This is a genomic window from Paraburkholderia sp. JHI2823, assembly GCF_038900695.1.
In the GTDB taxonomy this organism is placed as follows: Bacteria; Pseudomonadota; Gammaproteobacteria; order Burkholderiales; family Burkholderiaceae; genus Paraburkholderia; species Paraburkholderia mimosarum.
On sequence record NZ_JAYMRY010000002.1, the window covers coordinates 56,053 to 113,723 of the forward strand.

The following is a 57,671-nucleotide window of genomic DNA, read 5'->3' on the forward strand; positions in this document are numbered from 1 at the left end:
CGCGCGCAAGGCGTCCTGCACGCTGGCGATGTCCTGCTCGAAACGCTCGCGATCGACACCGATCGTCACGCCTGCGATGCCCGCGGGAGCCGGCGATTCACCGCCCTCTTGCGCCGCGAGCCACGCATCGGCTTCCTCGCGTGAACACTTTTCACAGCGTTCGAACAATAAAAAACGCAGCGCGGCGTCGCCGTGCTGCGTTTCGAGGGATGAGGCCGTGTCGCGCTTGGCGAATTCGAGCGCGCGCCCGAACTCGTAATCACCGATCACCAGGGCATGAAGCCCCGCGCCCAGTTCGGCGTTCACCTGCGCGCACACGGCGTCGAGATCCGCCGCGCGCTCGCATGCAAGCTCACGCACGAAGCCCGTATACAGGCGGCTCGATCGGCTTTCTGCCGTCGAGTCGCCATCGTCGAGCAGCGCGAACACCGCGCCGCCAGGATTGACTGCCATTGCGCTCACTACCTGCTTCTTACCAGTTGCTGCATGGGTGCGCCCGAGACGCGCATCAGTCGAAGAAGCTCTTCACGCGGTCGAACCAGCTCTTGCTTTGCGGACTGTGGCGCGCCCCGCCTTCCACGAGCGACTTCTCGAACTGCTGAAGCAGTTCGCGCTGCTGATCGGTGAGTTTGACCGGCGTTTCGACCTGGACGTGCACATACAGATCGCCGGCAATGCTCGAACGCAGGCCTTTGATGCCCTTGCCGCGCAGGCGGAACGTCTTGCCCGACTGCGTGCCTTCGGGCACCGTGAAGCTCGCGCGGCCCGCAAGCGTCGGCACTTCGATCTCGCCGCCAAGCGCCGCCGTGGTGAACGGAATCGGCATTTGGCAGTGCAGGTCGTCGCCGTCGCGCTCGAACACCGCGTGCTGCTTGATGTGGATCTCGACATAGAGATCGCCCGACGGACCGCCGTTGATGCCGGGCTCGCCGTTGCCGGCCGAGCGGATGCGCATGCCGTCGTCGATACCCGCCGGAATCTTCACCTCGAGCGTCTTGGTTTCCTTCACCTTGCCCGCGCCGTGGCAGTTCGTGCACGGTTCGGGAATGTACGAGCCCGTGCCGTGGCACTTGGGGCAAGTCTGCTGGATGCTGAAAAAGCCCTGCGACATGCGCACCGAACCCGATCCATGGCAGGTCGGGCAGGTTTCGGGCTTGGTGCCGGGCTTCGCGCCCGAGCCGTGACAGACTTCGCAGCCGCTCCAGCCCGGCACGCGAATTTGCGTCTCGTGGCCGTGGGCCGCCTGCTCCAGCGAGATTTCCATGCTGTAGCGCAGGTCGGCGCCGCGGTACACCTGCGGGCCGCCGCGCGCACCGGCGCGGCCACCCGCAGCCTGGCCGAAGATATCGCCGAAGATGTCGCCGAAAGCGTCCGCGAAACCGCCGAAGCCCTGTGCGCCGGCGCCGCCCATGTTGGGATCGACGCCCGCGTGGCCGTACTGGTCGTAAGCCGCGCGCTTTTGCGAGTCCGACAGCATCTCGTAGGCCTCTTTGACCTCCTTGAAATGCTCTTCCGCACCCTTGTTGTCCGGATTGCGGTCGGGGTGGTGCTTCATCGCGAGCTTGCGATACGCCTTCTTGATTTCGTCGTCGCTCGCGTTCTTCGCGACGCCCAGAACCTCGTAGTAATCCCGTTTCGCCATATCGGTTCAACGCCGATCGTGCGCTTCTCGGCGCACGCCGGCTCCTCTTGAATGCTGGATCTCGTGACCCGTTTGCCGTTCCTTCGAACATCCGCGCAGGCGCGTCTCACGCCGCGGCGGCCCCTGAAAGAGAACGGCCTCCATAAAACAAATGTGCCCGGAGAGCCAGTTGGCTCGCCAGGCGCTGCAATGCCGACACGCATCGTAACCGATGCGGCCGCTTTCGCAGAGGCACGACCGCCTGCTGATCAGGCAGAACGGTCGCGACCGCCGCTCACCCACTTAGTCCTTCTTGACTTCCTTGAACTCGGCGTCGACCACGTCGTCGGCGTTGTTCTGCGCAGCCTGCTCCGCACCGCCTGCACCACCTGCCGCACCCGCGCCGGCTGCACCGGCCGCGCCAGCCTGCTGCGCCTGCATGTCGGCGTACATCTTTTCGCCGAGCTTCTGCGACGCGGCCGACAGCGTCTCGACCTTCGCCTCGATCGTCGCCTTGTCGGCCGACGAGCTCTTCAGCGTTTCCTCGAGATCCTTCAGCGCGGCTTCGATCTTTTCCTTGTCGGAAGCGTCGATCTTGTCGCCGTACTCGGCCACGGCCTTCTTCGTGCTGTGAACGAGGGCGTCGCCCTGGTTGCGCACGTCGGCCAGCTCACGCAGACGGTGATCTTCTTCCGCGTTCGCTTCGGCGTCCTTCACCATCTTCTCGATTTCGGCTTCCGAAAGACCCGAGTTCGCCTTGATGGTGATCTTGTTTTCCTTGCCGGTGGCCTTGTCCTTCGCGCCCACGTGCAGAATGCCGTTGGCGTCGATGTCGAAGGTCACTTCGATCTGCGGCACGCCGCGCGGTGCGGGCGGGATGCCTTCGAGGTTGAACTCGCCCAGCAGCTTGTTGCCCGCCGCCATTTCGCGTTCGCCCTGGAACACCTTGATCGTCACGGCGCCCTGGTTGTCGTCGGCCGTCGAGTACACCTGCGAGTGCTTCGTCGGGATCGTCGTGTTCTTGTTGATCATCTTCGTCATCACGCCGCCGAGCGTCTCGATACCGAGCGAGAGCGGGGTGACGTCGAGCAGCAGCACGTCCTTGCGGTCGCCCGACAGCACCTGGCCTTGAATCGCGGCGCCGACGGCCACGGCTTCGTCCGGGTTCACGTCACGGCGCGGGTCCTTGCCGAAGAACTCCTTGACCTTCTCCTGCACCTTCGGCATACGCGTCTGGCCGCCGACGAGGATCACGTCGTCGATGTCGCCGACCTTCACGCCCGCATCCTTGATCGCGACGCGGCACGGCTCGATGGTGCGCTCGATCAGGTCTTCGACCAGCGCTTCGAGCTTGGCGCGCGTGATCTTCAGGTTCAGGTGCTTCGGACCCGAGGCATCCGCCGTGATGTACGGCAGGTTGATTTCGGTTTGCTGGCCCGACGACAGTTCGATCTTGGCCTTTTCAGCGGCTTCCTTCAGGCGTTGCAGCGCGAGCACGTCCTTCGAGAGGTCGACGCCCTGCTCCTTCTTGAACTCGCCGATGATGTAGTCGATGATGCGCTGGTCGAAGTCTTCGCCGCCGAGGAACGTATCGCCGTTGGTCGAGAGCACTTCGAACTGCATTTCGCCGTCGACATCCGCGATTTCGATGATCGAGATGTCGAACGTGCCGCCGCCCAGGTCGAACACGGCGATCTTGCGGTCGCCCTTTTCGGCCTTGTCGAGGCCGAACGCGAGTGCCGCTGCCGTCGGCTCGTTGATGATGCGCTTGACTTCCAGACCCGCGATGCGGCCGGCGTCCTTGGTTGCCTGACGCTGGCTGTCGTTGAAGTACGCGGGAACCGTGATCACGGCTTCGGTGACCGGCTCGCCGAGGTAGTCTTCAGCGGTCTTCTTCATCTTGCGCAGCACTTCGGCCGAAACCTGCGAAGGCGCGAGCTTCGTGCCGTGCGCTTCGACCCACGCGTCGCCGTTGTCGTGCTTGACGATCTTGTAGGGCATCAGGCCGATGTCCTTTTGCACTTCCTTCTCTTCGAAGCGGCGGCCGATCAGGCGCTTGACGGCGTACAGCGTGTTCTTCGGGTTGGTGACCGACTGGCGCTTGGCCGGTGCGCCGACCAGCACTTCGTTGTCGTCCATGTAGGCGATGATCGACGGCGTCGTACGGGCGCCTTCCGAGTTCTCGATCACCTTGACCTGATTGCCTTCCATCAGCGCCACGCACGAGTTGGTGGTGCCGAGGTCGATACCGATGATTTTGCCCATTTTTGTCAAATCTCCAGATTTTGATCGCTGTGCGGACGCCGCTTTCGCGCGGCGCAGGTAACTGCATGCTCGTGCCGCGTTTTCCCTTGTGCGCGGCTGGCGTCCACTTCAATTTGGAACTGCTGCCCAAATAAGTGCCCAGGACGGCGATTTCAAGAGCCTTGGGCTATGCGTTCCATCATTTTTTTCAATCGCGCGGCCCAATCGGTGGATCCGGGGCCGGCGACGCTTACTTTTTGCTTACTTCGGCGCCGAAACGGTCACGAGCGCCGGACGCAGCACGCGGTCGGCGATCACATAACCCTTTTGCAGCACGCTGACGACGGTGTTCGCTTCCTGCTCGGACGGCACCATCGAAATGGCCTGGTGGCGGTGCGGATCGAACTTCTCGCCCACGGGATTGATGGCGACGACCTTGCCCTTCTCGAGCGCGCCGGTCAGTTGCTTGAGCGTGAGCTCGACGCCTTCGTTGACCTTGGCGAGGTCGTCGGAGTTGTGCGCGAGCGCGGCTTCGAGGCTGTCCACCACCGGCAGCAGATGCTCGGCGAAGTTTTCGATGGCGAACTTGTGCGCCTTGGCGACGTCTTCCTGAGCGCGGCGGCGGACGTTCTCGGTCTCGGCCTTGGCGCGGACGAAAGCGTCCTGCAATTCGGCGACCTTTGCTTGAGCTTCAGCCAGGGCAGCCTCGGCCAGCGCGGCAGCGTTCTGGTCCGCGCCGCCTTGCGTTGCCTGCTGGGCAGCGTCAGCCGCCTGCGGCTGGGCTGCCTGGGCTTGCGACGCCTCGTCCGCGGGCGTGGGGTTCTGGCTCGTCGGGTTCTCTTGCGTGTTTTCCATTTCGCTGAACGTCGTTGAATAGTGAAAAAGGGAACAAAGCCTGGGGCGCCTTAGGGCCGCCCTGTTCGCTGCGCCGCCGATCGTTGCCCCGGCGCTACGAATGCTCTGTACATTGCGACAGCACATGGGTCCTGTGTCGCTTGTTTCAAGGGCTTCGCGCGGCTTTTTTGTACGAAGGGTCAAAGCGGGGAAACCGCCCGTTACAACGATTACCGCAGCGCCGCAAACTTGAAATTGAGTAAGGGCCAACCCTGACCTAAACTCAGGAACAGATGCTGCTCGCGGCGCGTTTACCCTGAGTCACGCATCGCACCGAAGGGGCCCGGTATCCGCAAACCGATGACTAGCCGGGCCTTGAAAATGGCCGTTTTGCAGCGATCCCAAGGGGAGTACCGTGAAACTGACCTTTGCCATATCGGTGGTCGCACTGGTGCTCATCGCCGGGACAACGACCATCTGCATGTCGGGCGCCGTGAACGAAAACACGACGGAATACGGGGGCGTGCACGCCACGATGGAGGCGCTCTTCAATCCTCACGTGAGAACTTGTCGATAGTGCGGCGATCGCGTTTCGTGGGCCTGCCTTGCAGCACGGCGGCGGGCTCGCGAAAGAGTCGCCGCCGCTCCTGCTCCGCCGCGCGCCGTTCGCGCCCGGCCTGCGTTTCCGCATAGAGCGTCTGCGCGACGCTGGCTGGGCCGCGCACTTCGCAAATCCCAAGCACTTCCACTTCCCACACCACATGTTCGATCTCGATTTCGACGAGATCGCCCACGCGCACGTCCTTCGATGCCTTCACGGCATCGCCGCCAATGCGCACGCGGCCTTTGCCCACGGCATCCGAGGCGAGCGAGCGCGTCTTGAAAAAGCGCGCCGCCCATAGCCATTTGTCGATGCGCAGCCGCGCGCCGGGTTCAGTCGAAATCTTGTAGTTCATCAGAGGTTTCCCATGGGCCGCGCAGCCCGCTCAGCCGGCTCCGGCAGCGCGCTCACGTCACTTCACGTCACCGGCAGTTCAGGTCACGTCATGGCGCCGGCGGGCGCCGCGGCCTGCACGGACCAGCCTTGGAGATGCTGCGCGACGATTTCGCCGAGCGCCGCAATCCAGGCGGGCGCGGCGTTCAGGCAGGGAATGCGGTGAAACTCCTTGCCCCCGCCGTGCAGGAATTCGTCGCGCACTTCCATGCCGATTTCCTCGATGGTTTCGAGGCAGTCCGCCGTGAAGCCGGGGCAGAAGACGTCCGCCCGGCGCACGCCGCCCGCGCCCAGTTCCCGCAGCGTCGGCGCCGTGTACGGCTGGAGCCACTGCGCACGGCCGAAGCGCGACTGAAACGTGACCCGGCATTCGACCGGTGTGAGCTCCAGCGCATGCATGAGCAACGCGGCCGTTTGCTGGCACTGGTCGTGGTAAGGGTCGCCGAGATCGAGCGTACGGCTCGGGACGCCATGAAAGCTCAGCACGAGGCGGTCGCCCGCCGCGAAATCCGGCTTGCCGTGCGTTTGCCAGTAATGATGCACCTGGGCCGCGAGCGCCGCGATATACGCCGGATGGTCGTGATAGCCGCGCACCGTGCGGATTTCCGGCTGGTTGCGCATGCGGCGAAGCGCGGCGAATGCCGCGTCGAATGCCGTAGCCGTGGTCGACGCCGAATACTGCGGGTACATCGGCATCAGCAGGATCCGTTCCGCGCCCGCAAGCTTGAGTTGGTTCAATATCGCCGCGATGTCGGGCGTGCCGTAGCGCATCGCGTAATCGACAAGGACGGCGTAATCGTTGATCTGCAGCAGATGACGCAGGCCGTCGGTCTGCTTTTGCGTGTACACGCGCAGCGGCGAGCCCTCGGGCGTCCAGACCGCCGCGTACTTCTTCGCCGACGAGCGGGCGCGAAACGGCAGGATCACGGCACGCAGGATGATTTGCCAGATCGGCGCCGGGATCTCGACCACGCGCGGGTCGGAGAGGAACTGCGCCAGATAGCGACGCACGGCGCGCGGCGTTGGCGCGTCCGGCGTGCCCAGATTGATGAGCAGCACGGCGACGCGATGCGCCGCGGCGGACTGCGAAGGCCGCTCCAGGTCGAAACGCATAGGCGATCAGTGGCGCCGCGCGGAGAACGCGCAGCAACGGTTGCACGAAACAAGCATTATAGCGGGCGGCCCTGGCGGGCCAACCGTGGGAATCGGGGACCGCCCTCTCGCGCGGTTGCGGCTCACGCAGACAGGCGCGGTGTGTTGGTCCCGGTTGGGTCCACTTTGGCCATTCGGCCGATGGCGCTCGACGCCGCTTTCGGGGATGATCTTCTCAAAGGCGGGTGTGCCCGGCGGCGCGCAGTTTGGCGCCCGGTGGGGCGCTCAGTTCTGGCTCAGCGTGAGTGACAGCAGGCGCGCGGTGATATCGACAATCGGGATCACGCGGTTGTACGCCATGCGAGTCGGCCCGATCACGCCGAGCGTGCCGACGATCTTGCCGTTCACTTCATAGGGCGCGGTCACCACGCTCATTTCCTCGATCGGCACGAGGTTCGACTCGCCGCCGATGAAGATCTGCACGCCCTGCGCGTGGCTCGAGACGTCGAGCAACTGCAGGAGGCTGGTTTTCTGGTCGAACACGTCGAAAAGCTTGCGCAGGCGCGCCATGTCCGACGAAAGATCGGCGACTTCGAGCAGGTTGCGCTCGCCGGAAATCAGCACGGTGTCGCCGGTTTCGGGTTCTTCGGTGCTCGCGGTCACGGCCGCGTGCATGAGCGAGGTCATGTCGCCGCGCAGCGCGTCGATTTCCTCGCGCAGGCGGCGGCGCACTTCGTCGAACGACAGGCCCGCGAAATGCGCGTTGATGTAGTTCGAGGCCTCGATGAGTTCCGAGGGCGTGAAGTCGCGCTGCGTCGCCATGATGCGGTTCTGCACGTCGCCTTCGGGCGTCACGATGATGAGCAGGATGCGCTTGTCGGACAGGCGCATGAACTCGATTTGCTTGAACACGTGGCTGCGCCGCGGCGTGAGCACCACGCCCGCGAACTGCGAGAGGTTCGAGAGCACGCTGGCCGCCGCTGCCACGACCTTTTGCGGCTCGCCGGGGCGCAGCGTGGTCTTCACCGCGCGCGTGAGGGCGTCGTCTGAGCTGGGCTCGACGGTGAGCATGGTATCGACGAACAGGCGATAGCCGCGCGGCGTGGGCACCCGCCCCGCCGAGGTGTGCGGGCTGGACACGAGACCCAGTTCCTCGAGGTCCGACATGACGTTGCGGATCGTCGCCGGGCTCAGCTCCAGGCCGGAATAGCGCGACAGCGTGCGCGAGCCGACCGGCTGACCTTCGGCGATGTAACGCTCGATCAGCGTCTTGAGGAGGGTTTGTGCGCGGGGATCTAGCATGACTGAAAATTTTAGCCTAATGGCGGGTTGGCCGCGAGTGCGCAGCCAGCGCAGTCCCGGCGGCAAGCCCGTGGCGCGGGGGCCAGGCGTTCCGGCCTGCCGGCGGCCGTGCATTCAACCGAAGCGCGCAAGGCCCGGACCGTGCCGGGACGCGCGCCGTCGCGCACGGCATTGCCCGTTGTCATCGCCGTGTCACCGGCTTCGGGCTGGAAGGCGCGGCGCACAAGGCCCGGCGGCCCGTTCGCGGCCCGCGCCAGGTTCTTTTCGCGACCTGACTATGGTGTAATGCCGGCATGCAGATCCAGAAGATCCAGAGCCAGTTCAAGACCGTTGCGCTCGTTGGGCGCAGCAACACGCCGGGCATCGCCGAGCCGCTGATGGCGCTCGCGCAGACCATTGCGAAGCGCGGCTTCGAGGTCGTGTTCGAAGCGCAGACCGCCGAGGAAGTCGGCGCGCAAGGCTATCCCGCGCTGCAGCCCGCCGAGATCGGCGCGCGCGCGGACGTGGCCGTCGTGCTCGGCGGCGACGGCACGATGCTCGGCATGGGCCGCCAGCTCGCGCCCTACCGCACGCCGCTCATCGGCATCAACCACGGGCGGCTCGGCTTCATCACCGACATCGCGTTCTCGGAGATGCAGGAGATCGTGCCGCAGCTGCTGGCCGGCTCGTTCGAGCGCGAGGAGCGCTCGCTGCTCGAATCGCGCATTACGCGCGACGGCGACCCGATCTACCACGCGCTCGCCTTCAACGACGTGGTTGTGAACCGCAGCGGCTTCTCAGGCATGGCCGAGCTGCGCGTGAACGTGGATGGCCGCTTCATGTACAACCAGCGCTCGGACGGTCTGATCGTCGCGACGCCCACGGGCTCCACCGCCTATGCGCTTTCGTCGCAGGGGCCGATCCTCCATCCGCAGCTGCAAGGCATCGTGCTCGTGCCGATCGCGCCGCACGCGCTTTCGAACCGCCCGATCGTGTTGCCCGACGACTGCAAAGTGAGCATCCAGATCGTGGCCGGGCGCGACGTCAACGTGAACTTCGACATGCAGTCATTCACGGCGCTGGAACTGGGCGACGTGATCGAGGTGCGCCGCTCGCGCCACACGGTGCCTTTCCTGCATCCGGTCGGCTACAGCTACTACCGCACGCTGCGCAAGAAGCTGCACTGGAATGAGCACCCCTCGCTGCAGGACGATCCGGAGGATTAAGGCAAGCCGAGACAGGAAGAGCGCGCCCGGTCCGCGCGGTGTGCACATGCGCGCCGCTCCATCGATGCCCACACTTCCGTTCCCATACAGCCAGCAGGCACCGGTAACCCACGCCAACCCAAAAAGCAGAACCAGACGCCATGCTTCGCCATCTCTCGATTCGCGACTTCGTGATCGTCGCGGCGCTCGACCTCGAATTCGATAGCGGCTTCACCGTGTTTTCCGGCGAGACGGGCGCGGGCAAGTCGATCCTGATCGACGCCCTCGCGCTAACGCTCGGGACGCGCGCCGACGCGAGCGTCGTACGCACGGGCGAGAGCCGCGCCGACATCACCGCCGAGTTCGACGTGCCGCCGCACGTGGCGCTCTGGCTCGACGAACAGGCGCTCTCGAATGTCGATGCCGGCGACGGCGAGCACAGCGTCATGATGCGGCGCGTGGTGGACAGCGGCGGACGCTCGCGTGCCTTCATCAACGGCACGCCGGCCACGCTCGCGCAGTTGCGCGAGCTGGGCGAGATGCTCGTGGACATCCACGGCCAGCACGCGCACCAGTTGCTCATGCGCCCCGACGCGCAGCGCGAGCTTTTCGACACGCACGCGGGCCTCACCGATCTCGCCGCCGCCGTCACGCGGGCTTGGCGCGAGGCGCGCGACGCCCGTCTCGCGCTACAAAGCGCCATGTCGCGCGACCGCGAGCTGCAGCTCGAGCGCGAGCGCCTCGCATGGCAGCTCGCCGAGCTCGACAAGCTCGCGCCGCAGCCCGGCGAATGGGAAGAGGTAAACGCGGAGCACGTGCGGCTTTCGAACTCGGCGAACCTGATCGAAGGCGTGCAGGGCGCACTGGCGGCACTCTCCGAATCCGACGAGGCAATGCTCTCGCAGCTCAACTCGATTCTCTCGAAGCTGCGCGGCCTCGCCGAAATCGACGCCGGACTCAACGATGCGCTGGCCGCGCTCGAGCCCGCCGCGATCCAGATCCAGGAAGCCGCCTACTCGCTCTCGCATTACGCGCAGCGTCTCGATCTCGATCCGCAGCGGCTCGCGCAGGTGGAACGGCGCCTCGACGCGCTCCATTCAACGGCGCGCAAGTTCCGTCTGCACGCCGAGACGCTGCCCGACGAACACGCGGCGCGCCGCCAGCAGCTCGCCGCGCTGGACGCCGCATCCGATCTCGACGGCCTGCGCGCCGCCGCGCAGAAAGCGCAGGACGCCTACCTCGGGCAGGCGCGCGAGCTTTCGAAGGCGCGCGCCAAGGCCGCGCAAGCGCTCGGCGCGGCGGTCACGCAGGGCATGCAGGAGCTGTCGATGGCGGGCGGCAGCTTCGAAGTCGCGCTCGTGGCGCTCGGCAGCGGCTCGAATGGCGAGCCCATCGGCGGCGCGCATGGTCTGGAGCAGATCGAGTTCCGCGTGGCGGGCCATGCCGGCGTGCCGCTGCGCCCGCTCGCGAAGATCGCCTCGGGCGGCGAACTCGCGCGCATCAGCCTCGCGCTCGCCGTCATCGCCAGCGCGGCGAGCCCGACGCCGACCCTGATCTTCGACGAAGTCGACACGGGCATCGGCGGGGGCGTGGCCGAAGTGGTGGGGCGATTGCTGCATCAGCTCGGCCGCGCGCGTCAGGTGCTATGCGTCACCCACCTGCCGCAGGTCGCGGCGCGCGGCGATCACCACTTCCAGGTGTCGAAATCCGGCGACGGCAATGGCGGCACGGTCTCGGCCGTCCTGCCGCTGGACAAGGGCGGCCGCGTGGAAGAAGTCGCGCGCATGCTCGGGGGCCTCGAGATCACCGCGACGACCCGGCGGCACGCGAAGGAGATGCTGGCGGCTTGAGGGCCACTACGGGGAGGAACAACTGCAATGGAATCGCTAAACGACGAAACGCAGAATAGCGCCAATGCACCGGGCGAAAACGCGCGCGGCAGCACAGAGCAAACGCTCGCGCTTCTGGCCCTGCTGGAGCATGGGCGAAGGCAAATCGAAGCAGGAAACTTCACGCCTGCCGGTGAGGTATTCGCTGAACTCGAAGAAATGGATAGGCAGGCCGGGATCATCTGAAACCGGCCAGCGCGCGCTTGCCCTAACCCACCCCCCGCTCCCCGAACACCCGCTTCCACAACGCCAGCACCGCGTCGCGTTCGCGCGCCACGCGCGCGGGATCGACACGCGCCTTCTCCATGCCGTCGAGCCGCAACTGGTGCTGCAGCTTGCGATACAGCCGGTACGCCGAACCGATCGTCTCGGCCTCCTCCTCGCTCATGAGCCCGAAGCGCGACACCTCGCGCAGGAGCGCGATGTTGCCGGTATTGCGGATCAGCTCGGGATCCTGCGCGGCGTGCAGCAGCACCCAGTACTGCACCAGGAACTCGATGTCCACCATGCCGCCGCGGTCGTGCTTCAGATCGAATAGCTCGGTACGGTTCGGATGGCCGTCCTCCACGCGCTGGCGCATCGCCACGATTTCGGCGGCGAGCGGCGCGGCGTCGCGTGGCGTCGTCAGAACCTGCTCGCGAATCGCCTCGAAGGCGCTGCCGATCGCTGCGTCGCCGGCCGAGAAGCGCGCGCGCGTGAGCGCCTGATGCTCCCACACCCACGCCGTGTTGGCCGCATCGCCCTCGCGCAGCTGGTAGCGGCGAAACGCGTCGAGGTCAGTCACGAGCAGGCCCGATTCGCCATTGGGCCGCAAGCGCAGATCGATGTCGAACAGCGTGCCCGCGCCGGTGGCCGTGGTGAGCCACGTGATGAGGCGCCGCGCGAAGGCCGCGTAGACTTCCGACGCGCGCTCGTCGTCGTCCTCGTACAGAAAGATGATGTCGAGGTCGGATGCGTAGCCAAGCTCCTTGCCGCCCAGCTTGCCGTATGCGATCGCCGCGAAGCGCGGCACCTCGCGATGACGCCTCGCGAACTGCTTCCACACGGTCTCGATGGTCACGTCGAGCACGGCGTCCGCAAGCTCGGAAAGCAGGTCGCTCACGTGCTCCACCGAAAGCCGGCCCGCCAGGTCGTTGAGCAGGATGCGGAACACCTCGGCCTGGTGCGCGTGGCGCAGCAGGTCCATCTGCTGCTCGACGTCGGCGGCGGCGGCGAGGCGCGCGCGCAACAGGCGCGAGAACTCGGGCCAGTCGAAGGGCGTGGTCACCGCCTCGTCGTCGAGCAGTTCGTCGAGCAGCTGGGGATGCCGGATCAGATAGCCCGCCGCCCAGCGCGATCCGCCCAGCACGTTGAGCACGCGGTTGAGCGCGTCGGGGTATTCGGTGAGCAGCGCGAGATACGCGCCGCGCCGGATCACGCCTTCGAGCAGCTCGAACATGCGCGCGAGCGTGTCGCCGCGACGCTCGCGGGGCTCGAGCGTGCGGGCCGCTTCGAGCGCGCGTTGCGCGACGCCGTCGAAACGCTCGCGGCTCTTCTCGGGCAGCCCCGCGTAGCGCGACGACTGCCACAGCCCGCGCAGGCGCGCGAGCAGCGGCGCAGGGTCGTCGATGCCCAGTTGCGCGAGCCGTTCGACGAGTTCGTCGTCGGCGCCTTCTTCCACGAGCGCCCCGCTCCATACCCATGCCGCCGCGCCGTCCCCGGAAGCGCCGCCGCCGCCATCGCCGCCCACCTTGTCGGAGAAGATCTGCACGAACTGGCGCTCGACCTTCTCGCGGTGGCCGTTGAGCGTCGAGATCAGCGCCGCGTAGTCGGCAAAGCCCATCGATCTGGCGAGCGCGGCGCGCTCTTCGGCGTCGACGGGCATGGCGTGCGTCTGCGCGTCGTCGCGATATTGCAGGCGATGCTCGAGGCCGCGCAGGAAGTCGTAGGCGCGCGTGAGTTCGCCGCAGACCTCCAGCGAGATCAACCCGCGCGCGGCGGCATAGCCGAGCACGGCGAGCGTCGGTCGCACGCGAAAGCCCGCATCCTGGCCGCCGCGAATGAGCTGGAACACCTGGGCGCTGAACTCGATCTCGCGAATGCCGCCGCGCCCGAGCTTGATGTCGTCTGCCTTGTCGGGGCGCATCATGGCGCGCCGCTGCGCCTCCTGGCGGATCTGCAAGTGCAGCGAGCGGATCGCGCTGATCACGCCGAAGTCCAGATAGCGGCGGTAGACGAAGGGCTTGACGAGCGAGTCGAGCTGGCGCGCGAGACGCAGCGCGCTTTCGCTCTCGACCTCGGAGACGAGCCGCCCCTTGATCCACGCATAGCGCTCCCACTCGCGGCCCTGCACGTAGAAGTACTCTTCGAGCATGCCGAGGCTGCACACGAGCGGTCCCGAGTCGCCGTTCGGGCGCAGCCGCATGTCGACGCGAAAGACGAAGCCGTCCGCGGTCACGTCGCTCAATGCGCCGATCAGGCGTTTGCCCACGCGCGTGAAGAAGTCCTGCGTGGCGATCGGCGAGCGCTGACCGCCCGAGGTCTCGCCGTCGTCCTCGTAGACGAAGATCAGGTCGATGTCCGACGAGACGTTGAGCTCGCGCCCGCCGAGCTTGCCCATCCCCACCACGCCGAGCGTGAGACGCTCGCCGTTGGGGCCGCGCGGCTCGCCGAAGAGGGCTTCGAGGTCGGCGCTCACGCAGGCAAGCGCGCGCTGGATCGCGACTTCGGCGAGATCGGTCATGCTGCCGGTGACTTCGGCCACGTCGGCGACACCGCCCAGATCGCGCTCCATCACCGCGCAGATCACTTCCACGCGCAGCTGGCGCAGGATCTTCTTCAGCTGCTCGTCGGTGAGCGGCGCAGCAGGTGCGACGCTTGCTCCCGCGCTAGCCTGAGAAGCGCCTGCGCCGACCAGCTGACGGCTCAACGTATCGAAGCGCGCGACGATGCGCTCGCGCGTGAGCGGCGCGGCAGCGAGCGCCTCCACCTGCGCCGCCAGCTCGGGGCGCGCGGCGTAGGCACGCGCTGCATAACGGGAATAGCGGGAACTCAGGAGAGGGAGGTCGTTCATGAAGGGCGGCTTGTGGCTTGGCTCGCTGTTGTGTCGCGCCGGTGATCCCCAGTAGGGGGTCGCGCGATTGGTCAATGACTGTCTCTATGGCTCGAGCGGTACGCCGGCCTCGTGCGATGCACGCGCGAAAGCCGGATCCCCGCCGTGTCTTCCATTGTTGCATCCCGCTTTGCCAATGCATCCGGCATAGCGCGCGCTGCAATGCGATCAATCGTGCGTATCACCGTGCTGCGTGGCCATCCCGGCTTCCCCGGATGGGCGTGCCGGCGGCCCTCTGTGATACATTTCGTCGTTAGAACGCAACGCTACCATACCCCACCCGCCGCAGCATGTCCGAGCGAAACGATCCCGCCGGCCCGCCTCGATCTGGACATGCCAGCCAGGCTACAGAGCCGGGGGGCCAGCACCATCATCATCCGGTTCTGCGCCACACGTTCCACGTGCTGGCGGTCATCGCGCTTGTCCTGTATTTCGTCGTCGGCGTGCTGCTGCTCGGATTGCGCTACGTCGTGCTGCCGCGCGTGGACAACATCCGTCCGCGCATCGAGCAACTCGTTTCCACGAAGATCCACGCCGACTTTCGCATCGGCAAGCTCGCGCCGCACTGGTCGGGCTTCGAGCCCGGCATCGACATCACCGATCTGACGATCCGCGACCGCCACGGCAAGATCGCGCTCAATGTGCCGCACGCTACGGCCTCCGTTTCGTGGCGCTCGGTCGTGCTGCTCGAGCCGCTGCTTTCGAGCATCGTGGTCGAACAGCCCGACGTGCAGCTCGCCCGCGAGGACGACGGCACGCTGACCGTCGCCGGCGTGCCGGTGCCCACCGCGCACACGGGCAACGCCACCTTCACGACCTGGCTCATGCGCCAGGAAGCCATCGTGCTGCGCGGTGGCACGCTGCGCTGGCGCGACGCCACGCGCGACGCGCCCGATCTCGCGCTCTCGCACATCCGCCTCGCGATCCTCAACGACGGCTACGATCACCGCATCGCGCTCCAGGCGCCCGCCGAGGGCACCGTGCTGCACGGCCCGCTCGACTTTCGCGCGCACTTCACGCACGCGCATTCCACGCAGGCCGGCAAGCCGATCGGCTGGAGCGGCGACACCTACCTCTCGACCGGCCCGGTCGATCTGCCCACGCTAGCGCGCTACATCGACTTCCCGATCGCCACATATGCCGGGCGTATCGACAACGCGATCTGGGCGCACTTCGCGAACGGACGCATCCTCACGGCGAGCGGCGCGCTCGAAGGGGCAAACGTTTCGCTGCGCGTGCGCCCCACGCAGCCGCTGCTCGACGTGCCGGTCGCGAGCTTCCACTGGAGCACGGGCATCGAGCCCGGCGATTACACGCTCGCGCTGCGCGACTTCCACGCCGAGCTCGGCCAGCCGCCGCTCGACGACGGTACGCCGCTCTTCCGCTCGCTCGCACTCGCGACGCTCGATGCACGTTTTCGCCAGCAATCGCTCCAGCACGGTCAGTTGATCACCGTGCAGGGCGACCGCATCGATCTGGGTATCCTCGCGCAGTTCATGCGCGCGCTGCCCCTGCCGGGGCGCGTGCAGGGCGCGCTCGTGCGCTTCGACCCGCGCGGGCTGGTGGCGAACTACGAGCTGGGCCTCGAACGCGCGCAGCCCGAATCGGGCGAGGCCGCCGCCGAGCAGCGCGTCACGGGCGTCGAGCCGGTCATCCACTATCGCTTCAAGGGCGACCTGCAAGGCATCAGCGTGAACGCGCAGGAGCCGGGGCCTGGCCTCACGCCGCGCGGCCATCCGCGCGCGGGCCTGCCGGGCTTCGAGAACCTCTGGGGGCACATCGATTCCGACGAGTCGCACGGCACGATCGACCTCGACACGGCCAACGCGGCCATCACCGTCCCGGGCGTGTTCGACAACCCGCGTCTCACGTTCGACCGGCTGTACGGCGCGGCCAAGTGGACCGTGGCCGCCGCGCGCGTGCCCGGCAACAGGATGAAGGCGTTCACCGTCGACGTCTCCGGGCTCGGCGTGGAGAACGCCGACGCGCGCGCGAAAATGACCGCGCACTACACGAACCCCGGCAAGGGACGCGGCTCGCTCGACCTCGTCGCGCACTTCGACGAAGCCCAGGTCAAGGCCGTCCCCCGCTATCTGCCCACCAGCCTCTCCGAGAAGACGCGCATCTATCTCGGCCACGGCCTGCAAGCTGGCCTGTCGAAGGGCGCGACGATCGAGGTCCACGGCGACCTGACCAGGTTCCCGTACTCGCGCGACCCGCAAGCGGGCCAGTTCCGCATCGTCGCGCCGTTCACTGGCGGCCGCTTCGACCCGTCGCCGTTCCCGCCGCGCAGGATGCGCAACGGCGCGCCAAACGTCTGGCCCGCGTTCGACGGCATCGACGGCGTGTTCAAGCTTCACGAGAACAAGCTGCGCTTCGACGTCGATCGCGGGCACTACCGCAACTTCGTGCTGCGCAACGTGAGCGGGCGCATCGAGGAGCTGGGCATCAAGGGCTCCGACATCGTGATCGAAGGCAGCGGGCGCGGGCCGCTCGCGGATCTGCTCGATTACGCGGACAACAGTTCGATCGGCTATATGTCGAAGCACGCCACCGCGAAAGTGCAGGCGCAGGGCCCGGCCACGCTCGCGCTCAAGCTCACGATTCCGCGCCATCCGATGCCGAAGGTGCTGGTGGCGGGCGCCGTCGGCTTCGAGAACAACACGCTGACCGCGAGGAACGTGCCGCCGGTGTCCAACCTCACCGGCCAGGTGCGCTTCACGAACCACAGCGCCAATGTCGAGCGGCTCACGGCACGGTTCCTGGGCGGCGACCTGCGCGCGAGCGGCGGCCTGCGCGAGGACGGGCGCTATGCGGTGAACGTGGCGGGCAACGTGGCCGTCGATGCCGCGCGCGGACTGAACCTCCATGGCATGGCGGCGGCCGCGCTCGGGCGCTTCTCGGGCGCGGCACCCTACTCGCTTTCGGTCGCGGGCCAGCGCGGCCACCTGCCCGACGTGAAGGCCAACGCCGATCTCACCGGCCTCGCGCTCGACCTGCCGGCGCCGTTCGGCAAGGCGGCCGGCACGCCGATGCCGCTCAGTTTCGAACTGCAGCCGGGCACCGGCGACGCCGCAAAAAGTGGTGCAGATGCCGCCGCGTTCCAGCATGCCGAGCTCACGCTCGGGCCGCTCGCCGCGCATTATGTGATGCGCCGCCATCCGGGCCACGTGCCCGAGGTGCTGCGCGGCGCGATCGGCATGAACCGGCCGGCGGATCTGCCCTCGGAAGGCGTGGCGGCAGCCGTCGATCTCCCGGCCTTCGACGCCGACGCGTGGCGCGCCGTGGTCCAGCAGATGCGCGGGACCGCGGGCCAAACCGTGGCGCCGGCACGCGCGGCGGCGACAACCGGCACCCAGGCACGGACAACCGAGCCTCAGTCCCCGGTCACGACCGACGCCGCCAGCGCGGCGGCCGCCGCCTCGTCCCCGCTGGCGCCCAACGGCGCGATCGGCCAGTTCCTGCCCTCGCGCTTCGCCGTCCACGTCGGCACGCTCACGCTGCTCAAGCGCCACTGGGAGAACGTCGTCCTCGGCGCGTCGCGCACGGGCGAGCGCGGCAACGAATGGCAGGCGAACGTCGCCTCCAACCAGGTCTCGGGCCATGTCTCGTGGAAGCCGGGCGATGTGCCGGGCGCGCCTGGCACGCTCGAAGCACGGCTCGCGCGCCTCACCGTGCCCGCCGCCACCGAAAACGACCTGCTCGGCCAGGCGATGTCGCAGCCCTTGCAGAACATGCCGTCGATCGACCTCGTCGTGAACCAGCTCATCGTGCGCGATCACGACCTGGGCCGCCTCCAGGTGAACGCGCACAACGACGACGACAACGGCGTGCCGGTGTGGCGGCTCGACCAGCTCGACATCAGCAACCCGGACGCGCACCTTACGGCCACGGAAAGCTGGCGCGCGGTGGGCGACACCGGCGCGAGCGAGGACTCGGCCGCCGCCGGCATGCAGACGCCGCGCCGCACCGACCTCGACTTCCATCTCGACATCAAGGACGCCGGCGCGCTGCTCGAGCGCGCGGGCAGGCCGCACGTGCTCAAGGGCGGCTCGGGCACGCTCGCGGGCACCCTGGCGTGGCAAGGCGGCCCGACTCGCATCGACGTCCCGTCGCTGAACGGCAACCTCGCGCTCGACCTCCACCACGGCCAGATCCTCAAGGTCGATCCGGGCGTGGCGAGGCTGCTCGGCGTGCTCAGCCTGCAAAGCCTCGCGCGCTTCGCGACGACGGACTTCCGCGACATCATCGGCACGGGCCTGCCCTTCACCAGCGCGACGGCCACCGCGCAGATCCAGAGCGGCATCGGCAGCACGAGCGACTTCAAGCTCGTGACCGCACCCGGACGGGCAACGATGACGGGCAGCGTCGACCTCGCGCACGAGACCCAGGATCTGCGCGTGCGTGTGGTGCCCACGGTCAGCGCGGGCGCAGGCGTGATCGCGGCGGCGATCATCAATCCGTTCCTCGGCCTCGGCGCGCTGGTCGGCGACATTGTCCTTTCTCACACGCTCGAACACGCCTTCGCGATGGACTTCGCGATCACGGGCCCCTGGTCCAAACCGCACGTCGAGCGGCTGCACGGCGATCAGGGTAAGATGAACGCGCAGGCGCCGGCCACCGCGCACTGAAAGGCGCAATGTTTGCCGACGGCGTGCGCCCCCGGTGCGGGCACGCACGTTGCGCCCCGCTCCCCGAACCCGTTCAAGATCTGCCGATGAGCACTGCCCCCCATGAGCCGTTTCGCGTCGCCGCGCTGCAGATGGTCAGCACCCCCGATCGCGAACGTAATCTCGCCGAAGCGGAAAAACTGATCGCCGAGGCCGCAGCCGGTGGCGCGCGCCTCGTGTTACTGCCCGAATATTTCTGCTTCATGGGTCACAAGGACAGCGACAAGCTCGCGATTTGCGAGCCGCATGGCGACGGGCCCATTCAACGCTTTCTGGCCGATGCGGCGAAACGCCATGGCGTGTGGGTGATCGGCGGCACATTGCCGCTGAATGCACCGGAAGCGACGCGCGTGCTCAACACCACGCTCGTGTTCGATCCGAGCGGCGAAGAACGCGCGCGCTACGACAAGATCCATCTCTTCAACTTCGAAAAAGGCGCCGAATCCTTCGACGAAGCGCGCACGATCCGGCCCGGCGCCGAGGTGCGCACCTTCGAAGCCCCGTTTGGCCGCGTGGGCCTGTCGGTCTGCTACGATCTGCGCTTTCCCGAGCTGTACCGGCGTATGGGCGACTGTGCGCTGATGGTCGTGCCTTCGGCGTTCACGTACACGACCGGCCGCGCGCACTGGCAGATCCTGCTGCGCGCCCGCGCGATCGAGAACCAGTGCTATGTGCTCGCCGCGGCGCAAGGCGGCACGCACGAGAACGGCCGACGCACCTGGGGCCACACCATGCTGGTCGACCCGTGGGGCGAGATCGTCGCCGTTCGCGACGAAGGCGCGGGCGTGGTGGCGGGCGACATCGACCCCGAACGCATCGCCGCCGTGCGCGCGAGCCTGCCCGCGTGGCGGCACCGCGTGCTCGACTGCGCTTGAAAGCGCGCCCCGCAACGCCACTTCACCATGACGATTACGACGATTGGGGCGCTCGATTTCGCTGCACCGCGCCCGAATCCTGATTCACAGACTCATCGATTGATCCACTGATCCCACTGAGCGCATGAACATCATCGAACCCGGCATTCGCAACCTGGCGACCGCCAAGGACCTGCTCCTCACGCCCTACGGCCTCGACGAGGCAGTGCTCACGCGCACGCTCGGCGAGATCTTCACGCATCGCGTCGACTACGCCGACCTCTACTTCCAGACCACGCGCAGCGAGGCCTGGAGCCTCGAAGAGGGCATCGTCAAGTCGGGCAGCTTCAGCATCGACCAGGGTGTCGGCGTGCGCGCCGTCTCCGGCGAGCGCACTGCCTTCGCCTACTCCGACGACCTCTCGCCCGAAGCGATCCGCCAGGCGGCCATCGCCACGCGCTCGATCGCGAAAGCCGGCGGCGGCAAGCAGAAGATCCAGGTGGCGAAATCGCTCACCGGCATTGCGGGCCGCGATCTGTACCTGCCCTCCGATCCGTTGAGCTCGCTCGACGCGACCGAAAAGGTGAAGCTGCTCGAGCGCGTCGAGCAGATGGCGCGCGCGCGCGACCCCCGCATCACGCAAGTCATGGCCGCGCTCGCAGGCGAGTACGACGTGGTGCTGGTCGCCCGCAGCGACGGCGCGCTCGCCGCCGACATCCGCCCGCTCGTGCGCGTTTCCGTCACGGTGATCGCCGAGCAGAACGGCCGCCGCGAAATCGGCAACGGCGGCGGCGGCGGCCGCTACGACTACGGCTATTTCACCGACGACATCCTCTCTAAGTACGTGGACGACGCCGTGCACGCCGCGCTCGTGAACCTCGAAGCGCGCCCCGCGCCGGCCGGCGCGATGACGGTCGTGCTCGGCCCGGGCTGGCCCGGCGTCCTGCTGCACGAGGCGATCGGCCACGGCCTCGAAGGCGACTTCAACCGCAAGGGTTCCTCGGCGTTCGCGGGGCGCATCGGCGAGCGGGTGGCCGCGAAGGGCGTGACCGTGGTGGACGACGGCACGCTGCCCAACCGCCGCGGGTCGCTCAACATCGACGACGAAGGCAACCCCACGCAGTGCACGACGCTGATCGAGGACGGCATCCTCAAGGGCTATATCCAGGACTCGCTCAACGCGCGCCTCATGAAAATGCCCGTGACGGGCAACGCGCGCCGCGAGTCGTATGCAGCGCTGCCCATGCCGCGCATGACCAACACGTACATGCTCAACGGCGACAAGGATCCGCAGGAGATCATCGGCTCGGTGAAGAACGGCCTGTACGCCGTGAACTTCGGCGGCGGCCAGGTGGACATCACGAACGGCAAGTTCGTGTTCTCGGCCTCCGAGGCCTACATGATCGAGGACGGCAAGATCAGCTACCCCGTGAAGGGCGCGACGCTCATCGGCAGCGGACCGGAATCGCTCAAGTACGTGAGCATGATCGGCAACGACATGCGCCTCGACTCGGGCGTGGGCGTGTGCGGCAAGGAGGGCCAGAGCGTGCCGGTGGGCGTGGGCCAGCCCACGTTGCGCATCGACCGCATGACGGTGGGCGGCACGGTCTGAACGGCAGGCGACTTCTCGCTGGATGCATGGGAGTGCGGAAATTCCGCATCCCCATGCGGTTTTCCTGCATGGAAGTGGTGTGTGCCGCGGTTATGCCGCTTTTTCGCCCTCTCCCGCTTGCCAGTCACGAGAAGCGCGGGTTATAAAGGCAATCACCCTTTTCGACGTAACGAAACGAACTCACGAACGTTCCGACCCAAACCGCCATGTTCGCCACGAAGTTTTATTTTTACTTCTTTTGGTATCTCAGACCGCTGGCGGATCGAGAGGGTTGATAGTACGCGCAGGACCCCGAACACACGAGAAACCGCCAGCCAAGCCTGGCGGTTTTTTTTCGTCCCCGTTTCGTAAAGCCCAAGAGCCGCACCTTCATCTAACGATTTTTGAAGCACCGTCCACGCGACGCACGCTACGCACAGGATCAGGAGAAAACGACCATGCCCCCGCACAATACCGACGATGTCCGCATTCGCGAACTCAAGGAACTCACGCCGCCCGCTCACCTGATCCGCGAATTCCCCTGCTCGGAAGACGTATCGACGCTGATCTTCGAATCGCGCCGCGCCATGCACCGCATCCTCCACGGCATGGATGACCGCCTGATCGTCGTCATCGGGCCGTGCTCGATTCACGACACCAAGGCCGCGATCGACTACGCGAAGAAGCTCGTCGAGCAACGCAATCGCTTCAAGAACGAACTCGAGATCGTGATGCGCGTGTACTTCGAGAAGCCGCGCACGACCGTGGGCTGGAAGGGCCTCATCAACGACCCGTTCCTCGACAACAGCTTCAAGATCAACGACGGCCTGCGCACCGCGCGCGAGCTGCTCGTCTCCATCAACGAACTGGGCCTGCCGGCCGGCACCGAATACCTCGACATGATCAGCCCGCAGTACATCGCCGACCTGATCTCGTGGGGGGCAATCGGTGCGCGCACAACGGAATCGCAGGTACATCGCGAACTGGCTTCGGGACTGTCGTGCCCGGTCGGCTTCAAGAACGGCACGGACGGCAACGTAAAAATCGCCGTGGACGCCATCAAGGCCGCGTCGCAGCCGCATCATTTCCTCTCGGTCACGAAGGGCGGCCATTCCGCCATCGTCTCGACCGCGGGCAATGAGGACTGCCATGTGATTCTGCGCGGCGGCAAAACGCCGAACTACGACGCGGAAAGCGTGAACGCCGCGTGCACCGACATCGGCAAGGCCGGCCTCGCCGCGCGCCTCATGATCGACGCGAGCCACGCGAACAGCTCGAAAAAGCACGAGAACCAGATTCCCGTTTGCGCCGATATCGGCCGTCAGGTCGCAGCGGGCGACGAGCGCATCGTCGGTGTGATGGTCGAGTCGCACCTGGTGGCGGGCCGTCAGGACCTGAAGGAAGGCTGCGAGCTGACCTATGGCCAGAGCATCACCGACGCTTGCATCGGCTGGGACGAAAGCGTGGGCGTGCTCGAAGGGCTCGCCGAAGCCGTCAAGCAACGCCGCATTGCGCGTGGTTCGGGAAACTGAGCGTTTTCGTTCTGCGTGCGGCGCGATGATGCTGCGTCGGAAGGCGTGGCGCCGCGCGATGATTTAGAGTCGCGCTGCGCGCTCGGGCCGCACGGCGCCAATGCACAGGTCGGCAATGCCGATCACATTGCCGATCAGACGTCCGCGCCGGTCGAGATGCGCCTCCGGGCGCACCGACTTCACGCAGTTCATGCTCAGCGCGCGCAGGATGTTCCCGGCCGCCTCCTTACGGGACATCACGCCCTTGTTGCACAGGTACATGGCGTTCACCACCTGCGAATACCCAAAGCGCCGACCGGAAACGCGCCCGCCGCGCAAGCCGAGGTGGACGCCCAGCAAATAGTCGCAGTAAACGAGGCCGCCACGGCGCGCGAGGCGCCGCGAAAAGTCCTTGTCCTCCAGCCAGCCATACAGCACGAGGCGCTCGTCGAAGCGCAGATCGGCGATGGCCTGCGCGCGGCACGCCATGTTGCAGCCGTACAGCTCCACGCACGGCCGCAGCGGCGGACGCCGCAACACATCCCCTTGCGCGCCGTCCAGGAGCGCGACCGCTTCTTCCCACGACAGCGGCTGCGTATTCGCGCCGTCTCGCAGTGTGCGGCCCGAAAAGCCCACGAGCGACGGATCGCTCTCGAACAATTGCACGCAGAGTTCGATCCAGTGCCGCTCGGGCGCGAAGTCGTCGTCGAGGAAAATCACCACGTCCATATCGGGTGCGAGCGCATCCAGCGCGCGGTTTCGCTGCACGCTCGAACCCGCTATGCCGATGATTTCGTCCACGCGCAGACCGTTGCTGTCGTACGGGCCAATGTCGTCCGCGCAGGTCGCCGAGAGAACGACCTGATCCGGACGCGCCGTTTGCCGCGCGAGCAGACGGACGACCCATGCGGTCGCCTCTGGCCGCCCCTTCGTCGCGATCACCACCGCGACGCGCATGGGCGCCACCGCACTGCTACTTTCCGCCATGGAAGACGGGAGATCATCGGTTGCGCGCGTCGTCATGGGTTTCTCCGCACTCCGGTGGTCGCCTGGACTCGTTCCGAGGTTAGCACGGTGTCTGTGCGCTTCCCTCCGGTACACGTCAAGTTGTCCGAAAGGATCTATTCATCGGCTGATTTCAACCGTTTGCGAACCAGGGAAGCGGCTTGCGTGAATTATCGCGGAATCTGCCGCGCATTTTACGAGGCGGCTATTGCGCCTTTTTTACGTGAATTTCCCGGCCGCGTTCGCGCTGTTATCGTGCATTTACCGATTACGCATCACCTATAGAGCCTGGCGACCGGTCATATTTATTCCATAGTAATTTTCGGATTCCTGTTTTGCCGATGCTCGTCTACAACTTTTATAAATTACCGAAAATATGACCGCATAACCGACCAACCGGAAAATCCTCCTCGACATGAGTACGTCGACACGTCAGGGCCAGGCAGTGGACGAGGAAATCGCCACTTCATGCGCAACGGTTCGCGAAGCCGAAAGTGGCTTGCTGTCCAGGCGACCTGTCGTTTTCTACGTGCAGCCGTTGATCGCACGCTATCGCATTGAAGTCATCGAGTCGCTCAACCGCCTTTTTTCCGTGAAGGTGTTCGCGTGCTCCAAAGGCGTCGAGGCCAACGGCTTTTCGCGCGAGAAGCCCGATTGCGACGAGTTCGTCGAAACGCGCATCGCGGGCCTCCCCTCGCGGCGCATTCGCGTGCAAAGCCGCGTGCTCTCCCGCCTCGTCCTCGAGCGGCCCGATGCCGTCCTGATCTTCGCAGACGTCCGCTATCTCTCGCTCTGGCTCGCGCTTCTCGCCGGGCGTGTCATGCACGTGCCCGTGCTGATCCACGGCCAGGGGCTGTACCGCCACAAGTCCGCGGGACTCATGCGCACGATCTGCTACCGGCTCGCGGTCGCGCTCGCCGTGCGCTACGTCTGCTACACCGAGGCCTCGCGGCGCTCGCTCGTCGATATCGGTTGCCCGCAGGCGAAACTCCTCGTCGCGAACAATTCGCTCAAGGTCACCTCCAGCGTCGAGCCCGCTGCCAAGACCGGCGCCGAAAACGGCATCCTCTTCATCGGCAGGCTGCGCGAAGGATCGGAGATCGAACCGCTCGTCGACGTGGTCGGCCAGTTGCACGACGAAGGCAGCGACATCACGCTGCACGTGATCGGGGACGGCGAATATGGCGAGCGCCTCAAGCGCAAATACAGCGATCGGAGCTACGTGGTCTGGTACGGCGCCGTATTCGACGACGATGCCATCGCGACGATCAGCCTGCGCTGCCGCGTGGGCTGCTATCCGGGCTCGGCGGGCTTGAGCGTCGTGCACATGTTCGCGCTGAGCCTGCCGCCCATCGTGCACGACCGCCTGCCGCTGCACATGGGCCCGGAGCCCGGCTATGTCGAAGACGGCCGCACGGGCTTCTTCTTTGGCCGCGACGGCGGCCCTGCTGCGCTCGCCGCAACGCTGCGGCGTATCTGGGCGATGCCGCCCAACGACATGCGCGCGGCAGCGGCCGCCGCGCACGCGGTGTACTGCCAGCTCAACTCGCCGACGCTCGGGCACCAGCTCGCCGAAATCGTCGAAGCCACCTTGCGCGCCTGAGCCGTTCGAAGTGTCCGGTTCGATTCGCTCGAACGCACGGGCCTCCTACTTCTGCCGCGATACGCGATAGAGCATCCATGCCGCACACGAGGCCAGGCCAAAGGTCATCGACCAGGCAACGCCGGTCACGCTCCACAGGTGCAGCGCAGGCGGCACGCACAGCACCAGCGCAATGACCTGGAGCAGCGACGCGAGAGTGACGGCTCGCGCGTCGCCAACCGCGCGCAGATACGAAGCCAGCACCGAGTTCAGCGCGCTGATCGCCATATTGATCACGAAGATGCGAAAGAGCGGCACGGCCGGCAGCCACGCGGCGCCCAGCACGAACGAGAAGAGCGGCTCGGCGGCGAAACGCAACGCGATCACGACGCACGCGAGTCCCGCCGCGGCGACCAGGAGATAGAGCCGGAAAAGACGCGCGGCCGATTGCGGGCCCCCGCGGTGATGCGCGGCGAAGGTGGGGAACAGATACTGCGACATGGCGATCGCGGCGTCGGCCAGCAGCATTTGGGCGAGCTTCGAGGACATCTGCCAGGCGCCGAGCTGCGTCGGCCCGAGCAGCTTGCCGACCACCACCTTGTCGAACTGATTAGTGATGAGGATGATCACGCTGCTCGCCCAGATCCAGCGGCTGAAGCCCACGTAATGGCCGATGCCCGACCAGCGCAGCCGGATAGGCGGACGCGGCGAAAGCGCGACCCAGGTGACGATGCTCTTGAACGTCTCGCCGATCATCATGCCGAGCAGCAGTGAATAGGGCCCCGCACCCGCGAGCGCGAGCGCGACGCCGAGCCCGCAGTCGATGCAAGCAGAGGATATTTCAATGGCCGCAATATGCTGGAAATGGCGCTCGCGCTGCGAGATGAAGTACGCGGGCGATGCGAGCCCTCGCAACAGCGGCAGGAGCGCGGCCAGTTGCACGAGCCCGATGGCGCCGCCCAGATGGAACTGCGCGTCCATGAGCGGCGCGCTCGCGACGAGCAGCAAGGCGATCAGCAGGCCGCGCGAGGCGAGCGTGGTCCAGACGGCACCCGCTTCGGCGCGCGTGGGCGGCGCCTGGCCCTGGATCACCGCTTGCGCGAGCCCGGTATCCGAAAGCGCTTCGGCAATCGCGACCGCCAGTAGCGCGACGCTTGCCAGACCGATTGCGGAGGGTCCGAGAATGCGCCCGATCACGAGGAACTTGACGGCCACGAGGCCGCGGACGACGACCTGCTGCAGCAGCACCCAGGTCGCGGCACCCGGTCCGAAACCCGCCTTCACCGGCCATGCAGACAGCCGCATCACACGCAAAATGGATCTCCAGTATCGGTCCGGAATCGGGACGTCGCTACCCGCGCCCGAAGGGTCCGGACAACCGCGCGACCGGGTGCGGGGACCAGCATGTTTGAGAACGCGTTTTCGACACGCGTTCTGGACGTTACCCCGGCGCGGCGCGCACGGCGCGCCATCAGCCAGGCGGATTCGGACGGGGCGGCTAACCGCGCGGCGGGCATCCGTGGGCCGGCCATCCGTGCCGCGGCCATCCGTGGGACGGCCATCCGTGCCGCGGACCATCCATGGCGCCTCCATCCGCGCGACACCCATCCCTCCATCGGGGCTCCCTTTTGCGCCAGCAATGGGCGAACCCGCACCCAATGCGCATCACCCAGGCATTTTCGGCCAGGTGCCCCTCCAAACTGGCGCATGCGGCTTGCGCAGCACTGCTATTTTGTTCACAACAAAGTTCATCGGGGCTCCAATATGGAAAACGTGTCGATCGCCAGATATCGCAATGCCGACCGTGACGCGCCCGACGCGGCCGGTCCGTCCGTTATCGACGCCGACGCGCTCATGAGTTCCGAGCCCCACGTGGTCCACCCGTCGACGGGCGACGCGTGGATCGCGATCATCGAACCGAACTTCACCGGCCACCGCTGGCGTTACGTCGAGTGGATCGCACAGGCGTGCGTGGAAGCGGGGCATCGATGTGTCGTCGTCACCGATACGGAATACGCGAGCCATCCAGCCGCGCAGCGCATCGTGCGCGAAGCGCGGCCTGATGTGCGCCTCGTTCTGCTCGACCTGCACACCGTTGCGTTTGGCCCGCATTTCGTCGCGAACGTGTACATGCGCTTTCGCAACTTCTACGCGCGCGCGTTGCGGCAGCTCAATCAGCAAATGCACGTGCGGCTCGTGGTGGCGCCCTTCGCTGACTACTTCTTTTACACGCTCGCGGGGCTCGATTCGCCGTTCGGCGAGACACCCTGGATCGCCATTGTGATGGGCATGACGTTCCATCACGCGAGTATCGGCTTGCGCACGCCGCGCCGTCCCGTGATCGACGTGGCGAAGAGGCTGCTGTTTCGCCGCGCCATGCGCGCGCGCGGGCTGCGCGTGCTGCTCACGATCGACCCGACGCTGCCCGACTGGTTCGCCAGCACGCGCCCCGAGCGCGCCGCACCCCTGAACTATATTGCCGACCCGTTTCCCGAAATCGGGGGCATCGATCCGAACGTCGCGCGCGAGCGCCTGAAACTCGACGCGAATATGCGCTATCTGCTCGTCTACGGCCAGATCGGTGAACGCAAGGGCATTCGCGAACTGATGCTCGCGCTCGCGCACAGGCACGACATGCCGTGCCTCGTCATCGCCGGCCAGCAGGACGACGAGACACGCGCGTTCATCAACGCGCACGCACCGCAGCTCACGCCTGCGCCGGGGATCTTCAACGAGTTCATCTCCGAGGAGCGTGAGCGCGATCTTTTTTCCGCTTGCGACGCCGTGTGGATCGGCTACAAGCAGCACTACGGCATGAGCGGCGTGCTCGTGCAGGCGTACCGCTTCGGCAAGCCCGTGGTGGCGAGCGCAGACGGCCTGATCGGCTGGTATTGCCGTGACGGCGCACTCGGGCCGCTGCTCGACGACCTCGAGCCCGCCACGATCGTGCGCGCGCTCCATGCGCTCGCCGCGCGCTGGGCCGACGGCGAGTCAGCCGCGCGGCCCGGAACCGATCACTTCCTTTCGCGCAACACGCTCGACCAGTTCAAGCGGACGCTGCAAGCCGCCATGACCTGAGCGCCGTCGATCCGCGCCCTGTTCCCCGCATGGAAACGGGCACGGAGAATTCAGCACGCCGAATGGAACTGCGCGAACCGTGCGACGGCAGACTCAGGCAATGCCTTCGACCTTGCCCTCCACTGCGGAAGTCTCGCTGCGCGCCGGAGCAATCGCCCCGCGCGTGTCGGGGAACATCGCGTCGCGCAAACGCAGGAACGGAAATTCGACGGCGCGCGTCGTGAGATAGCCGAGTGCCGAAGCAATGGCGAACTGCGCGACGATCACGACGGGCCAGGCGGCGAGCGGCGGCACGCCGAGGGCGCTCGCCTTGTGGATCAGATAGTCGCCGGGCGCGAGCGCCAGCGAATGCCACAGGTAGATGCCATACGAGTACACGCCGAGCCACGCCAGACCGCGATACACCCACGTCGAGCGCAGACTGCCGGAATGCTCGAGCACGAGCATGATGAGGGCGCCGAAACCGATGGCCTGGAGCGTGTAGCCAATGCTTTCGTCGAGCGCGATGTGGGGCGTCGCGAACACGAGCCAGGCGAGCAGCAGCCCCACAGCGCCAATGAGCCAGCGCTTGCTCGCGACCAGCCTGCGCCAGACTTCGGGCTTCATCCAGTAAATGGTCGCGAGAATGACGCCGACGAGCAGGCTGTCCATGCGGTACTGCGTATAGTTGAACGCGCCTGCGAGATCCCCCTTCGAAACCGCGACGCAACGCGCGCCGAGCACGATCACGCAAAGGCCGGCCATCACCGCGATCAGCGCATTGGCGCGCAGCCGGAAGTGCGAGAGCAGGATCAGCAGCGCGGGCAGGAACAGATAGAAGTGCTCTTCGACGGCGAGGCTCCACGTTTGCGCAATGGAGGTGCCGAAGTAGTTCTGCATGTGCGTGAGGTTCTGCCAGAGGAACGTATCGCGCGGATGACGGCCCACCAGCGCGTGAAAGAAAATCAGCACGTAGTAGGCAGGCCAGATCTTGAAGATCCGCCGCACGATGAAGCGGCGCGCGCCGATGTGCCCCGATTGCGCGTACTGGCGCAACAGCAGCCCGCCAACAAGAAAGCCGCTCAGCGTGAAGAAGAGATTCACGCCTTCATGGCCGAAGCTTTTCAGCGGAAATTCGAGCATGCGGATCCAGGCATGGCCCGTGCTCACCGTATGGAAGTGATAACCCATCACGACAAAGATCGCGAGTCCGCGCACGAAGTCGAGTTCGACGGAACGCCCCGGCGTCGACGATACCGCTTCGCGTAGTCGCTTCATGGCGCTTTTCCTCGCTGGGTCCATGCCCGATTCTTCCGCAAGGCAGACAAATGAAAAAGTTACTGCTGCGGGCCCCATCATGCGCACAGCGCTCGTGCACCGTGCGCCAAGTTCCCGCCCTTCTCGGCCAGCGGTGTGGGGCACACCACACCCGGAATCAGAATATTTTTCCTGCCGCCACAACCCTGCCGCTTCCCGCCACCGCCATACGCAGGCCGCTTGCGGCGTTTTATATTGAATCGAGCCTTCGCATGCAGCGTGCTCTAGCGTTGCACATCGCATGCGACCCCAAGCAGCGCACCGGGAGGAATGCCGATGCGGAATAAACATGCTGTCCTGTGGATCTGGTTGTGCCTCGTGCCTCTCGCTTTCGACTACAAGGCGCCCGACTCCCAGTTCGGCCACAGTGCACAATGGCTGGTCGTCGTTCCGGCCCTGGCAGGCGCCGCCATCCTCGCGATGATCGGCCCGCGCTTCGCGCGCGCCTCGCGGCTGCGCACGTTCGTCACGCGCGCGCTCGTGCTGAGCCTGGTCGGCAGCGTGATCGCGCAGATGCTGCGGCACAATCCGCTTGGCAACTACCTGCGCGTGATGCTGCCCTTCCTGCTGTTCGCGCTCGGCTATGCAGCCATGTGCCGCCCGTGGCACCCGATCCGCATCATGCAGATGCAGCGCGCGCTCTATTACGCGAATGTGCTCTGCCTCGGGTTCACGTTCGTATTCGGCCTGCTCGCGGTGGGCGGACCGCTGTCCGATATCCGGTTTCGCATTGTCTCGCCAACGATGCTCGCGCTGCAGGCCATGGTGTTCAATGAATTCATCGTCGCGCGGCGCTTCAAGCCGACCATGGTGCTCGTGTTCCTCGCCACGCTCGTGGTCGAACTGCTGAGCGTCACGCGCAGCCTGCTGATCGCCACCGTGCTGCTGGCCATGTTCGCCGCGTGGCTCGCTTCGCCCTCGATGAGCCATCTGATCAAGTCGTTCTTCCGGGCCGGCGTGGCGCTTTCTTTCGTCGTGGCGCTGGGCGTGGGCACGGCGTGGCTCTTCCCGTCCATCACCCAGCACTGGACCCAGCGCGTCACCGCCGCGCAGAACTCGGAATCCGACCGCGACCCGACAACGGTCACGCGTATCGCGGAGATGCGCGATCAGTACGATCAGGTCACCGGTTCGAAGACAACGCTGTTGTTCGGCATGGGCTATGGCCACGTCTACCGCTACTCGCCGATTTACTTTCAGTACGTGAACCAGACGTTCAGCAAGGACGATTACTTCAACACCAACGACTGGGTAGCCGGCCACAACTTCTGGGTGTACCAGCTGTACGCGGAAGGCCTCCTGTTCGGTGCGTGCCTGCCGCTCGCGGTGATCGTCGCGCTCATCGTCGCGGGCTGCGCATTCAGACGATGGCGACGCATTGCGCCGCGCCATCCGCTGCTGATGCCGCTCAGCATGTCGATCCTCGTGCTCGCCGCGCTGCCGGGCGCGTCGATCGGCGGCAATCCGCTCGGAACGCGTTTTTCGGGCCTCGTCTATGGCCTTGCGCTCGGTGTCATCGTCGCGCTGCACTCACAGCTTCATTACCGGATCGACCTCGTGCGCAAACGCCAGCGCCTGCAGCCCTGGTACCGTCACGATCCCGCCTTCCAACCCACGGCGCCCGCGGCGGCGCCGGTGCCGCTCAATGCCTACGCGACCCCGGAGCCCCGATGAGAATCCTGCACCTCGTACCCACCGTAGACCCGCGTTCGGGCGGACCCATCGAGGGCGTGCGTCAGAGCGGCCTCGCGATGACGGCGCTCGGGCATCAGATCGAGGTGGCATCGCTCGACCCGATCGACGCACCGTACGTGCGCGAATTTCCGTTGGCGCTGCACGCGCTCGGCCCGGGTCGCGGGCACTATGCGTACTGCCCCGGCTACGTGCCGTGGCTGCGCGCGAATGCCGGACGCTTCGACGCCGCGATCGTGCACGGGCTCTGGCAATACCACGGCTTCGGCGCATGGCGCGCGCTGCGCCGCGCACAGGTGCCGTACTACGTGTACACGCACGGCATGCTCGACCCGTGGTTCAAATCGACTTACCCGCTCAAGCATCTGAAGAAATGGGCGTACTGGCCGTGGGGCGACTATCGCGTGCTGCGCGACGCCGCGGCCGTCATCTTCACCACCGACGAAGAACGCCTGCTCGCGCGCGAATCGTTCTGGCTCTATCGCGCCAACGAGCGGGTCGTGCCGTTCGGCACCAATGCGCCGCGCGAGGATCCGTACGCGTTGCGCGAAGCCTTCCTGCAAGCGTCGCCGCATCTGCAGAACAAGCGCATCGTGCTGTTCCTCGGGCGCCTGCACCCGAAAAAAGGCTGCGACATGCTGGTTCACGCGTTCGCCGAGCACGCGCGCGAGGTGCCGGACGCGCATCTCGTGATCGCGGGGCCGGACGCGAGCAACTGGCAGCCCGCGCTGCAGACGATCGCGCAATCGCACGGCATCGCGCATCGCATCAGCTGGCCGGGCATGCTGCAGGGCAGCCTCAAGTGGGGCGCGTTTTACGCGAGCGATGTGTTCGTGCTGCCCTCGCATCAGGAGAACTTCGGCGTTTCGGTGGCCGAAGCGCTGGCGTGCGGGCTGCCGGTGCTGATCTCCGACAAGGTGGGCGTGTGGCGTGAGGTCGAGGCGGATCACGCGGGCTTCGTCGCGCCCGATACGATCGCGGGCACGCAACGGCTCTTCGCGGCCTGGCGCGCGCTGGACGAGCGCGCGCGCGGCGCCATGCGCTCGCAGGCGCGGCGCACATTCGACGCGCGCTTCGCGATGGACGGCATGATGCGCTCCCTGCTCGCCTTGTTGCAGGAAGCGCCGTCAGCGCAGGCCGCCGCGCGATTTCGCGCCGGGACTCCGATGAGCGCCATGGCGCACGGCGTGCCCGGGGAGCAGGCGGAACAGACAGCGCCGGCACAGAACTGAACGCTGCAGGCCGCGACGAAACGCGGCGGGCGGCGGGCGGCGGGCTCGGCAATTGAATGAGAGAGTGAAAACGGTAGGGATTGGCAGGGGTGACGAGGCAACGCAGCTTGAACGTAGATAACGAACCGGACGCGAACCGAACTCGAGTCGGCGCGAATCGAACAATCGAACAATGAGCCCGCGTTGCGCTTTCGTGGCGATGTGCGAATCCTGTGAGGAAGGGGGCAAGACTATGTTGCACAACACAGCTGTTTGTTCCGGCGGGGAGGCCGCCGACGCAACCGCGAAGCAGCGCGCGGACGATGGACTCTCAAGGGTGCGCGCGTGGCGCGAAGCATGCAGCAAGGCGCCCGGTTTGCGCCGCGCAGCGGCACGCCGTGCATGGGCCGCGTTCGCGGCGCTGGTGTCGGCCATGGCGCTTTCAGGCTGCGGCTTGTCGCCGGGCATGACGGCGCCTTCGAGCGTCACCGAGGCCAAGGCTGCCACAGATGCCGCGCGCACGGGCGGCAAGGGCGATCAACCACCGCCGGGCGCGCTCGTCGAGATCAATAACGAACTGGTCGCGAAGGAGGCTGCGGCGAGGCCGACAGCCATCCCGGCCGACGTCGAGACACTGTTCGGCACGCCCAAGCCCTACACGCTCGCGCCCGGAGACGTGCTGAGCATCGTCGTGTGGGACCATCCCGAGATGAATCTGCCGACGAACGGCAGCGGTGGAAGCAGTAGCTCGCAGGACCAGAGCGCCAGCCAGGTGCAGTCGGGCTACACCGTCGACTCGACGGGCGCGATCCAGGTGGCCTACGTAGGTCCGATCCACGTGGCGGGGCTCACCGAGATGCAAGCCCGCGACCTGGTGTCGAAGAAGCTCGCCTACTACCTGAACAAACCGCAGGTGACGCTGCGCATCGAGTCGTACCGGAGCCGGCGCGTGTATGTGGACGGCGAAGTACGCACGCCCGGGCTCATGGTGCTCAACGACATGACGATGTCGCTGCCCGAGGCGATCAATCGCGCGGGGGGCTTTACGGCGGCGGGCGACCGTTCGCGCGTTAGCGTGACGCGCGGCGACAAGACGATCATGGTGAACATTCCCGACATGATCAAGAAAGGCATGAACCCGGACAAGATCCTGCTGCAGAACGGCGACCTCGTGCGGGTGTATTCGGCGAACGAAAGCCGGGTGTTCGTGCTAGGCGAAGTCGGGCACCCGGGGCCGCTGCCGTTCGACAACGGGCATCTCTCGCTGAACGACGCACTCGGCAACGCGGGCGGCATCAGCCAGTCGTCCGGCGACGCTTCACAGGTCTACGTGGTCCGCGGGCAGAAGGAAGGACACCGAACGGTCTATCACCTCAACGCTTCGACGCCCGAGGCGATGGCCACGGCCGACGAGTTCGAACTGAAGCCGAACGATGTCGTGTTCGTCGATGCATCGGCGCTCGTGAAGTGGAGCCGCGTGGTCAGCCTGATACTGCCGAGCACGCAGGCAGCCGCCGCGGGCCGGATGGTCGGATACGGGTACTAACCGGTACTGTTGCTCGTGGTTCGTGTGGGCAGGCCTTCTGGCCTGCTCACATCGCGATCGAGCCGGCCTGATCCACCGTCATGACTTGCCTGGCGCGCTCTCCTCGAAGCGCCAGCGCAGGAAGCGGCACGGATTGCCGCCATACACGCCGCCCGCTTCGAGCGAGCGGTGCACGACCGAGAGCGGCGTAACCACGGCCGAGCGTCCGATCGTGACGCCCATCTGCACGACGCATTTCGATGAGATCCAGACGCCGTCCTCGATCACGATCGGGACCACGTGCAGGTCCATGTTCGTGCGCAGGTCGTGCGAGCCGGCGCTGAGAAACGCGCCCTGCGAAATACAGACGTTCGAGCCGATGCGGATGGGCGCCTGGTTGTAGATCCATACGTCCACGCCGATCCAGCAGTTGTCGCCCAGTTCGAGATTCCATGGCGCCTTCACGCGCATGGGGTGCACGAGCCGGCAGCCCTCGCCCACTTTCGCGCCGAAGAGGCGCAGCAGCCCCACGCGCAACGCCGAAAGCGGCAACAGACGGTTGTCGAGCACACAGGTCTCCAGCACGTACCACACGGCCTGTACGAGCTTGCCGCGGCGCCCCACGTAGTTGCCCTTGCCCGCCCGGCTCAAATCGATCACGCGGATGTCCGCGCCCGCGGGCCGAGCGGCCTGCGGTGGCTGGGTCGGCTCCGGTGGAGCGGCGCCTGCCGGCGGCGCCTCGCCGGCCTCGTTGCGCCGCCCGTTCGCGCCGAGGCGCCCGATACCTTCGAACGTTTGAGCCATGAACGCTCCTTGCCCGTCCGGGCCGGTTTCCGTTGACTGTTCTGCTTGTCCTGGTCGTCCTGCCTGTTATGCGATCGCGAGCCCGCACGCCGGGTCGCATCGACCGTTTCATTATCGGGCGGCCGCCCCGCCGCCTCGCGTGCGTGGCCGACGCGGCAGGGGTTTTGGCGCAGCGGCGCGACGCGGTGTCGGCAACATGAAGGCATGGCGCCGCACCGTTCGCGGCGCAGGATAGACACCATGCCCGGTTTTGATCGTCGCCAGTTCCCGCCCATCGCTCACGCGGCGCACGCGCGAAGCACGTTCAGGGGCGCCGCGCCCTACGTGCTCGCCGCCGCACTGCAAGCCGCGTGCGCCGCATGGCCGTGCGCGGCGCTTGCGCAGCGCGCCCCGGACACGGCCTCGTCCGCTTCGTCGAGCGATCGGGGAGACACACTGTCGTCCGCCGCGAGCCGGCAAAAATTCGACGAACAGCGCTTGCTCGGCGGCCCGCGTTCCTCCGGCAACCCCTACAGCGCGAACCCGTACGCCAGCGACGGCGCCTCGCCAGAAGACGCCGAAGACGCGCTCACGAACGAAAAGCACATGCATGTCGTCCCGCCAGGGGATAAACCGGCGAGCGATGCCAGCGGCTCGGGGGGCAGGGACGCCCGCTCGGACGCATCGTCGAGAAGCGCGGGCGGAGGTGTCCGGAGTCACAGCAGGATCGGCGCGAACGGTCAGTCGCGCGCCGGCAACGCGGTGGCGAGGAACGCCGCCGGCACCGGCGGGCGTCATGCGAGCGCCGGCTACGACTACGGCGCCAGCCAAACCTCGCCGACTGCGCAGGTCTATGGCAATCCGTACGGCAGTCCGTACGGATCGCCGGACGAGCCCAACGCCACACTCTATAAATCACCCTGGTAGCCAGTCGTGCGCGGCGACCGATGAGGCTCGCGACGCCGCCGCCCCGTCGCTGGGCAGACGGTGCCGTCGTCACGCTTTCGCGCGCTCACACGTCGTACTGCTCGATCTCCGGCAACGTCGACCCGCCTTTGCCAGCCGCATGCGCGGGCTCGCGCGCCGAAGCGGCGCCGCCGCTTGTTGCGGGCTGCGGCGCGCCGGCCGGCTCGAGCGCCTCGCCGGCGAGCGCGGATAGCCTCGCTTCGAGCGCGTCGAAGATGGATTGCGGCGACAGCATGCGCTTCGCGTAGCGGCGCGCGGTACGGCCGAGCGCCGCGCGCCGCTCGGGATCGTCGGCCAGCGCGGCGATCGCCGCAGCGAGTGCGTTGCCGTCCTCGGGCGGCACCACGACCCCGTGGTTCGACACCACGTCGAAGAGGCTCGTGCCGGGCCGTGCCATGGCGACCACCGCGCGGCCGCTCGCGAGCATGCCGGTCAGCTTCGACGGCATCACGAGGTCGGCGGCATCGTTGCGCTGCGGCAGCACGTGAATATCGGCGACGTTGAGCAACTCGTTGAGCATCGAAGCCGGCTGCAGCGGCAGCACGTGACAGTTGCGCAGCGGCTCGCAGCGCGCGATCAGCTCGCGCTTGGCCGCGCCGTCGCCGCAAAACACGAAGCTGATGTCGAACCGCCCGGCGAGCGCCGTCGCGACATCGGCGAGGATCTCGATGCCCTGCTTCGCCCCCATGTTCCCCGAGTAGAGCACGACGGTGTTCTCCTGGGAGATGCCCAGACGCCGGCGGAACAGGCTCGGATACGGCAACGGGAAGATCGCATGGGTGTCGACCCAGTTGGGCAAACACACGGCGCGCGATGGGTCCACGCCCTTGTCGATCGCGCGCTCGACCATGCGCGACGAGATCGACGATACGACGTCGAAGCGGCGCAAGAGCGCACGCTCGCCCGCGCGCGCCGCCCGCCCAAGTCGCGACGCGCCGCCCTGCAGCAGGCCCAGATCGAACGCCGCGTCCACTTCGAAGTCCTGAATATGGAGCCAGCTGCTCGCGCCGACCGCGCGCGCGAGCAGGAGAGCGCCCGGCGCGCAGAAGAGCGTCGGCACGATCAGCATGACGGCCTGCGGCCGCCACGCCGAGAGCCGCGCGAGCAACGGCAGCGATGTGAGCGCGAAGCTCACCAGGTGCACGATGCGCTTGAGGCCGCCCTGCCTCGAAGGCACCCATAGCGGCGCACGCCACACGCCCACGCCGCCAAGCGTTTCGCGTTTGTACCGCCACGCACGATAGCCCTCGTGCACGCGCCACTGCGGGTAATAAGGCGGCGCGCACACCACGCGCACCTCGTGGCCGCGCGTGGCGAGCAGCTCCGCCATTTCGGCCGTATATTTGCCCACGCCTGTCACTTCCGGCGCGTAGTTCAGTCCGTAGATCAGGATTCTCATTGCGTCGCTTCCGTCCCTGAACTGCTTGTATGCCCCGCTTGTATTCCGCTTTATTTCGTCTCGCGCGCCGAGCGAAAAAAAGCGGGCGTCGAGCATCCGGTCCGCGCACGACGCCCACCGCCAATCAATCGGACGCTCGACCCATCCTGCAAGCCGGAGAGGCCTGTCAACCTGTCAAGCGCGCATGCCCGCCTCGTACGCCGGCGCGGCATGCGTGTGAAGAAAGTCGTCGTAGGTGCGGGCGAGCCCCTCCTCGAGGCCGATGTGTGCGTGCCAGCCCAGATCGCCCAGGCGCGACACGTCGAGCAGCTTGCGCGGCGTGCCGTCGGGCTTCGTCGAGTCGAACACCAGTTCGCCTTCGAAGCCGACCACGTCGCACACGCGCTGCGCGAGGTCGCGGATCGACAGATCCTCGCCGACGCCCACGTTGTATACGCCGTCGCCGGTCTCGTGCTCCAGCACGAAGATCGTCGCATCGGCGAGATCGTCCACGTGCAGGAACTCGCGGCGCGGCCTGCCGGAGCCCCAGACAGTCAGCGTGCGCTGGCCGTTCGTGCGCGCCTCGTGCGCCTTGCGGATCAGCGCGGGCAGCACATGGCTGCTGCCGAGGTCGTAGTTGTCGTTGGGGCCATAGAGGTTGGTCGGCATGAGCGATACGAAATGCGTGCCGTATTGGCGGTTGTACGCTTCGCAGAGCTTGAGGCCCGCGATCTTCGCAATCGCGTAGGCCTCGTTGGTCGGCTCCAGCGGCGACGTCAGCAGATAAGTCTCGCGAATCGGCTGCGGACACTCGCGCGGATAAATGCACGACGAGCCGAAAAACACCAGCCGCTCCACGCCCGCGTTGTACGACGCCCGGATCACGTTGGTCTCGATCGCCAGGTTGTCCCAGGCGAATTGGGCAGGCTGCGTGGAGTTCGCGAGGATGCCACCCACGCGCGCGGCGGCGAGCAGCACCGCGTCGATGTTCTCGCCATCGAAGAACGCATCGACCGCGGCCTGGTCCGTCAGATCCAGCTCCGCGTGCGTACGCGTAACGAGATTCCAGTAGCCGTGCGTCTGCAACGCGCGCACGAGCGCCGAGCCCACCATGCCGCGGTGGCCGGCAACGAAGATTCGGGAGTTCTTGTCCATTGCATCTCACTCATGATGTTCGAGAGCCCTGAAGCCGGCCAGTGTGACGAGCGCGTCGCGCCGGGCAGACTGGTAGTCGGCCCGTACCATTTCCTTGACGAGCGCCTGAAACGTGGTGACCGGTTTCCAGCCCAGCTTCTCCTGCGCCTTGGAAGCGTCGCCGAGCAACGTTTCCACTTCGGCCGGGCGGAAGTAGCGCGGGTCGACGCGCAGGATCACATCCCCCGCTTCGAGCCGCGTATCTCGCGAGTCCACGTGGTCGACAACGCCCACTTCGTCCACGCCGGTGCCCTCGAAGCGCACCGTGATGCCCAGTTCCGCCGCCGCGGCACGCACGAAATCGCGCACGCTGTATTGCACGCCCGTCGCGATCACGTAGTCTTCGGGCTGCTCCTGCTGCAACATGCGCCACTGCATGTCGACGTAGTCGCGCGCATGGCCCCAGTCGCGCATGGCCGACAGGTTGCCGAGATACAGCACCTTCTGCAGGCCGACTGCGATGCGCGCAATCGCACGTGTGATCTTGCGCGTGACGAATGTCTCGCCGCGTTGCGGCGACTCGTGATTGAAGAGGATGCCGTTGCACGCGTAAATGCCGTGCGCCTCGCGGTAATTCACCGTAGTCCAGTACGCGAACAGTTTCGCGACCGCATACGGGCTGCGCGGATAGAACGGCGTGGTCTCGCGCTGCGGCACTTCCTGAACGAGCCCATACAGTTCCGAGGTCGAAGCCTGGTAGAAGCGAGTCTTCTTCGCGAGGCCGAGAATGCGGATCGCCTCGAGCATGCGCAGCGTGCCGAGACCGTCCGCGTTGGCCGTGTACTCCGGTTCGTCGAACGACACGGCCACGTGGCTCTGCGCGGCGAGGTTGTAGATCTCGTCGGGCGCGATCTCCTGGATCACGCGCAACAGGGCCGTGGTATCGGTCATTTCGCCATGGTGCAGCTGAATGCCCGCTTCCGAGTCGTGGATGTCGCGATACAGGTGATCGATGCGGTCCGTATTGAAGAGCGAGGAGCGCCGCTTGATGCCGTGCACCTCGTAGCCCTTGTTCAATAGCAGTTCTGCGAGATACGAACCGTCCTGACCGGTGATGCCGGTAATCAACGCAACCTTACGAGCCATTGCCATCGTTCTCTCCTCGCGTGCGAGAAATGGGACTGGTGGTTCAAACATCGGCGAGCCGCCCCTATACGGCCCGCCAATCTGCCGCTACCTACCCTGCAATGCTTTCATAGCCGTAGTAACCGCCGCGATAGCCGCCGCCGATGAACGCGCCCGTCTTCGGCACGTCGGTGAGCAGCACGCCGCGCAGGTTCACGCCGCCGATGCGCAGGCGCTTGACCGTCTCCTCGAGCTCCGAAATCGGATGGCGGCCGTGGCGGATCGCCAGGAGCGTCGTGCCCGCGTAGCGTCCGATCACGGTCGAGTCGGTCACCGCGAGCACCGGCGGCGTATCGACGATCACGAGGTCGTATTTCGATTTGAGCTCGTCGAGCAGCGACTCGAAGCGCGGGCTCATGAGCAGCTCCGACGGGTGCGAGTGCAGCGAGCCCTTCGCGAGCACGTCGAGGCCCGGTAGCACGTCGCGCTGGATCGCGCGGTTCAGGTCCGCGCCGAGCAGCACGTCCGAGAGCCCCGGCTGATGCGCAATGCCGAAGTGCGAGTGCACATCGCCGCGCCGCATGTCGCCGTCGACGATCAGCACACGCTTGTTCACCGACGCGACGAGTGCCGCGAGATTGACCGAGAGGAACGACTTGCCGATGTCGGGCCGCGAGCCCGTGAGCATCACGATGTTGTTGCGCGCGTCGTTGAGCGTGAGCTGCAGCGAGGTGCGCAGGCTGCGCACGCCCTCCACCGCCACGTCCTGCGGGTTCTGCTGCGCGAGCACGTGCAGGCCGCGCCGGCGCGACGTGACGTGATGCTGGAGCCGCAGTTGCTGCGGGCTGCGCGGGACCACGGCGAACACGGGCACGCCGAGCGCGGCTTCGAGTTCGTCCGGCCGCTCGACGCCGCCATACAGCGACTTGCGCACGAACGCGACCAGCACGCCGAGCACGAGCCCAGCACCGATCGCGATCGCGATCACGATCAGCTTCTTCGGGCGCACCGGGTCATCGGGCGCTTCGGCGAAATCGACCACGCGCACGTCGCCGACCTGCCCCGCCCGCGCGACGCGCAGTTGCTGCGCGCTGTTCAGGAGGCTCGTGTAAAGCTCGGTGCTCACATGCACGTCGCGCAGAAGTCGCACCGCGGTCTGCTCGGTGTCGGGCAGTTGCGCCACATTGCGCGTGAGCTGCGACTGCGCGCTTTGCAGCGTCCCGATCTGCGCGTCGAGCGACTGCACGGCCGGGTGATGCTCGGTGAAGCGCTGCGCGAGTTCGGCGCGCTGCTGACGCAGGTCTTCGAGCCGGATCTTGTTGTCGCTCACCTGCTGGAGCAGCAGCCGGCTTTCTTCGCCGAGGTCCACCGTGCCGTGCTCGTTACGGAACTTGTTGTACTTCTGCTCGGCGGCGTCCACCTGTGCGCGAAGTTGCGGCAACTGGTCGTCGAGGAAGGCGAGCATGTGCTCGGCTTCCGCCGAGCGGCTCGCGATGTCCTGCTTGATGAACTCCTGCGCCACGTTGTTGAGGATCGCGGCGGTTCGCTTGCTGTCGTGGCCTTCGAGGCTCGCGCGAATCACGCCGGACTGCAGCCCGACCTCCTGGATGTCGAGCGCACGCTCCAGCCGGTCGACCGTGGTGAGCGTCGATGCGCGCGTGAGCAGGAAAGGCGTGCCCGGGGGCCCGCTCAGACTGTCCACGTGCAGCGCGATCGGCCCGACCGAGGTGTTGGCCTGCACGTCCTCGCCAACGCGGCCTTGCAGCAGCGGGATCCCGTCGGGGTCGCGCAGCGTGAACGTGCCCGGCTCGTCGCCGGCGACGAGCGTGAAGTCGTTATCGTAGAGGGCTTCGGGCGTATCGAAACGCGACACCGTGATGTCGCCGCCGGCCCACGCGTAACCGGACGGGCGCAGGAAGCCGGGCAGCTTTTGCGCCCAGGGCGCGCCCAGGATGCCGGAGAGCATGTTGCCGACCACAGGCATGACGCGCGGCCGCGCCGAAATGTCCAGATGCAGCTTGCGCACCGTCTCCTCGGTCACGTTGCGCGACTTCAGCATCTCGATCACGCCGTTGGGCGACGACTTCTCCTCGAACATGCCCGTGAGCGGCGGCAGGCTGGTGTCACGCTTGCTGCCGTCGCCCTTGTCGACGAGATGAAACAGCACGTCGGCGCGATAGGTCGGCGTGGCCAGGAATGCGTAGGCTGCGCCCAGCAACGTGACGGCGACCGTCACGATTGCGATCGCGCGCCAGTTGGCAACCATCGTCTGAAGGTAGTCGCCCAGATATCGCTCGTCGGCGCCTGCTGCGCCGTAGTAAGCGCCGTCATAATTCATCGCCATCTTGCTTCTCCCGAAACCTGGTGTTGCTCGTTTGTGTTGCCTTCTTGTGCTACTCGCTCTTGTTGCCCGCTCTCACGCGTCTTGACGAACCGTCGAATGAGCGCGCCGCGGCGCTCAGTACGCGTTGCGGCCAACCAGCCCGTGAACGATCGTGGCCGCGATGATGCGCATGTCGAGCCAGAACGACCAATGGCCGAGGTAATACAAATCGTGCGCGACGCGCATCTCCATCTTTTCGAGGCGGTCGGTCTCGCCGCGAAAGCCGTTGACCTGCGCCCAGCCGGTAATGCCGGGCTTGATGCGATAGCGGTGGATGTAGCCCTTCACCACGCTCTGATAGAGATCGTCGTGCTCCAGCGCATGCGGCCGCGGACCGACCACCGACATGTCCCCGCGCAGAACGTTGTAGAACTGCGGCAGCTCATCGAGGCTCGTGCGGCGCAGGAACGCGCCGATGCGCGTCACGCGCGGATCGTGGCGCGTCGCCTGGCTAACCGTGCCGGGCGCCTCCTTGTGCACGCGCATCGTGCGGAACTTGTAGATCGTGAAGACGCGGCCATCGGCGCCTTTGCGCCGCTGCTTGAAGAGCACCGGCCCCGGCGAACTCACTTTGACCGCAATCGCTATGCCTATGAGCAGCGGCATGAGGCTCACGAGCGCCAGCAACGCGAATACACGATCGAACATCGCCTTCTTGAACTGCGCGCTCGCGGGCAGCGGCGACGCCACGAGATTGATCGCAGGCACGCCCAGCAGTTCGATCACGCTGCTGGTATCGAAGAGCGCCAGCGACCGCACGTCCGGTATGAAGCGGATATTCACGAGGTCGTTGCGAAACTCGTTGACGAGCCTCACGACCGTGCGCTCCTCCGCGAGCGAAAGGGCGAGCCATAACTCGTGCACGTCGTGCTCGCGGATGTACTGAGCGAACGACTCGATCGTCTCGCACACCGGGGCCGCTTTCGCGCTCGCGGGCGTGGCCGCTTGCGGCATCGTGTTGTAGAGCGCGCCTGGGCGAAAGCCCGAGCCGGGCTCCGCATCGATGCGCCGCACGATCTCGTCGCATTGCGAGGCCGAGCCCGCGATGGCGACCTGGTGCAGATTCAGGCCGGCGCGGCGCACGTGCGCAAGCACGCCGTGCGCCGCGACGCGCCACGTAATGAGCAGGCCGCCGGCCACTGCGGTCCAGTACGCGAACCACAGGCGCGAAACGGCGTCGACGTGGTGCATCGTCGAATACATGGAAATCAGCGCGCAGCCCTGCACCACGAGCCACGCGAGCGATACCTGGCCCGCGAGCAACGCCTTGGAGCGGCCGCGCCATGACTGATAAAGCTCGAACGCCGGAAAGATCACGAGCGCGAACGCGGCCGCGAGCAGCACGAAAGCTTCGTTCACGCCGCGCGGCACGACATCGTTGAAGCGAATCTCGGATGCCACGCTCGCGCCGATCATCACGGCGGCCACGTCGAGCACTCTTGCCATCAAATTTTGTAGCTCGCGCATGCTCTCTCCCTTTGTCCCTATCCTGCCTGGCGGCTCGTGCCGCCCTGCTCAACCGCAGCGGCCGTAGGTGTCGTCGATGCGGACGATATCGTCCTCACCGAGGTACGCTCCGGACTGCACCTCGATGATTTCGAGCGGCACCTTGCCCGGGTTTTCCAGCCGATGGCGCACACCGAGCGGAATGTAGGTCGATTCGTTCTCCGTCAACAGAAAGGATTCCTCACCACGTGTGACGAGTGCGGTGCCGCGCACCACGGTCCAGTGCTCTGCGCGATGGTGATGCAGTTGCAGCGAGAGCCGTGCGCCCGGCGTGACCACGATGCGCTTGACCTGGAAGCGCTCGCCGCGATCGATCGAATCGTAGAAGCCCCACGGGCGCCTAACCTTGCGGTGCGAATCCGCCTCGGGCGCGCGGTCGGCCTTGATGCGCGCGACGAGCGCCTTCACGTCCTGCACCTTCGAGCGGTCGGCTACCAGCACCGCGTCGGCGGTCTCGACCACGACGAGGTTCGAGGTGCCCACACACGCCACGAGCCGTCCGTCCGAGTGCGCGTAGGTCGCCAGCGCCCCTTCGAACACCACGCGGCCGCGCCCTACGTTGCCGGCCTCGTCCTTCTCCATCGCGGCCCACACGGCGTCCCACGAACCGAGGTCGGTCCAGCCGGCGTCGAGCGCCACGACCACACCCTCGGGCGTCCAGCCGTTGCTGCCCGACAGGCGCTCCATCACCGCGTAGTCGATCGAGTCCGCGGGGGTGCCCTTGAAGGCCTCCAGCGCCGGCCGAAACACCGCGCCGTCGTGCTCGCCGTCGACAAAGGCGGCAAAGCACGCTGCATGCATGTCGGGCTGCAACGCGCGCAACGCGTCGAGCCATACGCTCGCGCGCATCACGAAGATGCCGCTGTTCCACCAGTAGCCGCCGTGTGCGACATACTGCGCCGCGATTTCGGGCGCCGGTTTCTCGACGAAGCCGTCGATGCGATGCGCGCCGTCCGCAATCGCCTCGCCGATGCGGATGTAGCCAAACCCGGTCTCGGGTGAACGCGGCGGCACGCCCAGCGTGACGATTGCACCGCGCTGCGCGTGGCGCGCGGCGCATTCGAGCGCGCGCTGCAAGGCGCCCACGTCGGCGATCGCGTGATCGGAGGGCATTACGATGAGAATCGCGTCGTCGCCGTTGGCGCACGCAAGCGCCGCGCCCAGCGTCAGCGCCGGCGCCGTATCACGCCGCGCGGGCTCGACCACGAGACGCGCTTCCATGCCGCACGCACTCAACTGCTCGGCGATCACGAAGCGATGGTCTTCACCACATACGACGATCGGCGCGCTCGCGACCTGCCACTCGGGCGAAAAGCCGTCGAGCCGGTGCACGGTCGCCTGCAGCAGCGTATCGCTACCCACCACACCAATTAGCTGCTTAGGGAAATGCTCGCGCGACATCGGCCACAGGCGCGTGCCCGAGCCGCCCGCCAACACCACGGGCACGATGCGCGTGCACGCCGCATCCTGTTCGCGCGCTGTGCCCGGCTCGCCTTCGGCATGAGCCTTAGCGTGTCCCTCATGAATCGGCGACCTTTCATTCATATTCGGACTCCTTCATATCGGGCAAGATCAACCCGGCTTTGCGACGAGCGACCTCTTTGTAACGAAGTGCGACCGTTGTTACCGCGGCGTTACGAGATGAGCCTCTATACGCCGGCTTCGCGGCGGCTTTGCTCGCGGTACTCGGTAGGCGAAATCATCATGCGCTTGCGAAAGATCTTGGCGAGGCGGTCACCATTGCCCATGCCGGTGCGGCGCGCGATCTTGTCGACCGGCAATTCCGAATCGGTAAGCAGGCTGCAGGTGATCGCAAGACGCGCATGCAAGAGGTAGTCCGATGGCGTGATGCCCATCTCCAGCTTGAAACGGCGCAGAAAGTTGCGCTCGCTCATCGCCGCGACCTGGGCTGCGTCGGCGATCGAAATCGCGCGCTGACAGTTTTCCTGCAGCCAGCGCGCCGCCGCTCGCACTTTGTCGGCAGGTGCGCTGCCAAGCGCATCGCCGAGGAACGGCAGGAGGTTGCCGCCCGAATCGGGCATGAGGCGCTCCGTTACGGCGCGTGCAACATCGACACCCAGATCGCGTTTGACGAGCGTGAGCGCGCTCTTCATCGATTCGAGCCGGTCGCTGGCGTCGCCGCCCGCTTCGTCGCGGCCGGTCTGCATCGCAAAGGAGCCGAACTCGTGTTGCGAGCGCTGGCTGCACAGGCTCGCCGCTTCGAGCAACGAACGACCTTCACCGATCGGACGAATGGTGCCGGTGTTCGCATGCACGCGACGCAGCCATGCGATCAGGCGCTCGTCATTGGCCGCCGCGTAGGCGCCTTTGCCGCCCGCCACGAAGAGCGCGTCGAAGCCGACGTAGTGACGCGCATCGAGTCCGTCCGTCCAGACACGCACCGATGACGAACAGGTTACGTTGCCGCCATCGGCTGAAAGGATGCTTACATCGTAGGGTGAGCTGCGAGTGGTGTCGGTAGAGAGTTCGTTGGCGACATGAAATACTTCGGCCACGATCCCTGCACCGAGCAACGAGCAACCATCGAACAACAGGATTGCAACGTGACGCACCTCCCGGCTGATACCCGCGGTAACCAGATGCGGGCGACTGAACGACGGCAAATCCAGACTTGCGTACGCCATGCTTTTCCCCTAAACAATCCCCCGTACCAAGCGAAAAGTCGCGGTAATAGCATTTCGATAGCATTCCGTGTGCAGTGCATCATATGCAGATAAAAATCGCTGCAACGATGACTGACCGAAACTGGCGAGACATTGGCGCATTCAGTCCGGTCGCGGACCGATTTGAAGCCTGCGCACCCTGCCTCGTTACAGGAAGCAAAACCATCTGAATAATAATTTGTTCGATTACATCGACCAGGCAAAAATGCCGGCAAACCTTGCAGCACGGTATTTTCGCCTTTACTACGACGAATCGTTCGGCGTCTTCCGATCGATGCAAACGCAAGGGATGGAAGCCAGGCGGGCAATAAAAGACTGCGCGCCTATTCGTCTGATTAAAAGACCTTTAAGAAGCCTCGAGCACCGATTTCCAGCACGCGAAGCGCATTTTAAACCCATTAAATCCTGTTTGCGCCGCACAATAAAAAAATTCACAGAGAGCCGTTTTATATGAACGCGCACTGCGAGCGGTGCACAACTCGCAAGCACATCTTTTAGAAAACTTTGCGCAAATTGCCTGGACGCTGGCGGCGAATGACGTCTGCGAGGAACTAGGCTTAGCCTTTCCCTTGCGAGGAACCCGCCAATGAGACCGCTCCTGGCCGTTGCATCCATACTTCCGTACTCGCCTTCAGCGCGTCCCTTATGCGCAATAGTGGTGCCTGCCGCCCTGCTTGCACTCGTGGCCTTGCTCGCGGCGCCACCTTGCCGCGCCGCAGAGGGGCCCGTGTGCCGTAGCGTCGCCAGCAGCGCGGCGACCGACGACGGCAATGACCTCATCTCGGCCGATACGCCCGGCAGCGACGGCACGCGTCTCTTTCCTCGCGGCAAGGGGGTGCGTATCGTCGTGACCACGCGTGCTGTGCGTGACGACAAGGTGCAATGGCAGCTCGCCGATGCGTGGAGCCGCCCGCAGGCAAGCGGCAGCTTTGCAGTGGCGGCCGGACCGCGTGTCACGTGGCTCGCCTGCACGATGCCGCAGGCGGGCTACTTCGCGTTTTCTGCGGCACTGGCTTCCGAGCCCTCTATGGGTTTGCCCCAGCGCGGCACACGGCCGGCAGGCATCACGACCTTCGGCGTATTGCCCGACGTGAGCGCGGCACTTCCCGCTCCCGCCTTCGCGCACGAGGATCTGCATCGCTTCGGCGGACAAGGTTCCGCATATATTGCGCCCGGCCAGCACTGCTGCGGCGGCGACGGCTTGCGGCCGCTCTACACGGATCTGGGACTCGCGTGGGCCAACGACAAGCGCGGCTGGTACGTCATGGAGCCCAAAGGCCCCAGGACATTCGACGCCACCGCCTCGCAGCTCGATCTGTCGTTCAAGCCCGGCGACATCATGCGATTGATCACGCTCGATGGCGTCCCCGCATGGGCAAGTCCGAATGGGGAGGAAACGCACAGCTACGCGCCATCGTCCGCGGCGCAGCTGCGAGACTACATGGCGCGCGTAGGCGCGGAATCCGCACGCGTGCGCGCGCAGGTCTTCCCGCGCCAGGCGCACAACTACTATCAGGTCACATGGGAGCCCGACGCGGACGGCGGCCTGCCATGGAAAGACAGCGACGTCCATTTCGTCGAACTCTACAAGGCCATCTACGAGGGCATACACTCGAGCGACCCTTCCGCGATCATCATGGGGCCGACCTATGCGGGCGTCGATGGCAATACGAAGTGGCTGAAGAAATTCGCACCACTTGGCATTGCTAAATATATCGACGGCGTGACGATTCACGGCTATTACGACTTCGGCACGAGCCCCTCGCATCCGCCCGAGCGCCTTTATGGCGCACCGGAAAAGGGCACGGTCTCGCTGCCGGAGGCAATGCGGGAGCTGCGCGCGACGATGCGCGACGTGCTCAAACCCGGCGCCCCGCTCTTCGTGACCGAAACGGGCATCAGCTACGACATCGGCACGAACTACGCACCGAACTACCCCGATGCGCAAACGCTGTATGCGCAAGGCGCGGTCGTCGCACGCACCCATCTGATCCTGTTGGGCGAAGGCGCCGACACCACGTTCATCTTCTACGGCGCGGACATGCCGGAGAATACGCCGGGCTATGGCGTGTTCTTCGAGCTCGAGCATCCCAAGGGCATGTATGGCGCGTCGAATATCAGCCCCAAGCCGGCCGCGCTCGCGGTCGCCACGATGACGCGGCTAATTGACGGCACCTATACGCTCGGGCCGTTGCGTGGCACGCCCGCGGGCGTGTGGGCATACGCGTTCGCGCGGCCCGTCGCAGGCCAGGACGGCGGCAAGGTCATCACGGCGCTGTGGAGCCACGACAACGCGCGCTGGAGTGCGAAGAGCGGCTTCGACGCCACGCGCGCGACGAACTACACGCTTCAGGTGGACGCGCGCGGACGCTCGGGCCGGGTGAGCGTGTTCGACATGATGGGCAACCCGACCACGATGACCTACACCGATGGCATGCTCCCGTTGCGCCTGACCGAGTCGCCCGTGTATGTGGTGTCGGACAACGCCGACGCCATCAAGGCCAATGCGGTCACGCCCGCGGGATACATCAAGCCCAGGCCTTGAGCACATCGCTGCCTGCCGGGGCCCGTTGACGCCAATAACGGGGCCTGGCATCTTGGCCCACGATAGCGAGACTTAGGCGGCTGTGGACAGTGCAACGCCATTTCGGCCCGCCTAGACTGCACATGAACGTGCCGCGTGCCTCGCACGCGCCGGGTGCGCAGCGGCTGCGCGACGGACCGACCCATCGACACGACCGACACTCCACGGATACCAACATCCATGCTGTCGCCTACCGAATTCCTGGAGGTGGTGCGGCTCGCGCCGCTCGTCGCGATCGACCTGATCGTCGCCGACGCCGACGGCCGCGTGCTCGTCGGCCAGCGGCGCAACCGCCCGGCGCGCGGCACGTGGTCGGTGCCGGGCGGACGCATCCACAAGGGCGAGCGGCTCGACGCCGCGTTCACGCGCATCGTCGAGACGGAGCTTGGCATCGCGAGCATGCACCGCTCTTCTGGGCGGTTCGTCGGCGTCTACGAGCATCATTATCCCGACAATTTCGCGGCGAAGAACGGCATCGGCACCCACTATGTGGTGCTCGCCTATGCATTCATGCTGGATAGCACGGTGCCCGTCGGGCGCTTCGACCAGCACAGTCATTACGCGTGGCTTTGGCCCGACGAACTGCTCGCGCGCGACGATGTGCACCGAAATACGAAGGAGTACTTTCGATAGAGACACGACGCGCGAGCCGGGCCCGCGTGACGAAAGCCGACTCAGCCGACCGCGGCGGCGGGGGCCAGCAGCGCATTCGCCTCTTCGGCCTGAACGGCCGTGAGATGCGCGTGCGCGCCTTCGCCCTCGAGCGGCACGACTTGCCCCTCGCGCGCGCGCAGCCATGCGCCGAACGCCTCACGGACTTCCGGGTGACGCAACGCATAGTCCACGGTCGCCTGCAGATAGCCGAGCTTGCTGCCGCAGTCGAAACGACGGCCGCTGTAGCGATAGGCGAGCACCTGCTCATCGGCGAGCATCGACTGGATGGCGTCGCTCAACTGCCACTCCTCTCCAGGCGCGGGAGTCAGGGCGCGCAAATGCCCGAAAATGCCCGGCATCAGCACGTAGCGCCCCACCACGCCGAGCGTGGAAGGCGCTTCGTCGGGCTCGGGCTTCTCGACGATGCGCGACATGCGAAACACGTGCTCGTCCCAGGGCCGGCCCATCACGACACCGTACGAGCGCGAGTCCTCGCGCTCGATTTGCTCGACGGCGACGAGGGAGCAATGGTAGTGATCGAAGCGCTCGATCATCTGCGTGAGCACGGGCGGGCTCGCGTCGATGAGGTCGTCGGCGAGCAGCACGGCGAACGGCTCGTCGCCGATGATCTTCTGCGCGCACAGCACCGCATGGCCGAGACCGAGCGGCTCGGGCTGTCTCACGAAGATGCATTCCACGTGGGCGGGCTTGATGCTTTGCACGGCTGCGAGCAGCGCTGACTTGCCGCGCGCCGCGAGTTCGCGCTCGATCTCATAGGACTTGTCGAAATGGTCTTCGATGGCCCGCTTGCCGCGTCCCGTCACGAAGACCAGTTCGGTCATGCCGGCAGCCACCGCTTCTTCGACCGCATACTGGATGAGCGGCTTGTCCACGACCGGCAGCATCTCCTTGGGACTCGCCTTGGTGGCCGGCAGGAACCGCGTGCCGAGACCCGCAACCGGAAAGACGGCCTTGCGCACTTTTATCATGATCGTCTCGCGCCTCACTTCAGTTCGCTGCATCGGTCGGTGATGGGTCCATCCCGGCCCCGCGTGTGGCGCAAGATGGATGCCGAGCCAGCTTATCCAGCCCATACCGAGCCATTCTGCCAACTTCTCGGCATTTTCAGACTGCGCCGCGCGCGCGCCATCGACCGGCTTATCATGGTTCCCGAGAGCGTGATGTGAACGCGCATAACAGCCACATCAGGGCGCGCGACGCAAAAACGCAACGTACTCCTGCGAATCCTTTCTGCGCGAGGAACCGGCCATGCACATCGATCGGGTGGTCTGCCGGCAAGCCGCCTTCCAGCCGCGCGGCGCTCACTTGAAATTCGGACACGTGGCCAAACGCATCGGCATCCTGGTTTTCGAGGGCTTCCCGCTCGGGGACGTGTCCCTGCTCGCCGACGTTTTTCGTCTCGCGAACGACGCCTGCGCCGACACGCTTCCTGCCTATTCGCTCGTCATGCTCTCCGAAGCAGGCGGCAACGTGGCCAGTGGCTGTGGGCTGCGGATATGGTCCGAGAGCCTGCACGGACCGGTGCGCAGCGGCTTCGATACCCTATTCATCGCCGGCGGTCCGGGCGCGATGGAAGCGCGCGGCAACACGCGGCTCGTCGCGCGGCTGCAAGCGCTGGCGCCCAAGGTGCGCATCATCCGTGCGCTCGGCGAGGGCCGCGCCGTGCTCGCCGCAGCCGACGTGCCGTTCCTGCGCGCGGGGGGCAACAGCGCAAGCTCGGCACAGCGGCTGCGCCGCGCGCTCGAAGCGCGCAATGCCGGCGCTTCGGTGGTGACGCCTTCCGAGGCGCTCGTCGCCGCGTTAAAGGTGGTGAAGCGAAATCATGGCGTGGCGCTTGCGCAGCGCGTTTCCGAGCACTCGATGCCGGGCTCCTGGGAACGGCTTGGCCCCATGCTGGACGACGGCGAAACGGACAGCGCGAACGGCAAGATCAACTCGGCCGCTCACTGGCTGCGCGAAAACTACCACCAGCCGATTTCGGTCGCCGATGCGGCGCGCGTCGCGCAGATGAGCATGCGCAACTTCCTGCGCCACTTCAAGACGCAAACGGGGCTCACGCCCTCCGAATATCTGCTGCGTACGCGGCTCGATGCCAGCTGCCTCTTGCTCGCGCAAACCAATCTGCCGATCGACGAGATCGCGCAGCGCTGCGGCGTGCCGCGCGGCGAGCGTCTCGCGCGGATCTTCCGGCGGCGGCTTTCGATCTCGCCTTCGGGGTACCGAGCGGTGAACCGGAGGGTTTCGGGCGAATAGGTTTGGCGGGTTTTCGGCTGGTTTTGCCGCTGGTTTTGCCGCCTTATACGCACGACGCCGCGCTTTCGCGCGGCGTTGATTTCATTCGGAATGCTGACTGTGCAATGAGCTTGCAACGTCAGCTTTCGCCGTTACAGCATGCCGGAACCGAAGAGCTCCGTGTGGATGTGCGCCGCGTCGACACCGCGGGCGAGCAGCGCGTCGCGCTGTTCGCGCATGAACGCCACGGGTCCGCAGAGGTAGTAGTCGGCTTCGGGCAGCAGTACATCGGCCTCGATGCGGCCGATGTCGATGCGCCCTTCGAAGTCGTGGTCCACGCCCTGGCGGTCGCTCGTGCCCACTTCCTCGTAGAACACCGCGCGCTTGACGTTCGGATACTCGGAAACGGCGTGGCGCAGGAAGTCGCGGAACGCATGCACCTTCGCATTGCGGCAGGCGTGCACGAACATCACCTTGCGCTCGCTGCGTTCGGCGATCAGCGTAGAGAGCATCGACTTCATCGGCGTGATGCCCACGCCGCCGCTCATCAGCACGACCGGCGTCGTCTTCTTGCGATCGAGCGTGAACTCGCCCATCGGCGCACTGACGTGCACCACTGCGCCCTCTTCCACGCCGTCATGCATGATGTTCGACACGTGGCCGGGCTGCGTCTCGCCGCGGCCCGCCTCGCGCTTCACCGAAATGCGCAGCCACTTGCCGTGAGGCGCATCCGAGAGGCTGTACTGGCGCGGCTGGTCCACGCCGAGCTTGTCGACGAAGCGCGTCACGCTGACGTACTGGCCGGGCTCGAAGCCGCCTGCGGACGCGCCGTCGGCCGGCGCGAGGTAGAACGAGGTGATCTCGTCGCTTTCCACTTGCTTGCGCATCACCTTGAACGGACGGAAGCCGCTCCATGAAGCCCCTTCGTACAGCTTCGCCTCGGTGCCGATCATGATGTTCGCGAGCTGCTCATAGGCTACGGCCCAGGCGTCGAGCGTGGGCTGGTCGACAGCGTCGCCGAGCACGTCCACGACCGCGCCCAGCAGATGGCGGCCAACGATCGGGTAGTGCTCCGGACGGATGTTCAGACTCGCATGCTTGTGCGCGATGTGCGTGACCGCGCCGCCGAGCGCGCCCAGATTGTCGATGTTGGCCGCATAGGCGTACACCGCGCGCGCGAGCGTTTCGGGCTGGCTGCCGCTTTGCTGGTGCGTCTGGTTGAAGATGTTCTTGAGTTCGGGGTGCGCGGCGAACATCCGCTTGTAGAAATGCTTGGTGATCGTGGTGCCGTGCTCGGCGAAAACGGGAGCAGTGGCCTTCACGCGGGCCATCTGGTCGGCGGTTAGCGCAGTCATTTGCGGCTTCTCCTTGGTAAAGATGTACAAACGATACATCTTTAATCCGCCAGCCCGGGCCGGTCATTTTGTCGCACCCCCGCAATTTCGAGAGTGCGCGCCAGATGGGCTGGGACCGGCTGGCCGTCGCGCGCGACTCCGCGAGCTTTTTGCACTGCAAGAAAGGAATCGTTGGACGCTACGGCGGTGCGAGATGAGAAGACATCCACCGAGCACCGCGTAGTCGTTTCAAACTCCGCACCTTTTACGCGCCTTCACCCTTGTCCGCGCCCCGGTCGTGCTGCCACAGTACATCGCTGCCGCCCGCTGCCCGGTTCAGCACGCGCGCGAGCACGAACAGCAGGTCGGACAGCCGGTTGACGTAGCGGCGCGGGGTGTCGGCAAGCGGCGGCCCCGAATCGGCAGCGGCGCCGAGCGCGACAATCGAACGCTCGGCGCGCCGGCACACGGTGCGGCACACGTGAGCGAGCGCAGCGGCGCGCGAGCCGCCCGGCAGGATGAACTCCACGAGCGGCGGCAGCGTGGCGTTGTAATGCGCAAGCCGGTCATCGAGCCGCGCGAGATGTTCGCCGGTCACGAGCGTGTGGCCCGGAATGCAAAGCTCGCCGCCCAGATCGAACAGGTCGTGCTGGATCGCAACCAGCGCCTCGCGCACGTCGCCGGGCAGCGTCTCGCAAAGCAACACGCCGATCTGCGAGTTGAGCTCGTCGACGTCCCCCATCGCGGCGATGCGTGCATCGTCCTTGCGCACGCGGCTGCCGTCGCCCAGTCCGGTCGAGCCGTCGTCGCCGGTGCGTGTTGCGATCTTGCTCAGGCGATTGCCCATGATGTGCCCTCCGAGGCTGTAGATTGGCCGGATCACGTCGGCCCGCGGGCATTATAGGATTCGTGCACCGCAGCATGCGGAGCGCGCCGCTTCGGACCAGAGGTTCAGCGTAAAATGGGCCGAACCTGCAGTGATACTCATACGAAGGAGACACCCGCGTGAATCACCCCGCGCCGCCGGCCCTCGCACGCCGCCCGTTCCCCACCGAACTCCTCGAGCAACTGCGCAGCGCGTTCGGCGAACGCGTCTCCAACTCCGAGGCAGTGCGCGCCCACCACGGCCGTGACGAGTCGCCCTTCGACCCCCAACTGCCCGATGCCGTGGTGTTCGCGCAAAGCACCGGGGAAGTCCAGACCATCGTCAAGCTGTGCGCGCGTTACGGCGTGCCGATCATTCCCTATGGCAACGGCTCATCGCTCGAAGGCCACTTGCTGGCCGTGCAGGGCGGTGTTTCGATCGACCTCTCGCAGATGAACCGCGTGCTGTCGATCAACGCCGAAGACCTCACGGTGACCGTCGAGCCGGGCATCTCCCGCAAACAGCTCAACGAAGCACTGCGCGATACGGGCCTCTTCTTCCCCATCGACCCGGGCGCCGACGCGAGCATCGGCGGCATGACGGCCACGCGCGCCTCGGGCACCAACGCCGTGCGCTACGGCACGATGCGCGAGAACGTGCTCGGCCTCACCGCCGTGCTTGCCGACGGCCGCGTGGTCAAGACCGGCACGCGCGCGCGCAAGTCGTCGGCGGGCTACGACCTCACGCGCCTTTTCGTGGGCTCCGAAGGCACGCTCGGCGTGATCACCGAAATCACGCTGCGGCTCTACCCGCAGCCCGAGGCGGTCTCGGCGGCGGTGTGCGCGTTCCCTTCGATGGGCGAGGCCGTGCGCACGGTGATCGAGACGATCCAGATCGGCGTGCCGATCGCGCGCGTGGAATTCATCGACTCCCTGGCGGTCCGTGCGATCAACAAGCATTCGAACCTCACGCTGCGTGAAAAGCACACGCTCTTCTTCGAATTTCACGGCACTGCCGCGGGCGTGGAGGAGCAGGCGCAGCTCGTGCAGGAGCTTGCCGCGCAGCACGGCGGCGAAGGCTTCGAGTGGGCCACGCGCCCAGAAGACCGTAGCCGCCTCTGGAACGCGCGCCACAACGCGTACTTCGCGATGCTGCAGCTCAAGCCCGGCTGCCGCGCCGTGACGACCGACGTGTGCGTGCCGATTTCGCGCCTCGCCGAGTGCGTGATCGAGACCGAAACGGACCTCAAGGCCTCGCCGCTGCCCTGCCCCATCGTCGGCCACGTCGGCGACGGCAATTTCCACGTCGCAATCCTGATCGATCCCGACAAGCCCGAGGAAATCGACGAGGCAGAGCGGCTGAATCGCCGCATCGTGCAACGCGCGATTGAAATGGACGGCACCTGCACGGGCGAGCACGGCGTGGGCCTGCACAAGATGGACTTCCTGATTGAAGAGCATGGCGCGGACACCATCGACACGATGCGCGCGATCAAGCACGCGCTCGACCCGCACAACCTGATGAATCCGGGCAAGATATTTAGCTGGGCTGCGTAAAGAGAAAGGCGGACCAATGCTGGCATGGGCATTCCCGCCCACGCCCAGCCACCAACCCGCCTCGTTGCGCGCCAGATGCGCCCGACGCGGAACAACCCGACGAGGCGCGCAAACTCGAACAGACGGGAGGAGAGATGAACGCACCGGAGGCGAATTTGCCCGAGCTGAGCCCGGAAGCGCTCGCGCAACGCCAGCGCGAGGTGGTCCAGGCGCTGATGGCCGTGCTGCCGGCGCACTGCTTGTTGCATCGTGAAGAGGACACCGTCGCCTACGAGTGCGACGGCCTCGCCGCCTACCGGCGGCTGCCCCTCGCGGTGGCGCTGCCGGAAACCGAGTCGCAGGTGCAGCGCATCGTGCAGATCTGCCGGCGCCTCGACGTGCCGGTCGTGCCGCGCGGTGCGGGCACAGGCCTTTCGGGCGGCGCCATGCCGATCCGGCACGGCATTGTGCTTTCGCTCGCGCGCTTCAAGCGCATTCTCGAAGTCGATCCCTATGCGCGAACGGCCACGGTCCAGCCGGGGGTGCGCAATCTCGCGGTATCCGAAGCGGCCGCGCCCTTTGGCCTCTACTACGCGCCCGACCCTTCCTCGCAGATCGCTTGCACGATAGGCGGCAACGTCTCCGAGAATTCGGGCGGCGTGCATTGCCTCAAGTACGGCCTCACCGTGCACAACGTATTGCGCGTGCGCGCCGTGACGATGGATGGCGAGATCGTGGAGTTCGGCTCGCTCGCGCCCGATGCGCCCGGGCTGGATCTGCTCGCGGTGATGATCGGCAGCGAAGGCATGTTCGCCATCGTGACGGAGGTCACCGTCAAGCTGATTCCGCGCCCACAAACGGCGCAGGTGATCATGGCGAGCTTCGACGACGTCGTGAAAGGCGGCGACGCCGTCGCGGGCATCATCGCCTCGGGCATCATTCCAGCGGGACTCGAGATGATGGACAAGCCTGCCACCCGTGCCGTGGAGGAGTTCGTGAACGCGGGCTACGATCTCGACGCCGCAGCGATCCTGCTGTGCGAAGCGGACGGCACGCCCGAGGAAGTCGCCGACGAGATCGCGCGCACGACCATCGTGCTGCGCGAGCATGGCGCCACGCGCATCCAGATCTCGCGCACCGAGGAAGAACGTCTGCGCTTCTGGTCGGGCCGCAAGAACGCGTTTCCGGCAGCGGGCCGCATTTCCCCTGATTACTACTGCATGGACGGCACCGTGCCGCGCCGCGCGATCGGTCCGCTGCTCGCGCGCATTCACGAGATGGAAAAGCAATACGGGCTGCGCTGCATCAACGTTTTCCATGCCGGCGACGGCAACATGCACCCCCTCATTCTCTTCAACGGCAACGACCTCGACGAATGGCACCGCGCCGAGGCCTTCGGCTCGGACATCCTCGAAACCTGCGTCGAACTGGGCGGCACGGTGACGGGCGAGCACGGCGTGGGCATCGAGAAGATCAACTCGATGTGCGTGCAGTTTTCGCCTCAGGAGCGCGACGCGTTTCATGCCGTGAAGCACGCGTTCGACCCGGCCGGGCTGCTCAACCCCGACAAGGGCATTCCCACGCGTGCACGCTGCGCCGAGTATGGGCGCATGCACGTTCGAGGGAATTTGCTGCCGCACCCTGAACTGCCGCGTTTCTGACTTGCGCGGGACCATGCCCACCGCCAGGCCGACAGCGGCGCGCCGTCCATGCATTGCGCGTGACCCGCATGAGGGTCCGCTCCGGGTTGTCAGGCGAGGCTCGCTCGGTACAATCGAACGAACCCTATAACGAACGAGCGCGACCATCACGACATGGAAGAGGACGACATCGTCTCGGACTGGTCCGAACGCATCCGTGCGGCGAGCGCCGATGGGCGGGCGCTCCGGATCCGCGGCGGCGGCACGAAGGACTGGTACGGCCAGTCGCTCGAAGGCGAGATTCTCGACACGCGCGCGCACCGCGGCATCATCGCGTACGACCCGGCAGAGCTCGTGATCACGGCGCGAGCCGGCACACCGCTTGCGGATATCGAAAGCGCCCTCGCGGCGCACGGCCAGATGCTCGCGTTCGAGCCGCCCCACTTCGGGGCCCAGGCGACCCTGGGCGGCTGCATTGCGGCGGGCATCGCCGGGCCGCGGCGCGCGAGCGCCGGCGCGCCGCGCGACTTCGTGCTGGGCGCGGTGCTCATGAACGGCCACGGCGAGGTGCTGCACTTCGG

The 57,671-nt window shown here is 66.2% G+C and carries 42 protein-coding genes (2 of these 42 only partly in view); 20 read left to right on the forward strand and 22 right to left on the reverse strand.

Annotation, left to right across the window (positions count from 1 at the left end; translation table 11 throughout):
* The 4 genes from pabB to grpE form a co-directional block, all read right to left on the reverse strand.
* Positions 1-453: the start of an aminodeoxychorismate synthase component I gene (pabB, locus tag VSR34_RS02830; protein ID WP_342961953.1), read on the reverse strand. Its footprint begins 1,431 nt before the window's first position; 453 of the gene's 1,884 nt are visible here — the first part of the coding sequence; its start codon is at positions 451-453; its stop codon lies off the left edge, out of view.
* Positions 454-508: 55 nt separating this feature from the next.
* The gene (gene dnaJ / locus VSR34_RS02835) at positions 509-1,642 is read right to left on the reverse strand and encodes a molecular chaperone DnaJ (protein ID WP_342961813.1); all 1,134 of its coding nucleotides are present in this window, start codon (positions 1,640-1,642) and stop codon (positions 509-511) included.
* Positions 1,643-1,924: 282 nt separating this feature from the next.
* Positions 1,925-3,886 carry a molecular chaperone DnaK gene (dnaK, locus tag VSR34_RS02840; protein WP_028209503.1) on the reverse strand — a complete coding sequence of 654 codons (1,962 nt, stop codon included), beginning with the start codon at positions 3,884-3,886 and terminating at the stop codon, positions 1,925-1,927.
* Positions 3,887-4,126: 240 nt separating this feature from the next.
* Positions 4,127-4,720, reverse strand: a complete 594-nt coding sequence (grpE, locus tag VSR34_RS02845; RefSeq protein ID WP_028209502.1) for a nucleotide exchange factor GrpE — start codon at positions 4,718-4,720, stop codon at positions 4,127-4,129.
* A 394-nt stretch (positions 4,721-5,114) separates the two neighbouring features.
* Here grpE and VSR34_RS02850 point away from each other — a divergent pair, with 394 nt between their 5' ends.
* A complete protein-coding gene (locus tag VSR34_RS02850; RefSeq protein ID WP_342961814.1) occupies positions 5,115-5,276 on the forward strand; it encodes a hypothetical protein in 162 nt (53 codons plus the stop codon).
* On the opposite strand, the gene VSR34_RS02855 is transcribed toward VSR34_RS02850, so the two are convergent.
* The 3 genes from VSR34_RS02855 to hrcA all read right to left on the reverse strand — a co-directional run bounded on the left by VSR34_RS02855 (position 5,248) and on the right by hrcA (position 8,087).
* Positions 5,248-5,655, reverse strand: coding sequence for an RNA-binding S4 domain-containing protein (locus VSR34_RS02855; RefSeq protein WP_342961815.1), 408 nt, complete (start codon positions 5,653-5,655; stop codon positions 5,248-5,250). The genes VSR34_RS02850 and VSR34_RS02855 overlap by 29 nt on opposite strands.
* Before the next feature lie 83 nt (positions 5,656-5,738).
* Positions 5,739-6,806, reverse strand: coding sequence for a ferrochelatase (hemH, locus tag VSR34_RS02860; RefSeq protein WP_342961816.1), 1,068 nt, complete (start codon positions 6,804-6,806; stop codon positions 5,739-5,741).
* A gap of 264 nt (positions 6,807-7,070) precedes the next feature.
* Positions 7,071-8,087 (reverse strand): heat-inducible transcriptional repressor HrcA, encoded by a 1,017-nt coding sequence (hrcA, locus tag VSR34_RS02865; RefSeq protein WP_028209499.1) that lies wholly within the window; start codon positions 8,085-8,087, stop codon positions 7,071-7,073.
* Between the two features lie 293 nt (positions 8,088-8,380).
* Here hrcA and VSR34_RS02870 point away from each other — a divergent pair, with 293 nt between their 5' ends.
* The 3 genes from VSR34_RS02870 (at position 8,381) to VSR34_RS02880 (ending at position 11,346) form a co-directional block, all read left to right on the forward strand.
* On the forward strand, positions 8,381-9,292 hold the full coding sequence (locus VSR34_RS02870) for an NAD kinase (RefSeq protein WP_028230130.1): 912 nt from the start codon (positions 8,381-8,383) through the stop codon (positions 9,290-9,292).
* 140 nt (positions 9,293-9,432) lie between these two features.
* A complete protein-coding gene (recN, locus tag VSR34_RS02875) occupies positions 9,433-11,121 on the forward strand; it encodes a DNA repair protein RecN (protein WP_342961817.1) in 1,689 nt (562 codons plus the stop codon).
* Positions 11,122-11,148: 27 nt separating this feature from the next.
* Positions 11,149-11,346 (forward strand): hypothetical protein, encoded by a 198-nt coding sequence (locus VSR34_RS02880; protein WP_342961818.1) that lies wholly within the window; start codon positions 11,149-11,151, stop codon positions 11,344-11,346.
* Between the two features lie 22 nt (positions 11,347-11,368).
* Here the strand turns inward: VSR34_RS02880 and glnE are convergent, their stop codons facing one another.
* Positions 11,369-14,212, reverse strand: coding sequence for a bifunctional [glutamate--ammonia ligase]-adenylyl-L-tyrosine phosphorylase/[glutamate--ammonia-ligase] adenylyltransferase (gene glnE / locus VSR34_RS02885; RefSeq protein ID WP_342961819.1), 2,844 nt, complete (start codon positions 14,210-14,212; stop codon positions 11,369-11,371).
* Between the two features lie 329 nt (positions 14,213-14,541).
* Here glnE and VSR34_RS02890 point away from each other — a divergent pair, with 329 nt between their 5' ends.
* The 4 genes from VSR34_RS02890 to aroG all read left to right on the forward strand — a co-directional run bounded on the left by VSR34_RS02890 (position 14,542) and on the right by aroG (position 22,898).
* Entirely contained in the window at positions 14,542-18,882 is a 4,341-nt protein-coding gene (locus VSR34_RS02890; RefSeq protein WP_342961820.1) for an AsmA-like C-terminal region-containing protein, read from the forward strand.
* Between the two features lie 86 nt (positions 18,883-18,968).
* The gene (locus VSR34_RS02895; RefSeq protein WP_028230126.1) at positions 18,969-19,796 is read left to right on the forward strand and encodes a carbon-nitrogen hydrolase family protein; all 828 of its coding nucleotides are present in this window, start codon (positions 18,969-18,971) and stop codon (positions 19,794-19,796) included.
* Positions 19,797-19,920: 124 nt separating this feature from the next.
* On the forward strand, positions 19,921-21,387 hold the full coding sequence (gene tldD / locus VSR34_RS02900) for a metalloprotease TldD (RefSeq protein WP_028209493.1): 1,467 nt from the start codon (positions 19,921-19,923) through the stop codon (positions 21,385-21,387).
* Positions 21,388-21,824: 437 nt separating this feature from the next.
* Positions 21,825-22,898, forward strand: coding sequence for a 3-deoxy-7-phosphoheptulonate synthase AroG (gene aroG, locus VSR34_RS02905; RefSeq protein WP_028209492.1), 1,074 nt, complete (start codon positions 21,825-21,827; stop codon positions 22,896-22,898).
* A 63-nt stretch (positions 22,899-22,961) separates the two neighbouring features.
* Here the strand turns inward: aroG and VSR34_RS02910 are convergent, their stop codons facing one another.
* The gene (locus tag VSR34_RS02910; protein WP_342961821.1) at positions 22,962-23,900 is read right to left on the reverse strand and encodes a glycosyltransferase family 2 protein; all 939 of its coding nucleotides are present in this window, start codon (positions 23,898-23,900) and stop codon (positions 22,962-22,964) included.
* Positions 23,901-24,297: 397 nt separating this feature from the next.
* Here VSR34_RS02910 and VSR34_RS02915 point away from each other — a divergent pair, with 397 nt between their 5' ends.
* On the forward strand, positions 24,298-25,485 hold the full coding sequence (locus VSR34_RS02915; RefSeq protein WP_154671140.1) for a glycosyltransferase family 4 protein: 1,188 nt from the start codon (positions 24,298-24,300) through the stop codon (positions 25,483-25,485).
* A gap of 45 nt (positions 25,486-25,530) precedes the next feature.
* On the opposite strand, the gene VSR34_RS02920 is transcribed toward VSR34_RS02915, so the two are convergent.
* Positions 25,531-26,778, reverse strand: coding sequence for an oligosaccharide flippase family protein (locus VSR34_RS02920; RefSeq protein WP_028230123.1), 1,248 nt, complete (start codon positions 26,776-26,778; stop codon positions 25,531-25,533).
* Positions 26,779-27,237: 459 nt separating this feature from the next.
* On the opposite strand from VSR34_RS02920, the gene VSR34_RS02925 reads away from it, so the two are divergent.
* Positions 27,238-28,542: a glycosyltransferase gene (locus VSR34_RS02925; RefSeq protein ID WP_342961822.1), complete on the forward strand. Its 1,305-nt coding sequence runs from the start codon at positions 27,238-27,240 to the stop codon at positions 28,540-28,542.
* Positions 28,543-28,635: 93 nt separating this feature from the next.
* Here the strand turns inward: VSR34_RS02925 and VSR34_RS02930 are convergent, their stop codons facing one another.
* The gene (locus tag VSR34_RS02930; RefSeq protein ID WP_342961823.1) at positions 28,636-29,799 is read right to left on the reverse strand and encodes an acyltransferase; all 1,164 of its coding nucleotides are present in this window, start codon (positions 29,797-29,799) and stop codon (positions 28,636-28,638) included.
* A 315-nt stretch (positions 29,800-30,114) separates the two neighbouring features.
* Here VSR34_RS02930 and VSR34_RS02935 point away from each other — a divergent pair, with 315 nt between their 5' ends.
* The 3 genes from VSR34_RS02935 to VSR34_RS02945 all read left to right on the forward strand — a co-directional run bounded on the left by VSR34_RS02935 (position 30,115) and on the right by VSR34_RS02945 (position 34,287).
* Entirely contained in the window at positions 30,115-31,512 is a 1,398-nt protein-coding gene (locus tag VSR34_RS02935; RefSeq protein ID WP_051390690.1) for a hypothetical protein, read from the forward strand.
* Positions 31,509-32,762 carry a glycosyltransferase gene (locus VSR34_RS02940; RefSeq protein WP_028209487.1) on the forward strand — a complete coding sequence of 418 codons (1,254 nt, stop codon included), beginning with the start codon at positions 31,509-31,511 and terminating at the stop codon, positions 32,760-32,762. The genes VSR34_RS02935 and VSR34_RS02940 overlap by 4 nt, the downstream gene beginning before the upstream one ends.
* A 412-nt stretch (positions 32,763-33,174) precedes the next feature.
* A complete protein-coding gene (locus VSR34_RS02945) occupies positions 33,175-34,287 on the forward strand; it encodes a polysaccharide biosynthesis/export family protein (protein ID WP_238327589.1) in 1,113 nt (370 codons plus the stop codon).
* A gap of 78 nt (positions 34,288-34,365) precedes the next feature.
* Here VSR34_RS02945 and VSR34_RS02950 read toward each other — a convergent pair whose 3' ends face one another.
* A complete protein-coding gene (locus tag VSR34_RS02950; protein WP_342961824.1) occupies positions 34,366-35,070 on the reverse strand; it encodes a DapH/DapD/GlmU-related protein in 705 nt (234 codons plus the stop codon).
* Between the two features lie 240 nt (positions 35,071-35,310).
* Here VSR34_RS02950 and VSR34_RS02955 point away from each other — a divergent pair, with 240 nt between their 5' ends.
* Complete coding sequence (locus tag VSR34_RS02955; protein WP_028230121.1) at positions 35,311-35,976, forward strand: hypothetical protein; 666 nt, start codon at positions 35,311-35,313, stop codon at positions 35,974-35,976.
* An 85-nt stretch (positions 35,977-36,061) separates the two neighbouring features.
* On the opposite strand, the gene VSR34_RS02960 is transcribed toward VSR34_RS02955, so the two are convergent.
* The 7 genes from VSR34_RS02960 to VSR34_RS02990 form a co-directional block, all read right to left on the reverse strand.
* A complete protein-coding gene (locus VSR34_RS02960; protein WP_342961825.1) occupies positions 36,062-37,414 on the reverse strand; it encodes a glycosyltransferase WbuB in 1,353 nt (450 codons plus the stop codon).
* A gap of 174 nt (positions 37,415-37,588) precedes the next feature.
* Positions 37,589-38,548 carry a GDP-L-fucose synthase gene (locus VSR34_RS02965; protein ID WP_028209484.1) on the reverse strand — a complete coding sequence of 320 codons (960 nt, stop codon included), beginning with the start codon at positions 38,546-38,548 and terminating at the stop codon, positions 37,589-37,591.
* 6 nt (positions 38,549-38,554) lie between these two features.
* Positions 38,555-39,673, reverse strand: coding sequence for a GDP-mannose 4,6-dehydratase (gmd, locus tag VSR34_RS02970; RefSeq protein ID WP_342961954.1), 1,119 nt, complete (start codon positions 39,671-39,673; stop codon positions 38,555-38,557).
* Between the two features lie 91 nt (positions 39,674-39,764).
* The gene (locus tag VSR34_RS02975) at positions 39,765-41,996 is read right to left on the reverse strand and encodes a polysaccharide biosynthesis tyrosine autokinase (RefSeq protein WP_342961826.1); all 2,232 of its coding nucleotides are present in this window, start codon (positions 41,994-41,996) and stop codon (positions 39,765-39,767) included.
* A 114-nt stretch (positions 41,997-42,110) separates the two neighbouring features.
* Positions 42,111-43,502 carry an undecaprenyl-phosphate glucose phosphotransferase gene (locus tag VSR34_RS02980; protein ID WP_342961827.1) on the reverse strand — a complete coding sequence of 464 codons (1,392 nt, stop codon included), beginning with the start codon at positions 43,500-43,502 and terminating at the stop codon, positions 42,111-42,113.
* Positions 43,503-43,550: 48 nt separating this feature from the next.
* Positions 43,551-45,086 carry a mannose-1-phosphate guanylyltransferase/mannose-6-phosphate isomerase gene (locus VSR34_RS02985; RefSeq protein WP_342961828.1) on the reverse strand — a complete coding sequence of 512 codons (1,536 nt, stop codon included), beginning with the start codon at positions 45,084-45,086 and terminating at the stop codon, positions 43,551-43,553.
* A gap of 104 nt (positions 45,087-45,190) precedes the next feature.
* Entirely contained in the window at positions 45,191-46,186 is a 996-nt protein-coding gene (locus VSR34_RS02990) for a helix-turn-helix domain-containing protein (protein ID WP_028230115.1), read from the reverse strand.
* A 766-nt stretch (positions 46,187-46,952) separates the two neighbouring features.
* Between VSR34_RS02990 and VSR34_RS02995 the strand changes: the two genes are divergently transcribed.
* Positions 46,953-48,770 (forward strand): hypothetical protein, encoded by a 1,818-nt coding sequence (locus VSR34_RS02995; protein ID WP_342961829.1) that lies wholly within the window; start codon positions 46,953-46,955, stop codon positions 48,768-48,770.
* Between the two features lie 219 nt (positions 48,771-48,989).
* Positions 48,990-49,442 carry a GDP-mannose mannosyl hydrolase gene (locus tag VSR34_RS03000; protein WP_028209478.1) on the forward strand — a complete coding sequence of 151 codons (453 nt, stop codon included), beginning with the start codon at positions 48,990-48,992 and terminating at the stop codon, positions 49,440-49,442.
* A gap of 41 nt (positions 49,443-49,483) precedes the next feature.
* Here the strand turns inward: VSR34_RS03000 and galU are convergent, their stop codons facing one another.
* Positions 49,484-50,452 carry a UTP--glucose-1-phosphate uridylyltransferase GalU gene (galU, locus tag VSR34_RS03005; protein ID WP_342961830.1) on the reverse strand — a complete coding sequence of 323 codons (969 nt, stop codon included), beginning with the start codon at positions 50,450-50,452 and terminating at the stop codon, positions 49,484-49,486.
* A gap of 280 nt (positions 50,453-50,732) precedes the next feature.
* Here galU and VSR34_RS03010 point away from each other — a divergent pair, with 280 nt between their 5' ends.
* Entirely contained in the window at positions 50,733-51,737 is a 1,005-nt protein-coding gene (locus VSR34_RS03010) for a helix-turn-helix domain-containing protein (RefSeq protein ID WP_028209477.1), read from the forward strand.
* A 131-nt stretch (positions 51,738-51,868) separates the two neighbouring features.
* Here VSR34_RS03010 and hmpA read toward each other — a convergent pair whose 3' ends face one another.
* Both hmpA and VSR34_RS03020 read right to left on the reverse strand, forming a co-directional pair.
* Positions 51,869-53,071 (reverse strand): NO-inducible flavohemoprotein, encoded by a 1,203-nt coding sequence (hmpA, locus tag VSR34_RS03015; protein ID WP_342961831.1) that lies wholly within the window; start codon positions 53,069-53,071, stop codon positions 51,869-51,871.
* Positions 53,072-53,315: 244 nt separating this feature from the next.
* Positions 53,316-53,897 carry a cob(I)yrinic acid a,c-diamide adenosyltransferase gene (locus VSR34_RS03020; RefSeq protein ID WP_342961832.1) on the reverse strand — a complete coding sequence of 194 codons (582 nt, stop codon included), beginning with the start codon at positions 53,895-53,897 and terminating at the stop codon, positions 53,316-53,318.
* Between the two features lie 158 nt (positions 53,898-54,055).
* Here VSR34_RS03020 and VSR34_RS03025 point away from each other — a divergent pair, with 158 nt between their 5' ends.
* From VSR34_RS03025 to glcE, 3 genes are all read left to right on the forward strand, one after another.
* Positions 54,056-55,471, forward strand: a complete 1,416-nt coding sequence (locus VSR34_RS03025; RefSeq protein WP_342961833.1) for an FAD-linked oxidase C-terminal domain-containing protein — start codon at positions 54,056-54,058, stop codon at positions 55,469-55,471.
* 134 nt (positions 55,472-55,605) lie between these two features.
* A complete protein-coding gene (locus tag VSR34_RS03030; RefSeq protein ID WP_028209473.1) occupies positions 55,606-57,111 on the forward strand; it encodes an FAD-linked oxidase C-terminal domain-containing protein in 1,506 nt (501 codons plus the stop codon).
* Positions 57,112-57,264: 153 nt separating this feature from the next.
* Positions 57,265-57,671, forward strand: the start of a protein-coding gene (gene glcE / locus VSR34_RS03035) for a glycolate oxidase subunit GlcE (protein ID WP_342961834.1). The gene runs 682 nt beyond the window's last position; the window shows 407 of its 1,089 coding nt (coding positions 1-407); it begins with the start codon at positions 57,265-57,267; its stop codon lies off the right edge, out of view.

Bases quoted from the DNA above. Each gene is read 5' to 3' on its own strand.
- dnaJ (WP_342961813.1), bottom strand. From the start codon at position 1,642: ATGGCGAAACGGGATTACTACGAGGTTCTGGGCGTCGCGAAGAACGCG.
- dnaK (WP_028209503.1), bottom strand. From the start codon at position 3,886: ATGGGCAAAATCATCGGTATCGACCTCGGCACCACCAACTCGTGCGTG.
- grpE (WP_028209502.1), bottom strand. From the start codon at position 4,720: ATGGAAAACACGCAAGAGAACCCGACGAGCCAGAACCCCACGCCCGCG.
- VSR34_RS02855 (WP_342961815.1), bottom strand. From the start codon at position 5,655: ATGAACTACAAGATTTCGACTGAACCCGGCGCGCGGCTGCGCATCGAC.
- hemH (WP_342961816.1), bottom strand. From the start codon at position 6,806: ATGCGTTTCGACCTGGAGCGGCCTTCGCAGTCCGCCGCGGCGCATCGC.
- hrcA (WP_028209499.1), bottom strand. From the start codon at position 8,087: ATGCTAGATCCCCGCGCACAAACCCTCCTCAAGACGCTGATCGAGCGT.
- VSR34_RS02870 (WP_028230130.1), top strand. From the start codon at position 8,381: ATGCAGATCCAGAAGATCCAGAGCCAGTTCAAGACCGTTGCGCTCGTT.
- recN (WP_342961817.1), top strand. From the start codon at position 9,433: ATGCTTCGCCATCTCTCGATTCGCGACTTCGTGATCGTCGCGGCGCTC.
- VSR34_RS02880 (WP_342961818.1), top strand. From the start codon at position 11,149: ATGGAATCGCTAAACGACGAAACGCAGAATAGCGCCAATGCACCGGGC.
- glnE (WP_342961819.1), bottom strand. From the start codon at position 14,212: ATGAACGACCTCCCTCTCCTGAGTTCCCGCTATTCCCGTTATGCAGCG.
- VSR34_RS02890 (WP_342961820.1), top strand. From the start codon at position 14,542: ATGTCCGAGCGAAACGATCCCGCCGGCCCGCCTCGATCTGGACATGCC.
- VSR34_RS02895 (WP_028230126.1), top strand. From the start codon at position 18,969: ATGAGCACTGCCCCCCATGAGCCGTTTCGCGTCGCCGCGCTGCAGATG.
- tldD (WP_028209493.1), top strand. From the start codon at position 19,921: ATGAACATCATCGAACCCGGCATTCGCAACCTGGCGACCGCCAAGGAC.
- aroG (WP_028209492.1), top strand. From the start codon at position 21,825: ATGCCCCCGCACAATACCGACGATGTCCGCATTCGCGAACTCAAGGAA.
- VSR34_RS02910 (WP_342961821.1), bottom strand. From the start codon at position 23,900: ATGACGACGCGCGCAACCGATGATCTCCCGTCTTCCATGGCGGAAAGT.
- VSR34_RS02915 (WP_154671140.1), top strand. From the start codon at position 24,298: ATGAGTACGTCGACACGTCAGGGCCAGGCAGTGGACGAGGAAATCGCC.
- VSR34_RS02930 (WP_342961823.1), bottom strand. From the start codon at position 29,799: ATGAAGCGACTACGCGAAGCGGTATCGTCGACGCCGGGGCGTTCCGTC.
- VSR34_RS02935 (WP_051390690.1), top strand. From the start codon at position 30,115: ATGCGGAATAAACATGCTGTCCTGTGGATCTGGTTGTGCCTCGTGCCT.
- VSR34_RS02940 (WP_028209487.1), top strand. From the start codon at position 31,509: ATGAGAATCCTGCACCTCGTACCCACCGTAGACCCGCGTTCGGGCGGA.
- VSR34_RS02945 (WP_238327589.1), top strand. From the start codon at position 33,175: ATGGCGCTTTCAGGCTGCGGCTTGTCGCCGGGCATGACGGCGCCTTCG.
- VSR34_RS02950 (WP_342961824.1), bottom strand. From the start codon at position 35,070: ATGGCTCAAACGTTCGAAGGTATCGGGCGCCTCGGCGCGAACGGGCGG.
- VSR34_RS02955 (WP_028230121.1), top strand. From the start codon at position 35,311: ATGCCCGGTTTTGATCGTCGCCAGTTCCCGCCCATCGCTCACGCGGCG.
- VSR34_RS02960 (WP_342961825.1), bottom strand. From the start codon at position 37,414: ATGAGAATCCTGATCTACGGACTGAACTACGCGCCGGAAGTGACAGGC.
- VSR34_RS02965 (WP_028209484.1), bottom strand. From the start codon at position 38,548: ATGGACAAGAACTCCCGAATCTTCGTTGCCGGCCACCGCGGCATGGTG.
- gmd (WP_342961954.1), bottom strand. From the start codon at position 39,673: ATGGCTCGTAAGGTTGCGTTGATTACCGGCATCACCGGTCAGGACGGT.
- VSR34_RS02975 (WP_342961826.1), bottom strand. From the start codon at position 41,996: ATGGCGATGAATTATGACGGCGCTTACTACGGCGCAGCAGGCGCCGAC.
- VSR34_RS02980 (WP_342961827.1), bottom strand. From the start codon at position 43,502: ATGCGCGAGCTACAAAATTTGATGGCAAGAGTGCTCGACGTGGCCGCC.
- VSR34_RS02985 (WP_342961828.1), bottom strand. From the start codon at position 45,086: ATGAATGAAAGGTCGCCGATTCATGAGGGACACGCTAAGGCTCATGCC.
- VSR34_RS02990 (WP_028230115.1), bottom strand. From the start codon at position 46,186: ATGGCGTACGCAAGTCTGGATTTGCCGTCGTTCAGTCGCCCGCATCTG.
- VSR34_RS03000 (WP_028209478.1), top strand. From the start codon at position 48,990: ATGCTGTCGCCTACCGAATTCCTGGAGGTGGTGCGGCTCGCGCCGCTC.
- galU (WP_342961830.1), bottom strand. From the start codon at position 50,452: ATGATAAAAGTGCGCAAGGCCGTCTTTCCGGTTGCGGGTCTCGGCACG.
- VSR34_RS03010 (WP_028209477.1), top strand. From the start codon at position 50,733: ATGCACATCGATCGGGTGGTCTGCCGGCAAGCCGCCTTCCAGCCGCGC.
- hmpA (WP_342961831.1), bottom strand. From the start codon at position 53,071: ATGACTGCGCTAACCGCCGACCAGATGGCCCGCGTGAAGGCCACTGCT.
- VSR34_RS03020 (WP_342961832.1), bottom strand. From the start codon at position 53,897: ATGGGCAATCGCCTGAGCAAGATCGCAACACGCACCGGCGACGACGGC.
- VSR34_RS03030 (WP_028209473.1), top strand. From the start codon at position 55,606: ATGAACGCACCGGAGGCGAATTTGCCCGAGCTGAGCCCGGAAGCGCTC.